Source organism: Pseudarthrobacter sp. BIM B-2242 (assembly GCF_014764445.1).
GTDB classification, from domain to species: domain Bacteria; phylum Actinomycetota; class Actinomycetes; order Actinomycetales; family Micrococcaceae; genus Arthrobacter; species Arthrobacter luteus_A.
On record NZ_CP061721.1, the window covers coordinates 1,827,893 to 1,885,563 of the forward strand.

Sequence of the window (57,671 nt, forward strand, 5' to 3'; positions counted from 1 at the left end):
CGACTACCGGGACCGCCTGGGCTACGACGAGACATTTCTCGGCACTCCCGTGCCCCTGCCGGTGGTAACAAGCGGCCAGGATGACGTCCTCGCCTTCACCGTCGATGGAAACCCTGAGAAGGTGCTGCGATACGAACATTTCGCAGTCATGATGAGCAGGAGCCGTCGGCTGTGCTTGTTCAGCGCAGTGAACATCGACGGGCTGCAGTCCATCTCGATGGCGCGCACGGGTTGGCGCACGGATCCGCGTATTCCGCTCGGAGCGCAGATCCGCCATGAGTGCTACGGCGCCGAACCAAAGTTCTCCCGGGGTCACATGACTCGGCGGGAAGACCCGGTGTGGGGTCCCAACGGTGCCGCGTCGAAAGCGAATGCGGATTCCATGCACGTCACTAACGCGGTCCCGCAGATGCAGCCCTTCAACGGCGGAGTGTGGCTCGAGCTTGAGAATTACGCGCTGCAGAACGCGCGCAAGGACGACATGAGGATCTCCGTATTCACCGGTCCATTCCTGACGCCGGGGGACCCAACAAGGTTCGGTGTGCAGATCCCGACAGAATTCTGGAAGGTCATCGCGTTTATTCACGACGGGACGGGGCAGCTGTGTGCCACCGGTTACACGATGTCCCAACAGGATTTCCTGCGTGAGGAGGAGTTCGTTTTCGGCAAGCACAAGACGTCGCAGCGATCAATCGCCTCCATCGAACAACGCACGGGCCTCTCGTTCGGTCCGCTTGCCGCACTCGACCCGCTTGAGGACACCGAGGGTCTGGTATCTGAACTGACCGATGTCCGGCAGATCCGGTTTGTTGGACGTTAACCGGCCCTAAGGAGTTAGCCATGGCCCCGCGACTCATCGAAGTGCGCCAGCCGAAGCTGAACGACGTTATCGGCAGCGACTTTACGGTGGCCGGCTTCGGGACCGGCTTCGAAGCCACCGTCCTGTGGCAGCTGCTGGACAAAAACGGTCAAAGCGTAGCCCGGGGAAATATTCAGGGCGCCGGCTCCATGGGAGTCATCCTGGACTTTGGCCATCAGGTTTCGGTCGGCGGTTACACCGCCCGCGCTGCCCACATGACGCTTCAGGTCTTCGGCGAGGACCGCATCAATAACCCCGACCTGATCTTTCCCGGTCAAATCTTTCGTATCCCGCTGCTCACCTGAAGCCACGATGAAGGAGCGCACGCCATGACCGGACGCCAACGGGCTGACAAACCGTCGGGCAGCATCTCGCTGGTCCTCGATCAGCCCAGCACCCTCAAGCCAGGTGATGACCTTCGCGACGGGTTGTCTGCCATTGTCCGCGAGGGCGACCACCTCTGGGTCGCCAACGACGAGACGACCAGCCTCGAACGGCTCACCATCGACGGCGACCACGCCGCCGGCCATCGCAGCTTCGATCTCACTACGTTCCTGACGCTGCCGGGGGAAGGGGAGATCGATATCGAAGGCCTCGATATCTCCGGTGACACCCTGTGGCTGCTCGGGTCACACAGCGCGGTCCGCAAGCGGGTCAAGGACAAACACAGCCCGGACCAGGCACGGAAAGCCCTGGCGACAGTCGAAGTCAGCCAGCGCCGGCAGGTGTTGGCCCGGCTCTGGACCGGAACCCTCGCAGACGCGGACGGCAGCCGGAACGGCGGGCAGCAGAAAGCTACTGTGTTCGGCACCGGGAAAGGCACTGGCGGGGGCCTGCTGGATCTTCTGTCTGATGACCCTCACCTTGGAGGCTTCATACGGTCGCCGTCGATTCCGGGCAAGGACAACGGCATCGACTGCGAGGGGCTCGCGGTGGCGGGCGGCCGGGTGTTCATCGGCCTGCGCGGGCCGGTGCTGCGCGGATGGGCGGTGATTATCGAACTCAATGCCGGCAACGGGCCAGGCATCGCGCCGCAGCCGATCGGTCCAGGGGGACGCCGCTACCGCAAGCACTTCCTCGACCTGCGTGGTTTGGGTGTGCGGGACCTGTGCCGTCACCACAATGACCTGCTCGTCCTGGCGGGACCCACCATGGAACTGGACGGCCGCACCACCCTGTTCCGGTGGCGGGACGCGCTGGTGTCTGACGGCGAGGCCGTCCTCCCCAGGGGCGAGCTGAAAGGCGAACTTGACATACCTTTCGGACACGGCAAGGACCGGGCCGAGGGGGTCACCGTGCTGGAGGACGGCAGGTCGGTGCTGGTGGTCTACGACACGCCGGCAAGCGAACGCAAGACCGGAGACCACGGCGTCCGCGCCGACGTCTTTGGCCTCAGTGAGTAACGAACTCAGGAAGCCGCGACGGCGTCGAAGCGTCTAACGGGCACCCGGTCCCTACAGTAACGCCGCAGTAACGCGCGCCTCCTAGCGTTGAGCCAGATATGCCGTGCGGTGATTGAGCGAATATCAGGGAGGCAGGCAGTATGGATCCCAGGCAGGTGTTCCAGGAGTCCGATATCAAGGACGAGTTCCTGGACCGGTTCGATGAGCTGCGGTCCCATGCACGGGACGGCGGGGGACTGGAGGGGCTGGAGGGCGGCCTCAGCATCGACGATGCCGCTGAAGTCGCCGAGAGCATGGCCGAGGGCAGCTACGCGCCGGGGAGCCACTGGGGCGTAGAGGCGATCATCGAGCGGTTCACCCGCCCCGTCTACCTCATCCAGGACGCCACATTCACTGTTCCGCCGGACAGCTTCCCTGAAAGCGAGGTCATCGCCGGCAAACTCGATACGGGCCGCAGCCTGGTCGAAGGAGCCATCCCGAGCGTGGGGCGCATCGACCTTCGCAACCACCGTCTCGACTGGGTGGGCACAGCCTGGCTGGTCGGCCCGGATCTTCTGGTGACCAACAGGCACGTCGCCTCAGAGTTCGCCGGCGCCCGGAACGGCCAGTTTGTTTTCCAGGAGAACTTCGACGGATCCAAAGTCGCCGCCACCGTGGACTGGCGCCACGAGTTCCAGCGCGGCCACGAGTCGCGGTTCCGGGTCAAGGAAGTGGTGTGGATCGAGCCGCGAAACTCAGTTGATGTGGCGCTCCTGCGGATCTCACCGGAAAGCGAGGACGGCGAGCCGGCGCCCGCACCGATTCCGCTGATGACCCGCGACGAATTGCGCGCCGCGCCGCCGGGGGAGTGGGTCACCGTCATCGGATACCCTGCCTTCGACAGCCGGAATGACGCCGCCGACCAGCAGCGCATCTTCGACGGAAACTTCAACGTCAAGCGCCTCGCGCCCGGGCAGATCACCTTCCGTTCCGAACAGCCTGTCCTCTTCCACGATGCCACCACCCTGGGCGGAAACTCGGGCTCCGTGGTCTTTGATCTGAGCACAGGCAAGGCCGCCGCGCTGCATTTCGGGGGCATCCAAGGGCAACGCAACGAGGCCGTGCAGGCGTGGCGCCTGCGGGAGATCATCAGGGAGCATGCAGGGTGACAGACGCCGTGGCCAGTCCGACGGCGTGGTGGGACGATCCTGCGACCAACTGGGACGATCCCGGGCCCCGCCGTTTGGTGCTCCTGCTGGAGCACGCCTACACCGACGCCGGCGATATCCGGCGTGCCGGCGTCGCGATCGGTCTTGACCCCTCAGCAGGGGGCCGCTCCGCGGAAGGTGACATGGCTTCCTCCGGCTGGAGGTCGTTTCTCGCTGCGGCGTCGCGGCGGGGCCAGGTCCTTGACCTTGCAGCCCACGTGCTGCATGACCAGGGCGTTTCGGAGTTCCACGCCCCGCTGCGAAGCCTCCTCGGCGACAGGCTGGGCGAAGTCAACGCCCGCATTCTCCTGCACTACGGCCTGCCGCCCCGGCCTGCCGAGGGTGCCGATACCTTTGTGGACAGTATCCTCGCTGCCGAGGTGGTCCCCGGCAGGCACGGCGAGCTGCAGACGATCACCTCTCCCGGGCAGGGATTCGTTGACCCTCGGGCACACCTGCAGGCGATGGGTGACATGCTCAGGCGCACTGCCATGATCGAAGTGGGCGGGTTTCCGGCCGGAACCGGGTTCCTCGTGGGCGAGGACCTCCTCCTCACGGCCGCGCATGTGCTTGACCGGTACCATTGGCCGCCCTCCCCGCTGCCGGCCGTGCGGGCCATCTTCGACTTCGAAGACGCGGGCCGCAGTGCCGCAGAAGCGGGGACTCCGGTCCAGGTCAAGGACTTCATCACCGGCAGTCTTCCCACTCAGGACGAAGCGGCCAATTCCGCCATCGACAACTGGGATGCCCCGGCGGATCGGCTGGACTTTGCCCTCCTCAGGCTGGCCCGCACCGTGCCGGACTTCAACGCGACCTCTGGCACGGCGACGCAGCGGGGGTTCTACTCGCTGCTGCCGGACGAATATGTTTTCGCCGCCCAGCGGCAGTACTACATCATGCAGCATCCCCTAGGGAGCTTTGTCCAGCTTTCCTCCTTCAGCGGGCGCCCCCTGCTGAGCGCCGGCGGGACGCGGATGCGCTACGCCGGCAACACGCTTGCCGGTTCGTCCGGGTCGCCTGTCGTTGACTTCCGCGGGAGGCTGGTCGGGCTCCACCACTACGCCACGCCCGGCCGCAACCAGGGCATTCCGATCTGGATGATCGCGCGCGCCCTGCTCAACGGTGCCCACAGTTCGCTCTTCACGGGCGCGGGACCCGCTGCAGCGGCAGCGGCCGTTCGCGAAGTGGACCCCTTCGCGACCGTTGCCGTGCTGCGGCGTCCTTTCGTCAACCGGCAAAACCTGCGGAAGCTCATGCGTGAAATGGTTGAGCACCGGGACAGCTACCGGACGCTCGCCATCAACGGGGCCAGCAGCCGTGCCGGCGTCTCATACTCCTACCAGCTCGCCTCGCATGTCTCGGACCAGGCGCCCCTGTGCGCTGCCCTCAGGGCGGCCGCCCCGGGAGGGATCAAGGTGGTCAAGATCGACCTTCGGGATTTCCTCAAGGCGGGGGTGGAGAGAGCCCGGACGGATATCGGCCTGGCGATGCTCCTTGAGCTTGGAATCATTTCAGCCCCCTCCGATATCGACGCGCAGGCTGCCCGCGGAACGGCCACCCTGGTCGCAACATTAAGCGCCAAGCTGCGGCGCTCGGATGCGCAATGGTGGATCTTCTTCGACAGCCTCGACAACGTCCAGGCCGTCAAGCAGGGCGATGTCGACGAGCTTGTCCACGCCCTCATCAAGCTGGCCGACGACGTGCCGGTGCCGCTGCGGGTGGTGGTGGCAGGCCGGGAAGCGCAGAAGTTCGCCGATGAACACACCGCCTGGGCCGCCCGTGATGCGGCAGCCGGGCTGACCCGCGGCGACGTCGAGGCCTGGCTCCGCAAACGCGCCGACGAGGAGATGCGCGGGATCGACGAGGCAAAGCTTGCCGCGAAGCTCACCAGCTTGTTTCCTCCCGGTCCCCTTCCCGAACCGGAACAGCTCGCGCTGTGCCTGCCGGCGGCGCTGGAGGAAGTGCTCGCGTCATGAGTGAGCTTGAGAACGCCGAAGTCCTCCTTGCCGAGGCGCAGCGCCGCAGCCTGCTCGGCCGCTCCGCCCTGGCGGAGCAGCTCGCGCTTCTCGGGACGTTCAGCCCTGACCGGCTCTCCACCGCCCTGGCAGCCGATGACGAAGGCGAGGGCGACCCGCGCAGCGTCCTGGAACTGCTCAGCCGGCGCCTGCCCTCGGGGGAGCTGATGCTGGAGGACCTGCCCCGTATCAACGCCTTGACGCGGATGCTTAGCCGGGGCGGCCACCCCGAGCTCGCCCGTGTTCGCCGGACCATCAGCAACGTTTCTGACAGCCCGCTTCAGCGCATGCTGGACGCGTTCGTCCTCGGCGGCGGGCCGGAGCTGGAAGAACGGGACGAGGACGAGCTGATTGCTTCGCTCGATGTGTGGGGCTGGGCGACGGAAGCGGTGGCCAGAGCCCACCTGGTGGGACTGTCTCCTGTCACGCCGGGAAAGGACGCCATCGAGAGCAGGCTGGCGCTGCTCAATGTCACCCGCGCCGTCCGGCGCCTGGCAGCCGGGGGCTGTCTGGGCCGCGAGGTCCAGCTCGGCCGGCTTCATGGGTATCTTCGCCGCCACTCCGGCCCGCACGACCTGCGGGCGGAGCCCGCCATGGTGGTCTACGGGATCGGCGGGGTAGGCAAGTCAACACTGGTGGCCCGGTTCGTCCTGGACCTTTACGACGAACGGTTCGACCCTGCGACCGGAGTGTTCGCCTACCTGGACCTGGACCGGCCAACGCTCGCCGACTGCGACCCTGAGGTGCTCCTGACCGATATCACCGAGCAGGTGGCTGCACAGCTCACCGGCCACAGACGGCAGTTTGCGCGCAACGCAGAGGTCAAACGCCGGCTCCAGCGCGGCGCCGGGCTTGAGGCATCGGACTCCGCCGGCTCGTACCGCCAGCAGGCAAGCCAGCTGGTGGCAGACCTTCGGCTGTTCGCCGGGGGTGCGATCGCCGTCGTCCTCGACACCTACGAGCAGCTGGAACGCAACCATCCCGAGCAGCGCGGCCCGGTCTACGAGCTCTTCGGGCTCCTGGCGGCCGACCTCCCGGGCTTCCGGCTTGTGGTCTCCGGTCGGTCTCCCGCGACGGCTTTCCTCGACCCGGCCCGGCCGGACCGGGTGATGCGCGTTCCCGCGCTCGAGGAGCCCGCCGCACTGGCGCTGCTGCGGCACTTTGTGCACAAAGAGTCAGAGCGGGCCAGGCGGCCGGCGGTGGAGGTCGGAGACGAACTCGGACGCGAAATTGTGGACCTCATCGGCGGAATCCCGCTGACCCTTCGCCTGGCCGCCCGGGTACTCGTGCAGGAGGGGCCGGAGGTCCTCACCGACCTGCGTTCACGATCGCGCGCGCTGGACCATCTTCGCGAAGAGTTTGTCCGGGGCTTCCTCTATCAGCGCATCCTCGACCACATCACGGCGCATCACCCGCCCGTCACTACCCCCGACCTCCGCCGCCTGGCGCGCGTGAGCATAGTGCTGCGCCGCATCACTGTCGAGCTTGTGGAGTGCGTGCTGGTGCCCTCCCTGGCACCCGCCCCCGCAGGCACCGCGACCGAACTGTTCGAGGAGCTTGCCGGTGAAGTGGCGTTCGTAGAGCTCGACGGCGGCGTCCTGCGCCTGCGCGAGGAGCTGCGGGTGCCCGCGCTGGTTGCGCTGCGCCTCGCGGACCCGGGACTGGTGCGGCACGTCCACGAACAGGCCGCGGAGTTCTATCGCGGGCGTCCGGGGGAGGAAGACAAACTTGAGTTTGCCTATCACCGGCTGGCGCTCGGCACACCACCGGACGAGTTCGACGAGGCTACCCTGCGCCGGCTGGCGCCTGCCACCGACGACCTTCCGCCGTCCTCTGCCGCGACCCTTCGCGACGCTGTCAAAAACCCTGCACGCCTCGTCACGGCAAGGATGCTGGAGGAATGGGAAAACTCCATCTTCCCGGTGGTTGACGCGGCGCTGCGGGAAGGGCGGGTGGCAGAAGCGCGCAGACTGCTCTCCGAACGGCCGGACCGCAGTCCTGGCACAGAGCTGTACAGGCTCGAGTCGCGCCTGGCCCAGGCCGAACACGACCTCCCCGCCGCGACCGACGCCGCGGCCCGCGACCTCAAGGCTGCCGAGGCAGCTGCCGATCCCACGCGCTTTGCCGCGGCCGCACTGCGGCTGGCCAACCTGAATGAGCTGAGTGGCCTGGGGTCCGCCGCCGACGAGGTCCTCCGGGCGGCCGACGATGCAAAGACCCTCGCCGGGTGGGTCCTGCTGCGTCTGGAACTGCTGCTTAACCGGATGAATCTTCGCGAACGCACCCGACTGGAGAATGAGGAAGACCGGTGGCTCCTTGAGATGCAGGCGCGTTCACTGATGCAGCGCGCCAGTGCACGTGAACTTGCGGGCAACTCAGCGCTCGTACGGTTGCTGGCGGCGGCGTTGGGCGCCGAGGAGCCGGACAGGCTCCGGGAAGCGCTCCGGCTCATAGGGCTCGGACACGAAGAGGACCCGGCCCGGGTGGCGTTGCTCATCGAGTCCCTCGCGGACTGGGACTCGTCGCTTGACCCGCCGGGGAAGCTTGCCAGCGCCTCGAACCTCCGGCTTGAAGGAGGGGATCCGGGCTCAGTACGGCGCGCATGGTCCGCCCTGTCCGGTCTGGGAACGGATGCCACCCACGTGCTTGACCGGGTGTGGGAACAGATCCGCCCGTCAGTTGTTGTCCGTGAGCGGCTGCGCGAGATTTACCTGTGGTGGGCGGTCGGGAAGCCGATGGCCGCCGTTGAGGCTTCGTCGGGTGCCCCGGGCAGCCCCGCGTTCAGCCATTCGGCCGGAGGAGGCGGTGCTCCACCGGTGCACCTCCGGACCGATGATCCCATCGACTGGTCCCGCCCGGAGGTTCTGCAGCTCGAAGAGCTGATCCTCACGGCCTACCCGACAAGTACTGATCTCCTGTCGTTGGCCTCGCGGGCGGGCCTGGACCAGACATTGATTAGCTGGGCCAGCTCCGGTCGCCGGATCACGCGCGAAGTCCTGGGTGTGGCAAGCCGCGCCCATCAGCTTGGCGACATCGTCGAAGCCATGCTCACCGACCCGGAAGCTGTGTCCGTCCATTGGGCCGTCCGCCAATTGATGGGTGAGGAGTGGCTCTCCGAGCACCATCCGGACGCATGATCCTTTCAGCGGTGCACGCGCCGGTTCAGGTTCGCCCGGACGGCGGGGGAGAGCCGCCGGCGAGGAACGCCTGCACCACCGGTACCACCGCGTCCAGGGTATGCACCTCGCCCTGGACCTGCCCCGGACCCCGGACATGGAGGGCAGCCATTCCCAGGCGGCGGGCTGCGCGCACATGGCTGCGGTTCTCGGTGATGAACAGAACGTCGCCGAATTCGACGTCGGGACCCGCCTTCGAAGCCGCAGCGCGGAAGATCGCCTCATGGGGCTTGGACACGCCCACCTCCGTGGACAACGTGACGCGCGCCGCGACGGGCTCGAAGAACGGCAGGATGCCGAGGTCGTCAAGAAGGCTGTAGTACTGCTGCTGGATGACGGCCACGTCCGATGGCTCGGCCGGCATGTGAAAATCCGACACCAGACCCAGCAATGCTGCCGTCTCCCCGTCAGCGCAGAATGAGGCTATGGACTCCAGCGCTTCGAGTGCCCCTGGCAGCAGGACGCCATCGCTTTCCAGCGTGTCCCCGAGATCGAACAGGATGAGTTTCACAACAGGCTCCCGGGTTTGGCCCCACGAAGAAGTGTCCGAAGGACTCTTCGTGGCGAGTGTGGACCATCACGCGTTACTCCGGCGTTACCGCTGCTTCAACACCGGAGTAACGGGGCAGTAACGCCACACCCCTAGACTCGACGCGGGAGGGATCGGGGGGCTGCGTTCCCGGCTGATCCACAGACCTAAACAGGACCGAGCGGGAAGAGACGGAGATGTCTGAAGCTTTGGAGGGACTGCACTATCACGCCGGGGAAGACAACACGGAGTCGCGTTCCCCTGAATCGTTTGACCGCCCGCCGGAGGGCGCCGATGACGCGCCCGCCATGACCTTCAACAGCAATGAGGGGGCAGCGAGGTACTACCTCGACCAGCTCCTCCAGCAGGACCACCGTGAGAGCATGCGGTCCCTGACTGAACCCGAGCGCCCGGAGCGCGTCCCAAGCCTGGTGGTTGAGAGTGAGCGGGACCTGCCTGCACTGGGAACCCACGCGATGCGCTTTTCGCAGAGATATCGGGACATTCCGATCTTCGGCGCCATGGCCCTGGTTGAGCTGACGGCGTCGCGTGACCTCGTGAGCGTGAACGGGCAACTCGGCGAAGCACCTGGCGTGAGCCCTGTCGAATCCCTCAGCCGTGCCGAGGCGCTGGCGAAAGTGGCCGACTTCACCGGCGCGGACATTCCGGCCGACGCGGGAGTCGGCGCCGCACTCAACTTCTACAAAAAGGACGACGACGGGTCCTGGCACCTGGCGTGGTTCTTCCAGGAACTTCCCGCGGAGCCGCCCGCCAACGACGAAGGCAACGGCGGCAACGAGGAAGCGCTCCTGGGCCACGGCTTGGGGCGGCGGCCATTACCACCCAGCTTCAACTACCTCGTGGACGCGCACGATGGCGAAATCCTGTTCTGTTACAGCGCCGCACCGACTGCGCTCGCCATCCCCGCCAGGTGTACCGGAATCGATGAGAACGACGACGAGCAGGCCTTCTTTGGTGAGTTGGTCGCACCCACAGCCACGACGTGCCGGTTGAACGACCCGCGGCGAAGGGTCCGCACCTACGACCTGAAATTCGCAGACATCGACGACGATCCGCCCGATCCCGACTTCCCTGTGGAGGCCCCGGACAGTGCCTATGGTGACATCAACCGGGCGGCCGTGTCCGCCCACGCCAACGCCTCCCGGGTGCTGGACTTCTACAACGTGGTCCTGCAGCGCAAGGGAATCGACGACAACGGGATGGACCTCGTCTCCCTGGTCAACGTCACGGCGGCGAGCATGCAGACTCCGCCCACCCTCCTCAATGCCTTCTGGTACCGGCACCGCATGTGGTACGGGCAGATCAGGAAGGACGGCCGCCTTGTCAGCCTCTCGCGCTTCCTGGACGTAATCGGGCATGAGCTCACCCACGGCGTGATCGAAACGACGTCGAACCTGGTGTATGCCACCCAGTCCGGTGCGCTCAACGAGTCATTCGCCGACGTTGCCGGGGTCATCATCAAGAACTGGTACGAGGCGCCTGACCGAAATGATGTGGGGACCTGGGATTGGGAGATCGGCCCCGGACTGAGGGCGGACGGGCGCCCGCTCCGGGATTTTGCCGACCCCGCCCGCACAGGTCACCCCAAACACATGGACGGGTTCCGCCGGCTGGCCCCAGGCAAGCTGCCGGGACCGTCCAATGACCAGGGCTGGGTCCACTTCAACAGCAATATCCACAACAAAGCAGTCCACAACCTGCTGACCATGACCAAGAACGGCGCTCCGGTGTTCAGCGTCGAGGACGTGGCTGTGCTGACGTACCTGGGCATGGCACGGCTGACTCCGCGGGCGACCTTCCCTGAGGCGCTCCAGTCGGTGGTCGACGTCGGCCAGACGTACTTCGGCGGCGACGTCCGCAAGGCAGAAAAGATCGCCGCCATCAGGGAGGCCTACCAGCTTGTTGGCATCACGTAGGTGTGGCCGCTATGACACTTGACATCTACGAGGTCGGGGCGGCCCCGGTAAAGAATGCCGCGGGTCACTGGCTTGTGCACTTCGGCATCTACCTGCCCGGCATTACCTATCCTGACGGATACCGGGTCCGGGTCCGTATCATCCACGAGCGCGATCAGTTCGTGCGGGGTATTGAACCAAAGGTATTTGACCTGTACTGGCACGGCGGCACGGCCCTGGACTTGTGGGATATCACCGTTGACCTGACCGCGGACAGCGACGGAAACTTCGGCCAGGACGGTGTCTACCTGTATCGGTTCCAGCTGCTCCGCGGCGCCCGGACCGTCGCATTCTGGTTCGCCGATCCCTTCGCCCGCGCCACCGGCCGCGGCACGTTGTCCGCTTTCGACATCGGCAGCCCCGGCGGGCCGTTCACCTGGCATGATGACGGGTTTGTTGTTCCGGAAGTCGATGACCTTGTTGTCTACGAACTGCACGTTGGTGAATTCAACGGCACGTTCGACGGGGTGGCCAGCCAGTTGGCCTACCTGCAGGGCCTGGGCGTCAACGCACTGGAGCTCATGCCGGTGACCAACGTCAAGGACGACGTGGAATGGGGCTACACACCGCTTTCCTACTTCGCGCCCGATGACCGCTATGGCGGTCCGGAGGGCCTGAAACGCCTTGTCGATGCCTGTCACAGCAACGGCATCGCCGTGATCCTGGATGCCGTGTACTCCCATTCACACCCCGAATTCGCCTATAACCTCGTCTACAACACGTCCGGCAGGCCGAATCCGATGATGGGCCTGTTCGGGGAGGAGTTCTCTGAGTCGCCCGGCACCGACTTCACCAAAGAGTTCACCCGCGACTTCTTTATGGCGGCCAGCCAGTACTGGCTGGACGAATACCATGTGGACGGGTTCCGCTACGACTACGTGCCGGGCATCTTCGACGGGGCCGCGGGGCGGGGCTACGCCGAGCTTGTCTACCGGACCTACCAGCACACCCGGCAGCCCTCCCGCTACCCGCGTTTTGATGCCGGCGACGGACGGAGCCTGGTGATCCAATGCGCGGAGCACCTATCTGACGCCAGGGGAATCCTGCGCACCACCTACTCGAACACATGCTGGCAGAACGGCCTGCTTGACGAGGCGGCCGGGCAGGCCGGCGGGGGCACTGTCCAAGCCTCCTTCGCCCGCCAACTGGACCCCGAACTCATCGGCTTCCCCAACCTCTACAAGAACCCCACCACCGGAGAACACTTCCCCGTGGCTCCGTTCCAGTATCTTGAGTCGCACGACCACAGCCGGTTCATCACGCGGTTCGGACTGGAAAAGCTTGCTGACCCAGTCGGCCAGCCCTATGGAAACCGCGAACTTTTCTACAAAACGCAGCCTTACGTCATCGCGCTGTACACCGCCAAAGGCGTGCCCATGCTTTGGCACGGCCAGGAGTTCGCCGAGAACTGGAGTGTGACACCACACCGGCCGGGCGGCTATGAGCGGATCCTGTACAGCCGCCCCCTCCACTGGGAGTACTTCTACGATATTCCCGGAAAGGCACTCATCCGGCTGTACCGGATCATGGCCGGCCTGCGGTCCCGGTACAGGGCTCTCGGCAGCCGGGGCTTCTTTTACTACGAGGACGATCCGAACCACCGCAAAGAAGGAATTATTGTCTTCCGCCGCGAAGCACCCGCAGCTGGTGCCCTCCCCGCGGAGGCGTTTATGGTGGTGCTCAATTTTTCGGACGACAGCGTCGAGGCCTGGATTCGCTGGCCGAAGGCCGGTCGGTGGGAAGAACAGATTGACAGGACAGAGAATCCCGGGCCGCCACTCCTGATTCCAGCCGGGGGCCACGTAAGTCCGGTCCGCGTACCCTCCAACTATGGCGCCGTCTACCGGCTCCTGCCGGACGGGTAACCGCCGGGCCGGCTAATGCCGGCGCCCGGTTTCGACGGCGGCTTGCTCACCACCCTGCCGTACCCGGTCCGCCTTTGTACGGGCCAACGATCCTGCTGGTGATCCACCCGCCATAGAAATCACCTGCCTGAAAGGCCACCTGTTCGCCATCGACCTCGCAGGAGTCCATCCGGCCCGGGTAGAGGGCCACCCGGTTACGGAGCTCCCCGAAACCGCTGGCAGGTTCCGGATAGGTCCACCCGCCACGGGGCGCGACGACTCCGCCGGCAACGACGTCGAAGTAGTGCGCTTCGCCCTTGAACTCGCAGAAGGTGGTGCCCCCGGCCGGGACGAGCGCACCGTCAGCAAAGGAGTCCAGGGGCAAGTAGTAGACAGGCGGATGGCTGGTCTCAAGGACGCGCAGTGCATCGGTGGTGTCGGCAATGACCTGGCCGCCGAGCCGCACGACGACCCTTTCGGACCGTGCCTCGACCCTTGGCGGCCGCGGGTAATCCCACACCGATTCCTGACCCGGCTTGGGTTTCATGGGCTTGGGACGCCGGAAAAGGCCGGGAAAACCGTCAGCAGGATTCATCTCTCCATGCTGCCACCTTCGGCTGGGCGGGGCGTCGGTTTCTCCCTGTTGGTTTTGCGGGCACGGATGTATCGTTGACTATCGTTCGCGACTCGTTAGAGGAGAGCAACATGCATAACTCGTACCCGGCGGGCGGATCCGGCGGCCCCAACATTGACGGCGTATGGCAGGTCGTCGAGGAGCTGCGCTCGCGGTTTGAGAAGCGTTCGGGCACCCGCGCGGGCCGGGGCGAAGTGCGGTCGGCCATACTGGCCCTGCTCGCGGAGCGGCCGATGCACGGCTACCAGATCATCAATGAGATTGAGGAGCGCAGCCGTGGCAGCTGGAAACCCAGCGCCGGATCGATCTACCCAACCCTGCAGTTGCTCGCCGATGAGGGATTCATCAGTGCCGAGGAATCCAACGGGCGCAAGATCTATTCCCTGACCGAAGCAGGCAGGGAAGAGGTAGCGGGTGCCGATGCATCCGCGCTCTGGGAGTCAACGGGCCCGGGATCCGGCACAGGGTTTGCGGCGCTGCCCAAGGCCGGCATCGAGCTCGCGCAGGCTGCTGCCCAGGTGGGCCGCACCGGCTCTCCGAAGCAGGTGCAGGAGGCGGTCATGGTGCTCGACGAGGCACGCCGCCGGCTGTACTCGATCCTCGCCCAGGACTGACGGGGTGGCGCCGGCTCGCCGGGAACGTGCAGGTCCGGGCCCCGGCGCCGGGAACAACCGCGCCCGTTACCGCCGCATCCTGCGGTTCGCCGCGTGGCACCTGGCGGTGACCTGGTGGTTTGAGCTGTTCCTCCCGCGCATCGGTCTTATCAGGATTGCCGAACACATAAGGACTCGGAGGATGCGGCGCTTCGCACAGCGCTTCCGTGACCTTGCGGTGGACCTTGGCGGCCTGATGATCAAGGTTGGCCAGTTCCTGTCGTCCAGGCTCGATGTGCTCCCGCCGGAAATCACCGCTGAACTGGAGGGCCTCCAGGACGAGGTGCCCCCGGTCCCGTTCGCCGCAATCCGCGCCCTTGCCGAATCGGAGCTGGGGGCGCCGCTGAGCATGATCTTCGCCTCGGTGGATGAAACGCCAATCGCTGCAGCCTCCCTCGGCCAGGCGCACCGCGCACAACTCATGCCCGCCAACGCCGCCGATGCCGGGCTCCACCGGGTGGTGTTGAAGGTGCAGCGACCGGGCATCGACGCGATTGTCGACGTCGACCTGGCGGCACTTCGCAAGGTGGCCGGCTGGCTTAGCCACGTGCGCCTGGTGTCCGATCGTGCCGATATGCCCGCCCTGGTTGAGGAGTTTGCCCAAACCAGCCTTGAGGAGATCGACTACCTGCACGAGGCAGTGAATGCTGAGCGCTTCGCGGCGGATTTCGCCGACGACGAGAGGGTGACCGTGCCTGAGATCGTCTGGGAGCGGAGCACCCGCCGCGTGCTTACCCTCGAAGATGTCACGGCGATCAAGATCACCGACTTGCCCGCGCTCCTTGCGGCGGGGATCGATCCGGCGGAGGTTGCCCCGGTTTTCGCCTCTGTCATGTTTGACCAGATGTTTACGGAAGGTTTTTTCCATGCCGATCCGCACCCCGGCAATATCTTTGTCACGCCGAATACCGATTCAGCCGCAGAGCACCCCTGGAAGCTGACGTTCATCGACTTCGGGATGATGGGCGAGGTTCCGCCCAGTACGCGCAGCGGCCTGCGGAGGCTGCTGATTGCGGCTGCCTCGCGTGACGGCAGGGGTCTGGTGGCGGCGATCAGCGATGTGGGGGTGCTGGTGCCCTCGGCCGATACGGCGGAGCTTGAGCGGGCCATGACCCATCTCTTCGCCAGGTTCGGCGGGATGGGCTTTGCCGAGCTTCGCGAGGTGGATCCGCGGGAGTTCCTTGATTTCGCGGTGGAGTTCGGCGACCTGGTCCGCTCGTTGCCGTTCCAGTTTCCGGAGAACTTCCTGCTCATCATCCGCGCGATGTCGCTGACGTCGGGAGTGTGCAGTTCCTTGGATGCACGCTTCAATTTGTGGGACTCCGTGGAACCCTATGCAGCGCAGCTGCTGCGCGACGAGCGCGGCAATATCGTGCAGGACGTGGCACAGCAGGCGTTCGACGCGGCCGGCGTCGCCCTGCGGCTGCCGAAACGCCTGGACGGCCTTGTCACGCGGATCGAGGACGGGTCACTCTCGGCGGCCAATCCGCGTCTTGAACGGCAGGTGGCCCGGCTGAACCGGACGGCCCGGCGATCGGTATCGGCAGTGATTTTCGGCGCCATGCTCATTGCAGGTTCCGTGGTCCGGGCGGACGACACAGTGCTCGGCAACATCCTGATGATTGCTTCAGTGGTTCCGCTGCTGCACGGACTGTGGGTTCGGCGCTGAAAAGACCCTCACCACACAACAGTTCCCGCAGCCCCGTCCACGGTGATGCTCTGGCCATCGCGCAGGCGCGTGGTGGCGTCGGCAACACCCACTACTGCGGGAATACCGTACTCGCGGGCCACCACCGCCCCGTGCGATATCACGCCGCCCATCTCCATCACCAGGGCGCCGGCCGTCATAAAAAGCGGCGTCCAGCCGGGATCGGTGGAGGGGGCCACCAGGATTTCCCCTGGTTCGAGGCGGGCGCCCACCGGATCCATGATTACCCTGACCTTCCCCGTCGCGGTGCCCGCAGAGGCCGGCGTCCCCGTCAGGTGGTCTCCGGCAGCCGGCAGCGGCTTCGCGGCGGCCTCCACATCGGTGCCGTCCGAGAGCAGCAGGCGCGGAACGCGCCGCCGGCGGAGTTCGACGTCGTACAGCCGGCGGCGGCGTGTCACGATTCCCTTCAGGTCCGCACCGCGAAGGCCAACACGCAGTTCGTCGAAGTCCAGGAAAAACGCGTCACCGGCGGCGTCGATTACTCCGTTCCTGACCAGCTCGGCCCCGACTTCCCTAAGCTGCCGGTGCATCTCCGCGAGCACCAGAATGATGCAGAACTTGGGGAACTCGCGCAGACCGGCGAGCTGACGTGTCCGGCGCAGGCACAACGACACCAGGCGCCCCCGCAACCGGCCCGCTGACCCGGCACGCGCCACCAGGTCGCCGATCCGGGCCTCCGCATGGTCAGCGGCCCGCGCGAATTGGCGGTCCGGAGTCTGTTCGGGGTCGTCCACGCGGAGATAGTTCGAGATCATGCCGAGGATGTGGTCAGGTTCCTCGGACCACCGCGGCATACCCAGGTCGATCTCCGCCACGGCCCGGTGACCGTACTTGGCCAGGAATTCCTGCAGCCCGGACTGGGCAGCCGCCGGCAGCATGCCCGCTTTGTAGCGCGAAGCCAACCCGCCAGGCTTCAGTTCCATGAACACACGGCGGGATTCCGGGTCCCTGCCCAGAGACACTGTCAGTTTCCATAGCTCCAGATCCATCATGGTGGTCACGTTGTGGGGAAGTCCGCGGAGGACGGCCTCGAGCTCGCGCGGCTTCGCAATTCCGCGCAGCAGCCTGCGGGCCGCGGCCAGCATCAGGTAACCAACGGTCGGCGCCGGCAGCGTGGCCTGGATCAGCCCGTTGATCGTGGTGGCCATGATGTCCTCGGTGTGCTGGAGCCGGCGGGCTGCGGTAGCCGGCAACGGGAGGACCAGCCGGGCGGCGAGACGGTCCTGGTACCGCCGTGCCCGCCGAAGTTCCCGCTCCGGCCAGAGCAGCGCGCGGGCCATGGGGGGAATGAGCCGGAGGAACAGGCCCAGGCTCTGGGTGCCTTCAGTGCCCTTGGACCGGACCGTGGCAGGAGTAATGGGCCCCTCGCCGCCGCGTTTGTTCCGGGGACTCCGGACAACACTGAACCGAGGGTCGTCCAGGAGCGCAGGCAAGAGGGCAGCTGACCTTCCGTCCGCGAGCGGCAGCACCTTCACCAGCGACTGGCGGCCGGATTTGTTGCGGAGAAGCGGCGTCAGGTCGACGTACATCCGCAGTCCCGGATTCACGTACTTCCACGGGCCCTTGTTGCTGCCCCTCATGAGGCCCAGGACGGAGAGTCCCATCGGCGTGATCGGACGAGTGAGGCCCTGGAGCAGCGTGCCGCACAGGTAGACGCGAGTATCCGCGCCGGAGGCTGCGTCAGCCGCCGCGCCGGTGCCGGCCTGACCGTTGAGCGGGTCATCGGCGGGCAGGGGATACAGCGTGGTGATGGGCCGCGACTGGGTCAGCCAGGCCTTACCGCCGGCGTCGATCACCCACTCCACGTCCTGGGGCGCGCCCACAAGCCGCTGGGCAGCGTCGCCAAGGGACGCCAGCTCACGCAGCTGTGCCCTGGTCAGGCTTGGAGCCGTGCCGTCCGGCTGCTGCAGGAGCCGGCCCGATGCCGTGTCCACCACGAAATGGTCGGGGTTCACGGCGCCGGACACTACTGCCTGTCCCGGTCCCGGAGCGGCGTCAATGACGGTTTCGGTGCGAGTGCCTGTCACCGGATTGGCGGTGAACAGCACACCGGCCGTCCGGGCGTGGACCATGTGTTGAATAACGACGGCGAGGCCCACCTCGTGGTGCCTGATCCCGTTCGTTGTGCGGTAGGCCACCGCACGGTCCGTCCACAGGGAGGCCCAGCAGCGCCGGACGGCGTCGACGACGGCATCGGCTCCCGCCACGTCCATAAAGGAATCCTGCTGCCCTGCGAAGCTGGCAAAGGGCAGATCCTCGGCGGTGGCGGACGAACGCACCGCCACCGGCCCGCCGCCCATCGCAGCATAGGCGTCGCGGACTGCAGCATCGACGGAGGGAGGCACCGGCGCAGCCGCCACCGCCTCCCGCGCACGCCGCGCAAGGTCGTCGCGGTCCCCGTCAGACAGAACGGCAGCGCCGGCCAGGCCGGCCCCGTCGAGACCAGCCCCGTCGAGGCGGGTGGCAATGGCATCCAGTTCCGCCGGCGCGGAGATCCTGTAGCCCGCCGTCGTCAGGCAGAAACCGGGGGGAACCGGAAAATCCGCGGCGACGAGGCGGCCAAGGTTCAGGGCCTTGCCGCCCACTGTGGCCAGCGACGCTGACGCCAGCTGGCTGAGGTCGAGAACCAGGCCGGAACCGGCGTCTCCGCGCTCCGTATCGAGACCTACAGAATCCATGTCCTGCCCCTAGCCGTTGTCCTCGAAGGCGGTGGTCCACACCCGATGAACTGCACAAACCCGGCCATAACGGCTCCTCGACGGCGGTGGACGCTGATGCGGATCAGGCTAATCCCGACGGCGGGCAGCGCGAAGAGTCGAAATGCCCTACCCGCCGTGCCTCAGCACCTCCGGAAGTTCGTCCACGTAAACCGTCTGCGGCGGCTCGTAGTAGATCACCAGCACCTCATCACCCACTGCGAAGCCGCTCGTCCTGTCGAACGGGTGGGCATGGAATGCCATGATGCCGCCGAGGTAGGGCAGCATCACTTCCCCGATGGTGCCCGGCCCGATCCGCCCTGTCACCCGCCCGATTTTGCCTGTCAGGCTCCGGTCAACATTCCTGTGCACGCCTGCCTCCTAGGCGTCGGGAGACTTGGGCTGGCGCTTGGCATCCTGGCCCTTCTTGAGCGCGGACGCGAGTGCCGGGAGGTAATCTCCAGCCTGCGCGAGGATTCCGCCAAGCATTTTGTTGACGCCTTCGCCGCCGTTCAGGACAGTCATCTGGCCCACATGTGAGAACGGCTCGGCAGCTGCCGCGATGATCGCGGGCATGTTCTCGGCGAGCTGCTGGGAAATCACCGCGTCCTGGTTGGTCCCCAACGCCTCGGCCCGCGCCTTGATGCCATCTGCCTCGGCCAGCGCTTTGGCCTTGATCGCTGAGGCCGCGGCATCACCCTTGGCTTTGGTGGCCGCTGCTTCGGCTTCGCCGGTGACCTTGGTGGCTCCGGCAGCGGCTGCTGCTGCGGTGGCATTTGCCTGGGCCTGCAGCTCCGTCCGGCGGGCGTTGGCCTGGGCTTCAAGCTCGGTTCGGCGTGCGAGTGCCTCGGCGGCGCTGATGTCTGCCGCTTTCTGGCCTTCCGCGTCGGTTCGTTTGGCGTAGGCTTTGGCGTCCGCGGGTTTCCGGATGGTGGTCTGGAGCTTCTGCTCTTCCCGGTCCGCCTCAAGCTTGGCTACCTCGGTTTCCTGAACCACCACCTGCTGCCTGGCTGTGGCGTCGGCCAGCGGGCCGGCCTGGGCAGCGTTGGCCTTGGCGCGCTCGGCGTTGGCCTGAGCCACCGACTGCCTGATTGCTGAAACGCTCTGCGCGTCCGCGATCAGCGCCGCCGCCTCCGCTTCCTTCTCGGCCGCTTCGCGGTTGCGGGTGGCCTCGGCGATGCGGGCCTCCATTTTTACCTGCGCAATGTGCGGCTTGGCGATGTTCTGGATGTACCCCGTCGGGTCCTGCAGGTCCTTGATCTGCAGCGAATCCACCACCAGCCCCAGTTTTTCCATCTCCACGCCGCTGGCGCTGCGGACCTGCGAAGCGAGCTTGTCCCGCTCGCGGATGATCTCCTCCATGGTCATGCTGCCGATGATTGAGCGGAGGTGGCCTTCAAAGACGTTGTATACCTGGCTTTCCATCTTGGGCTGCTGTCCCAGGAAGCGACGTGCCGCATTGGCGATGAAGGGCGGGGCGTCGCCAATCTTGTAGATGACCACGCCCTCCACGATCACCTGGATGCCCTGGGAAGTAACGCAGGAGACTTTGAGCTCAGTTTCATTCAAAGTGAGCGACAACGTCCGCACCGTCTGGAGGCCGGGAAGGACCAAAGCGCCCTTTCCTGTGACGATCTTGAAATCCATCCCCGCCCGGGTTTCCAGGGTTCCACGGGTCAGCCCGGAGATGATGAGCGCTTCGTTGGGTTCCGCCACCTTCCACATCAGTTTTGTTGCCACCCAGATAAAGGCAGCGGCAACAAGCACGCCCAGGATGGCGGCAATGAGAGGAAAGAATGCTGAGAAGTCCGGCATAACCAGGTCCTTTCAAGATGTGGAACAGGAACCGCGGCCGGCCTGCCGGGCCAGCTGTTGTAGACAGTCTGGGTCGGCCCCGCCCAAGAGTCCAGAGGCTGGCTGATATTTGCCTGCAGCAACGGAAGCGGCGTACGACGACGGCACCCGGCTCGCGTCGTCGGGTTGCGTTGACGCGCGCTTGGCCGAAGTATTTATGCCCTGTTGCGGACCCGGGGCCCCATCACGTTGCGCGGTCCGACATCGGCCAGGGAGTAGCCCCCTGCGTAGACCGGCGGGGCAGCCTGTCCGGGAATGAAGCTGGGAACCGTGCTCAGGGGAGTGCGGCGGAGGATCACATTGCGCACGCCCATCCCCGCGCTGAGCGCGAGGCGTGACCACCAGGTGCTGCGGGGGAGTCCGAGCGCTTCAGCCAGCTCCGCGTCGTTGAGCATTGTCGCGATCATGCGTTTCGTGACCGGATGGAGAAGCCTTGGCTGCATGCTTTGAAACACCTGGACCGTGGCACTCATCAGTGTCTTGCCTGCTGTGCTGGGGGCCATCCGCCGGCGCTCGTAATCGTCGAAGAATGATTCGGCCTCTTCGAACGTTTCGGGAATGTCCACGATATGCATTCTCGTTCCCAGTTCGCGGAAGAACCGCGTTGCGGCGTCTCGTTCTGTCTGTGTTGGCTTCCGCCAGCCGTAACGGTCGGTCCATCGCAGGGGAACCACCAGGAGCGTCATCAGCACATAAAGGAAATCCTCCTGGCTGCCCGGAACATACCGGTGGACGCGGTTGAGCAAGTCCGTCATGTGCCGGCCGCGCTCCGAGTCCAGTCCGCCGGCGATGAGTTCATAGATGACGACGCCGGTGTCAATTGACCGCTTCATGGGCCGGACGGGGATTTCCCCGTTCTTCACGAGCGTGGCTGAACCGGACGGAATGGCGAAGTTCCGGTAGTAGGCCAGGAAGAAGCCGAGCTTGATGTCCTCTGCGAGGTCGAACAGAGCCATCTGGCGGAACGTCTGCTCCCAGTCGTCCGGGTGCCGGGCTAGCTGCCTGTCCAGGCCCTGCGCCAACGATGGATGCAACTGCGTCATGTCACAGCCCCTGGAAAAGGTCAGTGAGCAACGGACTGCCCGGCGGCCGGCCCGGCCACGCCAGGACCGACGACTCACGGGACGCCATCCTGGCCCACCGGCGTTCATCCATGTTCGGGCCAACAAGGACATCCAGCTGCGATTTGTGCTCCAGCAGACCCGCCACGATCCGGTCTGCCACAGGGCTCGTGTCCACCTCGATGTCTATCCACTCGTCGGGCACCGGACGGAGGTGATATTCAACGGCCGGGTCCCACGGAGCCAGCCCTTCCTGGTGCCGCCGAAGGTTCCAGCGTTCAAAGGTGGAGGCACGCAGGGCTCCGTGCACCAACCGCCGCAAGCCGGGGCCGGGCGTCGCACGCGCCCTGGCAAAGGCTTCATCCGTAGCCTTGCCAACGGCGATGTGGTCACGGTGCCCGGTGATTCCGTCCGGCCCGAAAGTCGCCACCACCTGCGGGCGTTCCTGAAGCAGAATGTCCAATATCTTGCCTACCAGTTCCTCGAAGTCGACCTCGTGCACCCGCCCGTCCGCGTAGTCCAGCCATTCGTGCCGGTCCGGGATTCTGCCGTGGGCGCGCCACGCGTTGGCGCTCTCCCGGCGGCGCCAGGCACCCAGCTCCGCAGCCGTCGTCGGGACACCCTCGGCGATCTCTCCGGCGCCGCCGTCGGTCGCAAGCACCAGGCAGAACCGGAACCCGGGATCGTTCTCGTGCAGGGCGATCGAGCCGGCACAACCGTATGCATCGTCGTCCGGATGGGCAACCACAACGGCCAGGGAACGTGGCTCTTTCATGGACAGAACGCTAGACCCGGCGACGGCAGGATCACAATACCGGGGAGCCGTCAGGACCCCGCCCGTCCGGGCCATTCCTTGCCGGCCCACGGGTCGTAATCCGCTGTGAGCTCCTCCTGGGGCGGACGTTCAGCCGCGGGGACGTGCTGCAGGTTCACGCGCACGCGGTACCAGAGTGAACTCGAGCCGCGCATACCGTCGACGAGCACGTCAGCCGGGTGCAGTGCCGGGACCAGGTCCGCGTGCCGGGCCTTCCACTCATCGAGCGCCGCCAAAGCCTCGGGCTTGGTCCTGGTGCGGGCCACCTCGATGAGCGGCATCACCGACTGCCGTCGGCCGGAGCCGTCCCCGCTGCGCGGTGCTTTTTCCGCCGGGCCCAGCGCCTTGGCCAGGGTGAGGAGCCCCTCCAGCGAGCCAACGGCGTCGTCGATCCCGGCGTGCCGGTCGCCCAGATCTGCGAAGCGCCCCGGCACCGTGCGGACCGTGAAGTGTTCCGGCCGGACGGAGCGGACCTCGTCCCAGTTGAGCGGTGTCGAGACCCGCGCGTCGGGCAAGGGCCGGACCGAGTATGCAGATGCCACCGTGCGGTCCTTGGCATTCTGGTTGAAGTCCACGAACACACTCTCGCCGCGCTCTTCCTTCCACCACCGTGCGGTGGCGAGGCCGGGAGCACGGTTTTCGACCTCGCGGGCGAGGGTTTCGGCGGCGAGCCGCACGTCGCGGTACGTCCATTGCGGGGCGATCCGCACGAGGATATGAAGCCCTCGCGACCCGCTTGTCTTCGGCCAGCCCACCAGGCCGACGTCGGTAAGCACGTCCCGCGCGACGTATGCGGTATCGACAATCCGGGCCCAGTCCACCCCCGGCATCGGATCGAGGTCCACCCGGAGCTCGTCCGGGTGCTCGAGATCCTCGGCGCGGACCGGATGCGGGTTGAGGTCGAGGCAGCCCAGATTCACCACCCACGCCAACCCCGCCGCGTCCCGGATGACGGCTTCCTCGGCCGAGGTCCCTGACGCGTAGTGCAGCGTCGCGGTGTCGATGAAGTCCGGGTGGTTCTCCGGCACGCGCTTCTGAAAGAACGGCTCAGAATCGATGCCTTTCGGAAAGCGCTTGAGCACCATGGGCCGGCCGCCTGCCCCGCGCAACGCGCCATCCGCCACGGCGAGATAATAGCGAACCAGATCCAGCTTGGTCAGGCCGGGCCCGGGGAACACCACCTTGTCCGGACTCGAGATGCGGACCTCGGTGCCATCGATGGTGAGGATTTCGGCCGGAGTCTTCGACGGGCTCATGGCGCCACGCTAGCAACGAACGGATGTCCCGGCCAGAGCGAAGACGGCGGCAGCCAATATAGTCGTGGCATGGGAGTGCGGGAATGACTGCTTCTTCGATCGGCGATTTTGTGGCGTGGGTGTCGGGAGTACCGGCCGGGCCGGGGCGGAACAACTTCTTTGATCACGCCCTGGCGGAAAATGCGCTTCGGCGACGGAACCTTGAAATTTATCTGCACGAAATGCTGGACCGGGCTCCGAAGGTGATGCTGCTGGGTGAAGCCCCCGGCTTTAGGGGCATGCGGATCACCGGAGTTCCCTTCACTAACCGAACCGTCTTCGAGGGGCCGGCCAACAGCTTCGGATTGTTTGGGCCGGGCAAGGGCTACCGGCTGCCGGCTGAGGCCGCGGGAGTAGCGTCCGAACCGACCGCGACAGTGATGTGGGAGGTCCTGACGGAACTGCACTTCCTTCCTCTGCTGTGGAGCGCCTGCCCGTGGCACACCCATGCGCCGGACCGCCCCCGGACCAACCGCACGCCGACTGCCGCCGAAGCAGATCTCGGAGCCCCCTACTGGCTGGCACTGGCAGGACTCTTCAGCATCGAAACTGTCGTGGCGGTGGGAAACGTCGCCCATCGCAGCCTGGTGAAAAGAGGGATGGACGCACCCAAAGTCAGGCACCCCGCCCATGGCGGGCGCTCCGGCTTCAAGCGGGGACTGGAGGAGTTGCTCCTTTAGCGGGTTGCGCTCTGGCCAAACTCGACACGGGGCTGGCCATCCCGGAAGCTGGAGAACATGCCCCGAACCCAAGGGAGAGTCTGGTGGCGGCGCCAGAACGCATTCCTGATACTGACCGGCATAAGCTCCTGGAAGCCCCGTATGATTCCGGAATGCCCGGCGTCCAGTAGCCTGAAGATCAGCCGCGGCAGTCCGGCGAACACCGGGGGCGACAATGCGCGTCAGGTTTTGGGCCGGACGCTGCCACCAGGTCTCTTTATCGAAAGGCTTCACATGATCAGGAACACGATCACTGCTGCGACCGCCGTCGGGGCGGCGCTTGTCCTCTCCGGCTGTTCCATCGCCACACCCGCCCCGGCGCCCGAAACGACAGCCGAAACCTCACCCTCCGCCTCATCGGCACCCGCCGCCTCCGACCTCCCGGCCGCGGTGTCCGGCTGCGGACTTGATGGCGCCGACGGCGTCGACCTGACCGCGGCCGGGACGAAGCTCGCCATCGATACCAAGGGCCCCAAGGAATCCACCGGCGCGCAGATGGCAGACGTCCAGTGCGTCCTCGGCGCCTTGGAGGTCCCGGACGATGTCCGGTCGATGATGAAGCTCACCACCTCCACAACTGAACCCACTGACGCCGGCTGGCGCGATCTGGGCTTCGCCTGGAACTACAGCCCGGAAGATCATTTCCGGCTCGTCATCGTCCAGGCCTGAGCGCCCGGGGCAGCGCCCCTCCGGTGACCGGACGGACCGCACCACGTCATATGCAGTGGCACCCGGGGCCTTCCGTTCGGAGACCGGGCCCCTTCTGGTACAGAATGCGTTTATGACCAATGACGATCTTCGGCCTGTCTATTTCCTTTCGGACAGTACCGGCATTACCGCCGAAACACTCGGCAACACTTTGTTGACGCAGTTCCCCGCCAATAACTTTGACCGCATCACGGTTCCGTTCATCACCACGGTGGAGCAGGCCTTCACCGTGGTGCGTACCATCGACCACCTGGCCGCCACCGGCAAACGTCCGATCGTTTTTTCCACGGCTGTCAGCAGCGAGATCCGTCAGGCCCTCGCCACGTGTCAGGGGATCATCGTGGATCTGATCGGGACTCACGTGGGGCAGTTGGAGCAGGCCCTCGGGACACCCGCCAGCGGCGAACCCGGCCGGGCCCATGGCCTGGGCAACGCGGAGCGGTATCAATCCCGGATGGCCGCCGTCGAGTACGCCATGGAACACGACGACGGCCAGAGCCTGCGCGCACTGGAAAAAGCCCAGGTCATCCTGGTGGCGCCGTCGCGCTGCGGGAAAACGCCCACCACCATGTACCTCGCGCTGCAGCACGGAATCTTCGCAGCGAACTTTCCGCTGGTGGACGAGGACTTTGCGCGTGAGGGCCTTCCGAAGCCCCTGCGGCCATTCGTTGAGAAATGTTTCGGACTCTCTTCCAACCCGCTGCGCCTCAGCCAGATCCGCACCGAACGGCGCCGCGGCTCACCCTACGCGTCCCTGCGGCAGTGCGGCTTCGAGCTGCGGAGCGCCGAGCAGCTCTACGTCTCACACCGGATTCCGTACCTGAATTCAGCCTCGGTGTCCGTAGAGGAAATGGCCGCGACCATCCTGCAGCGCATGAACCTCAAGCATTAGGGAAATTTTTCACAAACTAAATGTGGCGCATATCATGTGGCAACAGCGCCCGATTCCTGTCACTGTGGACGGGATTCGCGCCCATCAACCGGCCATAACCAAGAGTGGGCGGCACATCTGCATGCCACCATCTGCAAAGGAGCAGTAACTTATGACGACAGACATCCTGTGGTTCTCAGAACTCGGACTCAAGGACCTGGACCGGGTGGGCGGTAAGAATGCCTCGCTCGGTGAGATGGTGCAGAACCTGACCTCCGCCGGCGTCCAGGTCCCCGACGGCTTTGCCACGACAGCCGACGCCTACCGCAGCTTCCTCGCAGACTCCGGCCTGGACCAGAAGATCGCCGACCGCATGCTCGGCCTGGATACGGATGACGTGACGGCCCTTGCCGCCGCCGGCCAGGAGATCCGCACCCTCATGCGCGAAACGCCCTTCCTCCCGGACTTCGAGAAGCAGATCCGGGATTCCTACCAGCAGCTGGTTGAAAAGCACGGCGGCTCTGAGGACCTCTCCTGGGCCGTCCGCTCAAGCGCAACCGCAGAGGACCTGCCTGACGCCTCCTTCGCAGGCCAGCAGGAGACCTTCCTCAACGTCCGAGGCATCGACAACATCCTGCTCGCCATCAAGGACGTGTTCGCGTCGCTCTACAACGACCGCGCCATCGCGTACCGCGTGCACCACAAGTTCGAGCACGCCGATGTGGCACTCTCGGCCGGTGTCCAGCGGATGGTGCGCTCCGACGTCGGGGCCTCCGGTGTCATGTTCACCATGGACACCGAATCCGGATTCCAGGATGCTGTGTTCGTCACGTCCTCCTACGGCCTGGGCGAAGCAGTGGTCCAGGGTGCCGTGAACCCGGACGAGTTCTACGTTTACAAGCCTGCCCTGCAGGCCGGCCGCCCCGCCATCCTCAAGCGCGGACTGGGCGAGAAGGCCCTCCAGATGACCTACACCACCAACCGCGAGGTGGGCCACACCATCGACTTCGTCCCGGTGGAGGCCTCGCTGCGGAACCGCTTCAGCCTCACGGACGACGACGTCGAGCAGCTCGCCAGGCACGCCGTCGCCATCGAGAACCATTACGGCCGCCCGATGGACATCGAATGGGGCAAAGACGGGATCGACGGCGGGCTGTACATCCTGCAGGCACGCCCGGAGACGGTGCAGTCCCGCCGTGCCTCCGGCAGCCTGAGCCGCTTCCGCCTCAACGGAACCGGCCGGGTCCTCGCCGAAGGCCGCGCCATCGGCCAGCGTATCGGTGCCGGCAGCGTCCGCATCCTGACGGCCATCGATCAGATGGCCGCGTTCAAGACCGGCGACGTCCTGGTCGCCGACATGACCGACCCTGACTGGGAACCGATCATGAAGCGCGCCTCCGCGATCGTCACCAACCGCGGCGGACGCACCTGCCACGCGGCCATCATTGCCCGCGAACTGGGGATTCCCGCCGTCGTCGGCACCGGCGACGCCACGCACGCCCTGACCGACGGCCTCGAGGTCACCGTCACCTGCGCCGACGGTGAGACGGGCATCATCTACGAAGGACTCCTGGACTTCACCGTCGAGGAAACCGAGATCACCCAGCTGCCCGAGGCGCCGGTCAAGGTCATGATGAACGTCGGCACCCCGGAGCAGGCGTTCACTTTCGCCCAGCTGCCCAACCACGGTGTGGGCCTGGCCCGGCTGGAATTCATCATCAACCGCCAGATCGGCATCCACCCCAAGGCCCTGCTGAACCTGGATGACCAGGCTGCGGATGTGGCCGCGGAGATCCGGGAACGCATCGCCGCTTACGACAGCCCGCGGGACTACTACATCAAACGCCTCGCCGAAGGCGTGGCCACCATCGCGGCGGCCTTCGCGCCGGAACCGGTGATTGTGCGTATGTCCGACTTCAAGTCCAACGAGTACGCCAACCTCATTGGCGGGCCGGCCTACGAGCCGCACGAGGAAAACCCGATGCTCGGCTTCCGCGGTGCCTCACGGTACCTGGATCCGTCCTTCCGGGACTGCTTCGACCTTGAGTGCGAGGCATTGTCCTTCGTCCGCAACGAGATGGGCCTGACCAACGTCAAGCTGATGATCCCGTTTGTGCGCACCCTGGACGAGGCCCGCGGCGTCATCGAGCTGCTGGCGGAGAACGGCCTGAGGCGCGGCGAAAACGGCCTTGAGGTGATCATGATGTGCGAGATTCCGTCCAACGCGCTGCTTGCCGACGAATTCCTCGAATACTTCGACGGATTCTCGATCGGATCCAACGACATGACCCAGCTCTCCCTGGGCCTGGACCGGGACTCGGCAACCATCGCGCACAGTTTCGATGAGCGCGACCCCGCCGTCAAGAAGCTGCTGACCATGGCCATCAAGGCCTGCAAGGCACGCGGGAAGTACGTCGGCATCTGTGGCCAGGGCCCCAGCGACCACGCGGACTTCGCCGAATGGCTGGTCGGGGAAGGCATCGATTCCGTTTCCCTGAACCCGGACACCGTGGTGGATACGTGGCTCAGGCTCGCCGGCGCGGCCGACGGCGCCGAGGCCGGTGCGGCAGTAGGCGCCGGCTCGCGCTGACCTCTGTGCCACTCTGAATGCCCGCCCGGGGGAACCCCCGGGCGGGCATTCTCATGAGCTGGTTCATTCCGGGGCCGGCAATGGGTACGATGCGTCCATGACCGGTGACGCACATGGACCCATCGACGGTGCCCGCTTCGGGCATACGAACCTGATCGCCCGCGACTGGCGCAGCCTCGCCGACTGGTACGTGCGCCTCTTTGGCTGCACGCCGGTTCCCCCGGTGCGCGACTATGCCGGGGCGGACCTTGAGCGGGGCACTGCCGTGCCCAATGCCGCCCTTCAGGGTGTGCATCTGCGGCTCCCCGGCCACGGCGAGGACGGCCCGACGCTCGAGATCTACACGTTCGCCTCGACAGAGGACGCCTCTTCATCGGCGGACGGCGCATCGGAAACGGGCATTGACCGGCCAGGCTTCCGCCACATCGCGTTTGCGGTGGCGGACGTGCACACCGCCCGACGCCGCGTCCTCGACGACGGCGGGGGCCCGGTGGGCGAGGTGGTCACCCTCACCACAGCCGACGGGCGCCGGGTCACCTGGTGCTACGTCACGGACCCCGAAGGCAACGCCGTCGAGCTGCAGAGCTGGGCGCCGCCGGCATGAGCCGACGCCGCCGCCGGTATCCTTGAGGGATGAGTGACACAGCGCCTGCAACGGTCACATTCGAAAGCCGCTTCGCCCGGGATTTCAAGGAGATGGCCATTCCGTGGCGGGCGGACGAGGCTCCGGACCCCCGACTCCTGGTCCTCAACGACGCCCTCGCTGCCGAACTCGGCCTCGATCCGGATTTTCTCCGGAGCCCTGAGGGGCTGCGGCTGCTGATCGGCAACGCCCTGCCCGCCGGGGCTACACCGGTGGCTCAGGCCTACGCCGGGCACCAGTTCGGCTGGTACTCGCCCCGGCTCGGAGACGGGCGGGCACTCCTGCTCGGCGAAATCCCGCACGCTGACGGGCAGCTCCGCGACATTCACCTGAAAGGCTCAGGGCGGACCCCGTTCGCACGGAACGGCGACGGGCTGGCAGTGGTCGGCCCCATGCTGCGCGAATACATCCTCAGCGAGTCCATGCACGCCCTGAACATCCCCACAACACGATCCCTCGCCGTCGTCGGGACAGGGAATCCGGTGCAGCGCGAGGCACTCCTGCCGGGTGCCGTCCTGACCCGGGTTGCCGGCAGCCACCTGCGCGTCGGCAGCTTCCAATACGCCCGGGCCACCGAGGACACCGGGTTGCTGCGCCGCCTGGCCGACCACGCGCTCACCCGTCACTACCCGTCCGCTGCGTCAGCCGAAAACCCTTACCTCGCACTGCTCCAGGCAGTAATTGCCGCGCAGGCAACGCTCGTCGCGCACTGGATGCTTGCGGGCTTCGTCCACGGGGTCATGAACACGGACAACATGACAATCTCCGGCGAGACCATCGACTACGGGCCGTGCGCCTTTATGGAAGGCTTCGATCCCGCGGCCGTTTACAGTTCCATCGACGAGACCGGACGCTACGCCTACCGCAACCAGCCGCTGGTGGCGGAGTGGAACCTTGCCCGGCTGGCGGAGTCGCTCCTGCCCCTGCTCCACATGGACCAGGACACCGCACTGGCCCTGGCCGTCGAGGCACTCGAGGGGTTCCGCGGGCAGTACAGCGCCGCCTGGGCTGCGGGCATGAGGGCCAAACTGGGTTTGCGTGAAGAACTGCACGACGACGTCACGTCACCTGTTGTGGACGGGCTGGTGGCGCTGTTGCAGGAGTCCCGCCCGGACTATACGTCGTTTTTCCGGCACCTCGGCAAGGCCGCCCGCGGCCAGGCGGAACCTGCCCGCGGCACGATGCTGGACCTGGCAGCGTTTGATGCCTGGCTGGCGCGCTGGCGGGCTCTGACTCCGGACGCTGACGCCATGGACCGCGTCAATCCCGTCTACATTCCGCGGAACCACCTCGTGGAGGAAGCCCTGACGGCCGCTACCGGCGGGGACACCGGACCGCTGGAACGGCTGATGGACGCCGTGGCTTCCCCCTACGTTGAGCGCCCGGGCCTTGAGCACTACGCTGCGCCGGCCCCGGAAAGCTTCGGCCCGTACCGGACCTTCTGCGGAACCTGAACCTCAGGCCAGGACTCCCGCCGGTTTAGCCCTGCTCACCGCCCTGCGGTGGCGAGGTACGGCGCCGTCCGGCTGTCCAGCGAACGGGCGACGACGGCGGGTGTCCCCGTGGCGATAATCCTGCCGCCCTTGTCGCCGCCTGCCGGGCCCATGTCGATTACCCAGTCCGCTGACGCCACAACGTCCATGTCGTGTTCGACCACGATCACCGTGTTGCCGGCGTCGACCAGGCGGTTGAGCTGGGCCATCAGGAGTTCGACGTCGGCCGGGTGCAGACCGGTAGTGGGTTCGTCCAGCAGGTACAGCGAATGGCCGCGCTGGGCGCGCTGCAGCTCGGTGGCGAGCTTGATCCGCTGGGCCTCGCCGCCGGAGAGTTCGGTGGCGGGCTGACCGAGCCGCAGGTAGCCCAGGCCCACCTCCTGGAGGGTCTTGAGGCTGCGCGCGGCTGCGGGCACGTCAGCCAGGAACCCGGCGGCGGTGTCAACACTCATGCCCAGCACATCGGCCACGTTCTTTCCGCGGTAGGGGATCTCCAGGGTTTCGGGGTTGTAGCGCGCGCCGTTGCATTCCGGGCACGGGCCGTAGCTGCCGGGCAGGAACAGGAGTTCGACGGCGACGAAGCCCTCGCCCTGGCATGTTTCGCAGCGTCCGCCGGCCACGTTAAAGGAAAAGCGTCCTGCACTGAAACCGCGGGCGCGGGCAGCGTCCGTGGCCGCGAATTCCTTGCGGACGGCGTCGAACAGTCCTGTATAGGTGGCGAGGTTGGAGCGCGGGGTACGGCCGATTGGCTTCTGGTCTACCGTCACCAGCCTGTCGAGCTGTTCCAGCCCGGACACCGGTCCCGCGGTGACGGGTGCGGACACGCCGGCGTCGGGGTCCTCCTGGGCCGGTTTGGCTGCTTCGCCTTCGGGATGGAGCCTGGCGCCGACCACACCGGCCAGCACCTGGCTGACCAGCGTCGACTTGCCTGAGCCCGAGACTCCCGTCACCGCCGTCAGCACGCCCAGGGGGAACTCGGCATCGAGGCCGCGGAGGTTGTGGCGGCTGATGTCCCGCAGCTCCAGCCAGCCCGTGGCACTGCGGCGGGCGCCGCCGTCGTTCTTCGACTTGGACCCGTCCGGAAACAGGAACGGCCGCGTCACTGACGGTTCCACCCCGGCAAGGCCGTCAACAGGGCCGCTGTAGAGCACCTCGCCACCGCCCTGCCCCGCCCGGGGTCCGACGTCCACCAGCCAGTCGGCACGGCGGACCACATCCATGTTGTGCTCCACCACAAACACGGCGTTGCCGGAGGATTTGAGCTGTTCCAGGACCGCGAGGAGGGGCTCGGCGTCGGCCGGATGCAACCCGGCGGAGGGCTCGTCCAGCACGTAAATCACGCCGAACAGGCCGGAACGGAGCTGGGTGGCGATCCGGAGCCGCTGCATTTCCCCCGGCGAGAGTGTCGGGGTGGCACGGCCCAGTGCGAGGTAGCCAAGACCAAGGTCCAGCAGGACATTAACGCGCGCAAGCAGGTCCCGGGTAATGGCGACGGCCACCTCGTTGCCTTCACCTGAGGCCTGCTTGCGCGAGGCTGTCCCGGCTGCCGTGAGCTCCGTCGTGGGACGGATGATCTCGGCCAGTTCGGTCATCGACACGGAATTGAGCATGGCGATGGTCCGCCCGGCAAACGTCACAGCCAGGGCTTCCGGCCTCAGCCCGCTGCCGCCGCAGCGCGGACACGGACCAGTTTCCATAAAGCGCAGAACCCTCTCGCGCATGGCGGTGCTTTTGGAGTCCAGCAGGGTGTGCATCACGTAGCTTTTGGCGCTCCAGAACCGGCCCTTGTACGGTTTCTCCACGCGGTCGCGTTCCGGCGTCACCTCCACCACCGGCTGTTCCGCCGTGAAGAGGATCCAGTCGCGCTGCTTCCTGGGCAGCTTCCGCCACGGCGTGTCGACGTCGTACCCCAGATGGATCAGGATGTCGCGCAGATTTTTGCCCTGCCACGCGCCGGGCCAGGCGGCGATGGCGCCGTCACGGATGCTGAGGGAGGTGTCCGGGACCATCGAGGCTTCGCTGACGGTGTGGGCGGTGCCCAGGCCGTGGCATTCCGGGCAGGCGCCGGCCGCCGTGTTGGGGGAGAAGGCGTCGGAATCCAGCTGGCTGGCGCCGTTGGGGTAAGTGCCGGCCCGGGAGAACAGCATGCGCAGCGAGTTGGACAGCGTGGTGACCGTGCCAACGGTGGACCGGGAACTCGGTGTACCGCGCCGCTGTTGGAGCGCGACGGCGGGAGGCAGCCCGGTGATTTGTTCCACCTTGGGGTTGTGCCCCTGCTGGATGAGCCGGCGGGCGTAGGGCGCCACCGATTCGAAGTAGCGGCGCTGTGCCTCGGCGTAAATGGTGCCGAAGGCCAGGGACGATTTGCCCGAGCCGGATACCCCGGTGAACGCGACGATGGCGTCACGGGGCACGTCCACGTCCACGTTGCGCAGGTTGTTCTCACGCGCGCCGCGGACCCGGACAAAGCCATCCGCGGTGTGGTCGGGAGCAAGAGTGGGCAGGATCGGCACCGTCAGTTCGGAAGCATTCAGATTGCCTTGCATCGATCCGACTCTAGTGGTGACCGCTGACAACCACGAACTTTCGCGTGGAGTTGCCCGGCGGTCCGGCCTTAGTACCGGTTCCGGCGGGGGTCAGTCGCGGTGCGGTTCTGTTTCGCGCGCCGGGCGCGGAGCACGCGGCTGATGATGGTGGGAAGAAGGGCGAGCAGCAGTTTTTTCATGAGGCTTGTTTCCCTTTGTCTCGTGTAGCCAGCCCGTCGGTTGACCGGCTGTCCTGGCGGTTCAGCCGTCAGGGCCGCCCTTCGCGGAGGAAGGGCGGCCCTGACGGGCTTCACGCCGTCCTACGTGTTCTGGACGGTGTCCTTGGCGTCGGTGGCGCGGTCTTTGACGTCGGCTGCTGCGACCTGGCCTTCGGCTTTGACGTGGTCGGCGGCGTCGGTGGCGGTGGCCTTGACGTTTTCCATTGCTTCGCGTGCCGGTTCCTTCAGGCCTTCGGCCATGTCCTTGGCGGCCTCGGTCAGTTGGGTGGTCATGGGTTCCGCGGCGGTTTTGATGGCGTCCGCTGCTTCGCGTTCCTTCTCGCTGGCCGGGATCAGGGAGGACAGCAGCATGCCGGCGCCGAAGGCGATCAGGCCGGCGGCCATCGGGTTGCCCTGCGTTTTGGCCTTCAGCTGTTGCGGTGCGTCGCTGATGGCTTCGCCGGCGTCATGCAGGGCGTTCCCGGCGCTGTCGGTGCGGGTGTGGACCCCGCCCTGGACGCGGTGGGTGACGTCGTCGGCTGTTCCCATGACTTTCTCCTTCACGCCGAACACGGCGTCCCGGACTTTGCCGGTTTGGCGGTGGACGATGTTGGACGGGGAGACTTTGTCGGCCACGGCGTCCACGTTGGTGCCCAGTCGGGCGCGGGTTGCTTCTATGTCTGAACGGATTGCGTCCGGGTTCTCGCTCATCGTTTTACCTCACCGGGTTTCAGTGTTGGGGGGATTTCTGAGAGTGTTTCGGTGGTTTGGGGCATGCCCTTGACCGTTTTGAGTTCCTTCTTGCCCATGGAGGCCAGGATGGCGGCGATGATGCCCCAGATGAGGGCGACGACGACCGCGGACCAGCCCAGGCCCATCAGCTCGCCCAGGGCGTACCAGAGGGCGATCGATAGGAACAGCAGGACGAAGTGCCCGGCCACGCCGGCGCCGGCGAGCATGCCGCCGCCCTTGCCGGCCTTGGACGCGGACTCTTTGAGTTCGGCTTTGGCGAGTTCCACTTCCTGCCGCATCAGCGTGGACAGGTCGCGGGTGACCTCACCGAGCAAATCACCCAGCGACGTGTTGTCCGCCTTCACATGTGCCTCCGACGGGGGAGTCCCGGGTATCTGGCTGCTCACAGGGGGCGTCCTTCCGTGCGTCGGCCGGGGGTGTTGCGGAACGGGTCATCGTCTTCCCGCAGCGGCGTGTCGGCAGGGCCGCCCGCCGGCAGGGTCTGCGTCGAGACGGGGCTGGCGCCGGCGATCACCGGCTCATCAAAGAGGCCACGGTCGTCCCCGGCGGCGAATACTGTTTCCTGGCGGATGACGCCCCTCTGTGCCGGGGCTGTCGTGGGTGCGGGAGGGTATGCCTGCCCGGCTGCGCTCCGCTGTGCCTCCGGTGCACCGGCCGCCAGTCCCTTCGTGAGCCGTCCCGCCAGAATGCCCGCACCGGCGGCCAGTAGAAGGAACGTTCCCGGACGTCGCCGGGCGAACGTCTGCACCTCGTTCAACAGTGAGCCGGGGTCCCGGCCGTCAAGCCACGACGCCACGGATTGGGACCTGTCGGCAGCCTGCCGGATCAGATCCGCTGCTACGCCCGGCTGCTCGGAGGTGTCCGCCATGGTGCGCAGTTCGGTGGAGATGGAACGGATTCCCTCGGCGACCTTCTGCTGCTGGGTGCCTGCCTGGCTGGTCAGGTCCGACTTGGCCTGGTGCAGGAGGTCCCGGGCGTTGGTTTTCACCTCCGCGGCGACGCCGGCCGCTTCCGCCTTCGCCGTCTCTGCCACGTCACGGACCGCGCCGGCTGCCTGCCCGGCTACTTCCGTTGCCTCTGACTTGGCTGCCCCGGTTTTGGAGGCGGACGTGCCCTGTGGTCCGGAAGTCGTGGCCGGGGCCGGGTTGCCGTACTGGTCCAGCTGGTCACCTGTGGTCGGTGCTGCCTGTGGCCATTGGTTTTCAGTCATGATCGCTCTCTTTCGTGAAGGAGTTCGCCGTGAGGAGCTGCCAGTCCTGCTGGCTCCCAATTAGTAAGCAAGGTTACTAATTAGATACTAAGCACACTTGCTATGCGATGCGCAATGCTTCCGCCTTCACGCCGGCCGGAGTTCGATTAAGAGCTTTGGCTAGGCGGGGCCGGAAGGGGGTGGCGGCAAATGCGCTTGCCAAGCTGATACTAAGCATGCTTATGGTAGGCCGTGCACGGACTGCGCAGATAGACAGATACCAGCGCGGCACACCCGCATACTTAGGGAAGGACCGTTCGCGATGACCACCGACTCCGGGCATGACCTCGAGGATGGCTACCGTCTCCTGTCCCAGGCCGCACGGCTGGTACAGCGCCGCCACAATGAGGTGCTGGCGCCACTGGGACTGACCTGGGCGGCCGCGGTGGCCATGGAAGGGCTCGCGGCCGGCCCGCTCAATCAGGAGCAGCTTGCGGCTGCCGTACATGCCAAGAGCCAGACGCTCGGCAGGATTCTGACGCGCCTCCAGAGTGAAGGCCTGGTGAGCAGGACACGCGATCGCCGGGACCGGCGCCAACTGGTTATAGGGCTGACGGACGCGGGCCGTACGGCCCTCAACGCAGTCCGTCACGCGCACACCCATGCCTTCCCCTCCAGCCTGGACCCCCGCGGGTGGAAGGTGCTCCGGGGGGAGCTTGCCCGGTTCGTGGACTGCCTGCAGACGCAGGACCGTGAGGGGTCACCCCCTGCCGGATGATGCGCAGGCCATTGACAGGCCGCACCGGACTGCGGAAAGTGGTTGTTACATCTGTTCCAGCTCTTCAGCCCCACGCTGGATTTGGGGGTACCCATGGGCAATGACGGCTATGGATTCCAGTTGCGGCTGCTGCAATCGTGGCAACTTCGTCGGGACGCCGAGGTAGTACATGTCGCAGTACGGCAGCAGCGCCTTATTTCGGCGCTGGCAATCAGCGGGTCGCGGCCCAGAAGCTACCTGGTCGGCCTGCTGTGGCCTGAGAGTCCGGAGTCCAGGGGCCTCGAAAGCCTTCGCGTCACCGTACACCTGATCACCCGGCAGATCCCCGGCCTGCTTACCAATGGGGGAACCACGCTGTCCCTGAGCGAGCTTGTGGATGTGGACCTGCACCGGCTGCGCGCGCAGATCCGGGAGCTGAGCCTGGCAGGACTGAATGGAAACGTCCCCTCGTGCCTCCAGCAGCTGCGGGATGCAGACCTGCTGCCCGGCTGGTATGACGATTGGGTGCTCTTCGAACAGAGCAGGCTGCAGCAGGACCGGCTCCACGCCTACCATGTCATCGCCCGCGAGTCCCTGGCACGGTGTGATTATGAGTCCGCCCTTGAGGCTGCGGAGGGGGCACTGGAACTTGAACCGCTCTACGAAAGTGCTGTCGGAATCCTTATCCAGGCTGAACGGCGGAGGGGAAATGATGCTGTTGCACTTCGCGCTTTTGAAAGATATGCGTCCAAACTGCAGGGGGACATGGGCCTGGCGCCGTCCGAGGCCGTCCGACGCCTCGTATCGGACATACCCGTGGAGCGCCTCGAGCGCACTAGGCCCCGCGCGGAGACCCCGGCCGGGCTTTGAGCCATTGGCGCACTATTCTCAGGACCTCTTCCGGGTCAGCTGTAGAGACAGTGCTTGTCACGCCGTCCGGAGTCTGGCTATACGTCAGCCGGGCGCGAAAACCGGGCGCCTGGTCCGGCTCGTCCCAGGTGCGGATTACGAGGGTGCCCATGGATGGGGCCGCTTGGTCTGACGGGAATTCGCCGGGGGGTCCCGACGGCGGGTCATCCGTTGTCATGGCAGGTCACCTTACTCTCATACCGCGAACACCATATCGAGGGAATTTCCCGGATGCTGCCTTGATACTGCAGCAAAAGAATCAGCAATCAACCTAACTTGGCGAAAGGTTTGCTCAAGATCGCCGGGCCGGCTTTATCCGCGGACATCGGCGGGGCTATTTCACATTGGAACACCTCTGTGTGTGACCCACCCTGACTCTGAGTACAGCACGAGGTGATTGGACACTTCGGTGACGGCTTCCTGCTAGTGACGCTCCTGCCCCGGCCCCGGCCCTGGCTCAGGCCCTGGCTCCGGTCCTCGCACTTGCCGAACGGGTCTGGCCCGGACCGGCCGAAGCAGCCGAGCCCGTAGCACCGGCCCCTTGAACGCCTGATCGCGCAGGAATACGATGGCCGCCACGGGCGGGGATCCGAATGAGGAGACGGTCATGGGCAACATATCTGCAGAAGCATCGTCAGCGACCCTGATGATCGATCTGATCATCTCCCTTGACGGCTATGCCTCGGCTGAGGGGTGGCCCGGCTGGTGGGGGCTGGAGGGGCCCGAATACCTGGCCTGGCTCGGGCAGGAGGAGAAGAAGGGCTATACCTTCCTGATGGGGGCCAACACCTACCGGCTGATGTACGGCATGTCAGAGGAAGCCGCGGCCGAGGACTCAGGGTTTTCTCAAAACGAGGGCGCCAGCCTGACCGGACTTGCAGCTGTTCCGAAGATCGTCTTCTCTTCCACTTTGACGGCGCCCCTGGCGTGGCCCAACTCGGAACTGGTGACCGGGGACGCGGTGGAGGCCGTGAACGAGATCAAGCGGACCAGGACCGGTCCTCTCAGCACCCTTGGCAGCCTCAGTCTCTGCAGATCCCTGCTGGCCGCCGGCCTCGTGGACAGATTCCGGGTGGTCATCTTCCCGGTGATTACCGGCCGCACCGGCAGTGAGCGGATCTACGACGGCTACCCGGACGTTTCGCTTGAGATGGCGGACAGCAGGACGTTCGACGGCCGGATCCAGCTGCTCGAGTACGTCCCCACGGTGCTCGACGGTCCGCCGGGAGGCACCCAGTGAACCAGCCGTCCGGGCGCTGACCGGATAAGCCATGGCCGGCTCGCCCACCGCCTCAGCGGCGCTGTCTCCCTTTGACGCCGTGATCTTCGATCTCGACGGTGTTGTCACGGACACCGCCACCGTGCATGAGGCCGCCTGGAAACAGCTTTTTGACGGCGTGCTGAAAGACCCCGGGATTTCCGATGCAGCCCGCAAAGACCCGTTCAGCGCCGATGATTACCTGAAGTACGTGGATGGCAGGCCGCGGGAAGACGGCGTGAAGTCCTTCCTGGCCTCCCGGGGTGTCACCTTGCCGGTTGGCAGGCGCAGCGATGCCCCCGGGGAACTCACGGTTCATGGCCTGGCCAGGCTTAAGGACCGGATCTTCAAGGAACTGCTGGGACGCGATGGTGTCCGGACCTTTCCCGGCACGGTGGACCTGATCGAACGGCTGCGGGCATCACGGATCCCCGTGGCCGTTGCAACCTCGAGCCGGAATGCCTCCGCTGTCCTGGCGGCCGCCGGCCTTTCCGGCGCATTCGACCTGGTGATGGGCGGAGTGATTGCCGCCGAACTGGGGCTGCCCGGCAAACCCGACCCCGCGGTGCTGCTCGAAATCGTGCACCGTCTGGGCGTCCCGCCGGCCCGCGCGGTGGTGATCGAGGATGCCATCGCCGGAGTCGAGGCCGCCCGGCGCGGTGGCTTCGGCTTGGTGGTGGGCATCGACAGGGCCGACAGGCGGGCCGAACTGGAGGCGGCGGGCGCCGACGTCGTCCTGACTGATGTGGGGCAACTGGACCTGGGCCGGGTGCTCACCGACCCGTGGCGCCTCGTCTATGAAGGCTACGATCCCGCCCATGAGGGGCATCGGGAGGCGCTGACCACCCTTGGGAACGGGTACCTGGCTGTCAGAGGCGCTGCTCCCGAAAGCCGGATGAGTGACATCCACTACCCCGGAACGTATCTTGCCGGGATCTATAACAGGCTTGTGAGCCGGGTCCAGGACCAGGATGTAGAGGACGAGCATATGGTCAACGCCCCCAACTGGCTGGTGCTGGACATTCGGCTGGAAGGTTCGGACTGGTGGTCCAGGGGCGGCCTGAAGGTGCTGCGGGAGCGGCGGGTGCTCGACATGCGCCGGGCCATCCTCGAACGGGACGTGGTTCTGGAAGCACCGGACGGGCGGCGGCTGGGGGTGAGCCAGCGCAGGTTCGTGTCGATGGCCCAGCCGCACCTGATGGGCCTCAGCACATCCCTGACTGCCCTGGGGTGGAGCGGCACGGCAGAGATCCGCAGCGGCGTGGACTGCGGAGTCACCAATGAGAACCTCCCGGAGGACGCGCTCCTGTCCCACCACCATCTGGTCCGGCTGGGAGTGTCAGACGCGGACGGGCCGGTTCCGGTTGTGGAAGTGGAAACCAGCCAAAGCCACATCCGGATCGCCACTGCCGTGCGCACCGAGATCGCCGGGAAGGACGACGACGGCGGGCCGGGTGAGGAGGAAGGGGTCTACTTCCGCGCCTGGCATCTTGAGCTGCATGATGCAGCGCCCGTAGTGATTACCAGGACGGCGGCAGTGGTCACCTCCCGCGACCACGCAATTTCCTCGCCTGCCGTGGCTGCGAGGTCCGTGCTCCGGACTGCCGGCCACGATTTTGAGAAGTTGCTCGCCGGGCACGAGGATGCCTGGGGACGGCTCCTGGGCCTGTTCGCCATCGAAATTGACGGCAGCCCGCAGGTCCAGCTCATCCTGAACCTCCACGTTTTTCATGTGCTCCAAACACTCAGCCCGCATACCGCGGAAGTGGACGCCGGGGTGCCCGCGCGGGGTTTGCACGGCGAGGGCTACCGCGGGCACATCTTCTGGGACGAGCTCTTTGTCCTTCCCCTCCTCACGTCCAGGATGCCCTTCGTGGCCCGCTCCCTGATCAATTACCGCTGGCGCAGGCTTCCGGCGGCCCGGGAAGCCGCCGCCGCAGCAGGGCTTCAGGGAGCACTTTTTCCATGGCAGAGCGGCAGTGACGGGCGCGAGGAGACGCCCCTCTGGCTCTTCAACCGGCGCTCGGGCCGGTGGGTGCCGGACTACTCGCACCTGCAACGGCACGCAGGCCTTGCCGTCGCCTTCAATGCGTGGCAGTACTTCCTGGCCACGCAGGACAGGGAATGGCTCCTGCGGCACGGCGCAGAACTGGTCCTGGAAGTGGCACGGCTGGTGGCATCCATGGCCGAATATGACCGGGAAGCTGACAGGTTCCATCTCCGGGGCATCATGGGCCCTGACGAATATCACACGGGATACCCGGACAGCCCCGGTGCAGGCCTTGACGATAACGCGTACACAAACGTGATGGCCGCCTGGGCATGTGCCCAGGCCTGCAGCATCATGACAACTCTCCAGGGACACGACCTCGAAGAACTGCAGGCTCGGCTGGCCGTCAACCCTGCCGAAGTGGCACGGTGGAGCCACATCAGCACCCGAATGTTCGTACCGTTCCATGACGGCATCATCAGCCAGTTTGCCGGCTACGAACAATTGCTGGAACTCGACTGGGATCACTACCGGACCGCGTACACAAACATCGAACGCCTGGACCTGATCCTGGAAGCCGAGGGGGACAGCACCAACCGGTACCGCCTGGCCAAGCAGGCGGATGTGCTGATGCTGCTCTACGTCCTTGGCGAGATGGAACTGACGCAGTTTTTGGCCGGCCTTGGCTATGGCGTTACCGGCCCCCAAATTGAAGCGACAGTCGACTACTATCTCGCCCGCACGGCGCACGGCTCCACCCTCAGCCGCGTTGCCCACGCGTCAGTACTGGCCGCCCGGGACCCGGACCGGGCCTGGAATACCTTCCGTGAAGCCCTCAGCGCAGACCTTGACGACACCCAGGGCGGTACCACCCGGACCGGGATTCATCTTGGTGCCATGGCAGGAACAATAGACGTTGTGCAGCGGAGCTTTGCCGGCCTCAGGATTACCGGTGACGCGCTCCTCTTCGCACCCAGAATGCCCAAGGGGATAAGAACGGTGTCATTCCACGTCCGCTACCGGGACCATCTGTTGGCGGTGACCCTGGAACACGGTCTCCTGACCCTCTCAGCAGCTCCCGGAGATGCACCCGCCATCTGGCTGCAGGTGGGCTCCGACCGCGTCCTCCTGGGCGCCGGCGACACACGGCAGTTCACCCTCGCCCCCGGCTAGCACCTGTTCGGTCACAATGATTTTTCCGGCTTGGGTGTGTGCACCACGAGGACGGGGCAGTGCGCGTGGTGAACACACGCAGCACTGACAGACCCGAGCAGCAGTCCTGTGAAACCGCCGTGACCGCGGCTTCCGACCACCAGCATCAGGGCGTGGCTGCTGCCATCAACCAATGACGTCCGTGCGGACCCGTGCACGAGCCTGGCAGTGACATGCCCGGGACGTTCCGCACCGAAGGCTTCCGTGAGCGCACGCTCAAGATTCTCCTCGGTTTCGCGGGCGAACCCTTCCACGCCCATCGCCAGGTAGCCTTCGTACCCCGCCGGATACTCCCAGCACGCCCAGGCTTCAAGGCGAACCCCAAGACCCATGGCCAGGCGGTTCCCCAGCCGGAGGGCCTCGACGGAAGCCGCTGAACCATCGACGCCAACGATGATCTTTTCTTCAGTGCCTTTGGCCATGATTGCCTCCTCGCGTGCACAGCTTCCTCACAGCATGTTCCCGGCCCGTATAGACCAACAGGGTCCAAGGTCACCACCCCTCCCGCTCCGGCGAAGGACGCGAATGACCTTTGGCCCTAGTCAGTGCTGCGCCGCGGGTGCAGCCTGTCAGCGGACCAGGCTTCGGCGACGATGGAGCAGCAGTGGCGCAACGCGAGGGTCCGCCCCCGTCGGGGCCGGACGCGACCGGTTTGACCTCCGACCGTGCCGCCGCCCTGCTGCGGGAGTCGGGGCCAAACGTTCTGCCGGCGGCGAAACCGGTGCCTCAGTGGCGCAAGCTCGTGGGCGAGCTGACGCATTTCTTTGCCCTGATGCTTTGGTGCGCCGCTGTGCTGGCTTTCGTCGGCGGGATGCCGCAGCTGGGTGCTGCAATCATCGTGGTAGTGGTGGTCAACGGGATCTTCGCCCACATCCAGCAGGAACGCGCGCAGCACGCAACAGCTAAACTGCGCGGGCTGCTGCCGGCAGAGGTCTCTGTCCTCAGGGACGGGCACCCGCGGCGGATCCCCGCCAGCGAACTGGTCCCGGGGGACGCCGTTATCCTGACGGCGGGCGACAGGGTGCCGGCCGACGTCGTCCTGGTTCTTGGCTCAGGCTGCGCCCTGGATGAGTCCTTGCTGACAGGCGAAAGTGACGCCGTGCCGAAAGCCGCCGGCGAGCCTGCCTGGGGCGGGACATTCCTGGTCAATGGCGAGGCAGAGGCCGTCGTGACCCGCACCGGCGCGGACACCAGGCTGGCCGGCATTGCGAAGCTGACCAGCGGGACCGTATCTCCGCCAACCCCCCTGGCCCGCGAACTGCGCAGGATCGTCCGCCTCATAGCGGCTGTGGCACTGGCTGTCGCCGCGGTTTTCTTTGTTGTGTCGCTGCTGGTGGGCATCCCCTGGAGCGCTGCCTTCCTCTTCGCCATCGGCGTCGCCGTTGCTTTGGTCCCCGAAGGGCTCCTGCCGACCGTGACGCTGTCCCTTGCCATGGGGGCCCAACGGATGGCGGGGCACAACGCACTGGTCCGCAACCTGGAAGCGGTGGAAACCCTGGGGTCCACGACTTTCATCTGTACCGACAAGACAGGAACCCTGACGCAGAACCGGATGAACGCCGTCGAAGTCTTCACGGCGGACGGCAGGGTAACCGTGTCCGGGGAGGGGTACGGGCCGGTAGCTGAGATCGGCGGAACCGCGGTGGCAGCCGCAACGCGGACCGCGCTCGCAGCACGCGCAGCCTCCCAGGGCCGGGCCGTCCTGCATGGCGGGGAGTGGCGCGCTGACGGTGATCCGATGGAGGCCGCCCTTGACGTCCTGGCCCGCAGGCTTGCACCAAATGCCCCGGGGATTGCGAAGCCCGCCCGGCGGTTCGCGTTTGACCCGAGGCGCCGCCGGGAGTCAGTTGTGGCCGGTACAACCCTCTTTGTCAAAGGGGCGCCGGAATCAGTGCTGCCCCTTTGCGGCGCGTCCGCGGACGCTGCGGCGGAGGAAGTTGAAGCCATGGCTTCGCGCGGGCTGCGGGTCATAGCGGTGGCTGCGCGTGACCTGCCCGGACCTCTGCAGGACTGGCTGGAATGCCGGGCGGAGGAAGCCGAAACGGACCTTGTCCTGCTCGGGCTGATCGCCCTCCACGACCCGCCAAGGCAGGGCGTCGACGAGGTGATCCGGACCGCCCGGGACGCCGGCATCCGGATCGGCATGATCACGGGTGACCATCCGGCAACAGCCGCCGCCATCGCCCGCGAAATCGGACTTGCCGGAACACCGGAAGTGGTTCTGGAAGGATCGCAACTGCCCGAGGACGAACAGATCCTTGGCGCCATGCTGGACCGCGACGGCATTGTGGTGAGCCGGGTCTCCCCGGAACAAAAGCTCCGCGTAGCCAGGGCCCTGCAAAGCAGGGGCCACATCGTGGCCATGACCGGTGACGGTGTCAATGACGGTCCAGCCCTCCAGGAAGCCGACATCGGGGTGGCGATGGGCCTCAGCGGAACAGACGTTGCCCGTGAAGCCTCAGACCTGGTTCTCCTGGACGACCACTTCGGCACCATCGTGGCAGCAATCGAACAGGGCCGCGCCACCTACGCCAACATTCACCGATTTCTGACCTACCACCTGACGGACAACGTTGCCGAGCTGACGCCCTTCATCATCTGGGCACTCTCGGGCGGGCAGTTTCCCCTCGCCCTTGGCGTACTTCAGATCCTGGCCCTGGACATCGGCACCGATCTGCTGCCCGCCCTCGCCCTCGGCGGGGAACCGCCGGGGAAGGGAGTCCTCAAGCGGCCACCGGAAAGACGCCACCTGATGGACCGCCGGCTGATGTTCCGGGTGTTCTGCGTGCTGGGTCCGGTCGAAGCGGCGGTGTCCATGACGGCATTTTCGGTAGTGCTGTTCGCCGGCGGCTGGACGCGCGGGGACCAGCACGATGCCGGCCTGCTGATGACGGCTTCCGGCGCCGCCTTCACGGCCGTTGTTCTTGGCCAGCTGGCGAATGCCTTCGCCTGCCGAAGCGCCACCCGGCCGCCCTGGAACCAAGGCTGGTTCACGAACCGCCTGCTGCTCTGGGCGGTGCTCGCCGAAATTGGTGCCCTGACTGTGTGCCTCTTCGTTGGTCCCGTGTCCGCAGCGCTCGGGCACCTCCCGCCGCCGCCCATCGGATTCGCCCTCGCCGCGCTGGCAGTTCCTGCGGTCCTGGCCGCGGACGGGGCCCACAAGAGGCTAAGGCAGGCTGCCAACAGCGTGCGTTAGCACGGCTTGTCCCCACACGGCGTTCACGGGACCAAAGACTCTGATGCCCGGGCCGCCGGCCCGGAAGGATCGAGCCATGGCTGATATGACGCCGACGAACAGCAATCACGTGGTGTGGTTCGAGGACGTGGGAATGGACGACGTTCCTGCCGTCGGCGGCAAGAATGCGTCGCTGGGTGAACTGACCCGGTCGCTGATGGATGCCGGGGTCCGGGTGCCCGAGGGCTTCGCCACCACAGCCTCCGCTTACCGCACCTTTGTTGCCGCCAACGGCCTCGAACCGCGAATACGTACCTCGATCGGGCACTACCGCGAAGGCCGGGCAACCTTGCGCGAGACCGGGGAATTCATCCGGGAGCTCATCCTCGAAGGCCAGTTCCTACCCGACATCGCCGCCGCCATCAGGGACCACTACAGGGCATTGTCCGAACGCACTGGCCACGCCAGGGCCTCGGTGGCCGTACGCAGCAGCGCTGCGGCCGAAGACCTCCCGGACGCGAGCTTCGCCGGCCAGCAGGAAACGTTCCTGAACATTTCCGGGGAACGGGAACTCCTGGAGGCCTGCCGCCGGTGTTACGCCTCCCTGTTTACCGACCGGGCCATCTCCTACCGGGAAATCAAGGGGTTCGACCACCTGGAAGTAGCCCTGTCCGTAGGTGTGCAGCGGATGGTGCGCTCGGACCTGGGCGCATCCGGGGTGATGTTTTCCATCGATACGGAGTCCGGGTTCCCGCGCAGCGTCTTGATCAGCGCCGCGTGGGGGCTGGGCGAAACCGTGGTTCAGGGAAGCATCAATCCCGATAAATACCAGGTGTTCAAGCCTTTACTGGCTGACGGGCACTTTATGCCGATCATCGAAAAGACCATGGGCACCAAGGAACGCAAGATGGTCTACAGCCGCGGCGGGCATGCACGTACCAGGACCGTTGAAACCTCTGAGCAGGAGCGTCTTTCCTTTGTGCTCACCGACTCCGAGATTGTGACGCTAGCCCGCTGGGCAGTAGCCGTGGAGGAACACTACGGCCGCCCGATGGACATGGAGTGGGCCAGGGACGGTTCCACCGAAGAGCTCTTTATGGTGCAGGCCCGGCCGGAAACCGTCCAGGCGAGGCGCAGCGGCTCAGTCTTCAGCGTCTATCACCTCCGCGAGTCGGGCCGGCTCCTGGCGGAAGGGGCCGCAGTCGGCGAATCCATTGCGCACGGCCTCGCCTGTGTGGTGCGGGACGCCAAAGACATCGACGATTTCCGGGACGGCTCAATTCTGGTCACGCGGATGACCGATCCTGACTGGGTGCCCATCATGCAACGCGCCGCCGGCATCGTCACCGACCACGGCGGCCCCACGAGCCACGCCGCGATCGTCAGCAGGGAACTGGGGGTGCCCGCCGTTGTGGGTACCGGCACCGGCACCTCGGTGCTCGGTAACGGGGCACCAATTACGCTGTCGTGTGCCGGGGGAGAGAACGGGCAGGTCTACGCGGGCACGCTGGCTTTCGACGTCGAGGAGGTTGACCTCGGGACGCTGCCTGAGACGCGGACCGCCGTTATGGTCAACATCGCCAGTCCTTCCGCAGCCTTTCAGTGGTGGCGCCTGCCGGCGGCGGGCGTGGGCCTGGCGAGGATGGAATTCATCATCAGCAACCTCATCCGGATCCATCCGATGGCGCTGGTCCACCCGGAACGGCTTACCGACCCCGGTGAGGTTGAGCGCATCAGGGAACTCGCCCACGCTTACCCCGACTTACAGGAGTACTTCGTCAACGTGCTCGCTACGGGCATCGGAAAGATCGCGGCGCCCTACCACCCCAACCCCGTGATTGTGAGGCTGAGCGACTTCAAAAGCAACGAGTATGCCCACCTGATCGGAGGCGGCTCCTTCGAGGTTGCCGAGGAGAATCCCATGCTGGGCTTCCGCGGCGCATCGCGCTACTACAACGAGCGCTACCGGGAAGGATTCGCCCTGGAGTGCCGGGCACTGAAGCGCGTGCGCGAGGAACTCGGGTTTGCGAACGTCATCGTTATGGTTCCGTTCTGCCGGACACCCCACGAGGCGGACCTGGTGATCAAGGAAATGGCGGACAACGGGCCGACCCGCGGCGAGAACGGACTGCAGGTGTACATGATGTGCGAGATCCCCTCCAACGTCATCCTTGCCGCGGACTTTGCCAGCCGCTTTGACGGCTTCTCCATAGGTTCCAATGACCTGACCCAGCTTGTTCTCGGCGTGGACCGGGACTCCGAGCAGTTGGCGGGGCTGTTCGATGAACGGGACGAAGCTGTCACATCGATGATTGCCCAGGTCATCGACCGGGCGCATGCAGCAGGAATCAAGGTGGGGATCTGCGGCCAGGGACCAAGCAATCACGCCGACTTCGCCCGCTTCCTCGTCAGGCAGGGCATTGACTCCATCTCCCTCAACCCGGACACCTACCTCAAGACCGTGCCGGTCATAGCCGACGCCGAGACGTCCGAGCCATGATGCGCCTCGGCATCCTGACCAGCGGCGGTGACTGCCCGGGAATTAATGCCGTGATCCGTGGTGCCGTGCTGCGGGGAGTCATAACTTACGGCTATGAGTTTGTCGGGTTCCGCGACGGCTGGCGGGGGGTGCTTGACCGGGACCTGGTCCCGCTGCCGCGCCAGGCCGTTCGGGGGCTCGCCCGCCTGGGCGGGACCATCCTGGGTACTTCGCGCACCAACCCGCTCAAGAACGGTGGGATAGAGACGGTGCGCAGCAGCCTTCAGGAGCTTGGCGTGGATGGTCTGGTCGCCATCGGGGGAGAGGGCACACTGGCGGCAGCACAGGAACTGGCATACGCGGGGATTAAGGTGATCGGCGTTCCGAAAACCATCGACAACGACCTTGATGCCACCGATGTCACGTTCGGGTTCGACACGGCAGTCCAGACGGCGACAGAGGCCATCGACAGGCTCCGCACGACCGGCGAGTCGCATCACCGCTGCATGATCGCCGAAGTAATGGGCCGGAACGCCGGCTGGATCGCCCTGCATTCGGGGATGGCGTCCGGAGCGCACGCCATTCTCATCCCGGAGCAGAGGGTTCCCTTGACGCAGGTGGCCCGGTGGGTGCAGTCCGCGCACCACCGCGGACGGGCACCACTGGTGGTGGTGGCGGAGGCCTTCGTCCCTGAAGGCCGGGAGGCGCCGTATTCGCCCCGGGGCCTGGACACTTTTGGCAGGCCCCGGCTCGGCGGGATCAGCCTGCTGCTGGAACAGGAGTTGCAGTCGATGACCGGAATCGAGACCAGGGCAACCATCCTGGGGCACATTCAGCGAGGTGGCGCACCGACAGCTTTTGACAGGGTCCTGGCGACCCGGCTGGGGATGGCGGCCGTGGCGTCGGCAGCGGAAGGCCGGTGGGGAACCATGGTCTCCCTGCGGGGCACCAGCATTGTGAACGTCGGTTTCGAAGCTGCGCTTGGCCGGCTTAAGACCGTGCCGGAGGACCGCTACCAGGAGGCAGCGGTCCTCTTCGGTTGAGCGGGCGGGGCGCCGTCAGCCCCGGGTGATTTCGATCTTCCGCGCGGGCGGCTGCTGGGCTTTCTCCGGAACGGGAGTCCTGACCTCCAGCACGCCGTCCTTATACGAGGCGGTGATGTCATCGCCCTGGACGCCCTCAGGCAGGGCCAGCCGGCGGACGAATGAGCCGTACCGGAACTCGGACCTGTAGCTGTTCTTTTCCTTCTGCTCAGACTGTTCCCTGCGCTCGGCCCTGATCTCCAAAGCCCCGTCAACGATGGAAACGCTGACATCCTTCTCGGGATCGATGCCCGGCAGTTCAGCCCGGACCACCAGGGTATTGCCTTCAATTGACTCCTCGACCCGGATCCCCGAGGCCGCGGTGTCACCTTCGAACAGCCTTTCAATCATCTCGACGGGGGAGCGCCGGGTGTCAAACCATTTCATCAAATCAGCCATTGTTTGCCTCCTTGCAATGATGACCGCGCCGGAGAATGGATAGTGCCCGGCTCCTTAAGCCTCCGGCCACGCACCGGAGGGACCAAGAGTCTTTGGTCCCTCCGGTGGTGCGGGGATTGGAGGCTAGGATCAGTGCATGAGCAACTCCACCTCAGAGTCGCACGCCGAAGTTCTCGGACCGGCTGACTGCTGGCAGTACCTGCGGTCCTCCTACATCGGGCGGCTGGCTGTGATCAACGGTGCGGTCCCGGAGATCTTTCCGGTGAACTTTGCGGTCGTCGAAGAAACGGTGGTCTTCCGCACAGCGCCCGGCACGAAACTCCGTGCTCTCCTCAGCGGCACTGCCGTGGCCTTCGAGGTGGACGGTTTGAACCCCTACGGCACCGAAGTGTGGAGCGTTGTGGTCAAAGGGGAGCCGGGAGCCTTCAGCGGGGATCCGGCGAGTCTGCAGGAAGCCGGACCCGACCGCGAACCGTGGCAGGCCGGCCTCAAGGAGCATCTGGTGCAGATCCACCCGGCAGAGATTTCGGGCCGGCGGTTTGCGGTGTCTCCGCGGACGCGCTGGTGGCCGCCGCAGGACTTTTCGGCCGACTGGCTCTAGACGGGGGGCTCAGTGGCGTGATCGGCCGGGTACCTGCGTGCGTGCATCCGGTTCAGCACGAGCACGGCCAGGATGGCGGCGGCCGAGGCCGTCAGGGAAGCGGCCAGGAGCCCGGGCGGAGGCCATTCCAGCATAAAGAAATCCGTCAGGAGCGGGACGGTCATCAGCAGGACAACCCCTGTGGCCATGGCGGCGACGACAGCCAAACGGAGGCCGCTGACGGGGCGGCTGACGGCCGTCAGAATCGTCAGGGCCACCAGGGTAAGTGTCAGCACCGATGCTGTCCGGTTCGCGCCGGCACTGAAGCCGCCCGCTGCCATGGCGTACGCCTGGACGGCGATGACCGCTGCCGCCACAATAATTCCTGCCGGGATGGCCAGGGACAGCGAGCGCCGCAGAAATCCCGGCCTGTAGCGCCGGGCGTTGCCCATCAGAGCCAGGAAGAACGCCGGGATGCCGATGGTGAGGCCGTCCGTGGCGGAGAGCTGCCGGGGCAGGAACGGATAACTCCACATGAGTGCTCCGAAGATCACTGAGAGGCAGACCGCGTAGGTTGTTTTGCTGAGGAACAGCACCGAGACCCGTTCAATGTTGGCGATGACCTGGCGGCCTTCGGCGAGGACGGCGGGAAGCCGGTTGAAACGTCCGTCCAGGAGCACCAGGCGGGCCACCGCTTTGGTGGCCGGCGCGGCGGTGTCCATGGCTATCCCGATATCCGCTTCCTTGAGGGCGAGGGCGTCATTAACGCCGTCTCCCGTCATGGCGACGGTGTGGCCCATTCTCTGCAGCGCCAGGACCATGTCCCTCTTTTGTGCTGGCGTGACGCGGCCGAATACGGAAAAGCTGTCCAGCGTTTCTTCCAGCCGATGCGGGTCGGAGGGCAGTTGCCGTGCATCGTAGCCGGCACCAACGTCGAGCCCCACCTCCCGTGCCACGGCAGTTACCGTCCGGGGGTCGTCGCCGGAGAGGACCTTGACGTCGACACCTTGCTGCCGGAAGTAGGCGAGGGTACGGGCCGCGTCCGGACGCACTTTTTCGCGGAACGTCAGGAGGGTGGCAGCAGCCAGCCCGGCGGGCAGACGGACGTCGTCGTCGTCCTCGCCGGGGAGCATGTGGGGCGTGTATGCCAGCACCAGGGTGCGCAAACCCAGGGATGCCAGCCGGCGGGCCTGACCCAGGAGCGCCTCACTGGGCGCGCCGGACAGGCTGCCGGCAGCGAACACCATGTCCGGGGCCCCAAGGACCCATGTTCCGGCGGCGGCGTGCGGGCGGTCGAAACTGGCGGCGCTCCATTTCCGTGCAGACGAAAACGGAACGACGGCGGCCGGTGCTGCGCCGCCGTCGAAGGCGAAAGCGGGTGCCAGGCAGCGGGCGGTGGCATTGGCGTGGGGGTCGGAGCCGAACCATCCCAGGGCCTCCCGCCATCCCCGGGGAAGCTCCTGTCCCGTGGCGTGAAGGCCAGTGTCGTGAACGTCGTCGAAGACCACCCTGCCCTCGGTGAGGGTGCCCGTCTTGTCGATGCATAGGACGTCCACGCGGGCCAGCCCCTCCACGGCTGCGAGCTCCTGGACCAGCACGTTGAGGCGGGCCAGCCGCGCACCGCCCACGGCGAACGCCACGCTGGTCATGAGTACCAGGCCCAGCGGGATCATGGCGATGGCAGCACCCACCGCCCCGACGAGCGCCTCTTCCCAGGCGCCGGTCCTGAACGCAGCCTCCCAGCCGCCTTTGGCCTGCATCTGGCCGTTGGTGATGATGGCCACAACGGGTAGAAGGGCCCAGCTGATCCAGCGGAGGACGCGGTTGATGGCGTTGCGGATTTCCGAATTGACCAGGGAAAACCGCTTGGCTTCGGCGGTGAGCCGGCTGGCGTACGAGCCGGCCCCGACGGCGACCACCCGTGCCCGTCCCTGGCCTGCCGAAACGGAGGATCCGGACAGGACGGGCGAGCCCTTGTCCTTGCCGACCGGTTCAGATTCCCCGGTGAGGACCGACTCGTCGATCTCCAGGCCGTCGTCATCGATGATGACGGCGTCCGCTACAACCTGGTCACCGGCCTGCAGTACACAGATGTCATCCATGACCACGTCAGCAACGGCAATTTCCTGGACCCTGCCATCGCGCAGCACCCTGGCCTGCGGGGCATCCAGGACGGCGAGCTGGTCCAGGAGCCTCTTGGCGCGGTATTCCTGGACAACGCCAATAACGGCGTTGCTGAGCGCGGCAAAGCCGAACAGCGCATCCTTCCACTGGCCCAGAAGGAGCAGAAGCAGGAAGCAACCGCCAACAATGCCGTTGAACAACGTCAGCACGTTGGACCGAAGGATCCGCCACAGGCTTCGGCTTGATTCCTCCGGTGCACCGTTGGCAAGACCGGCGAGCGTCCGCTCCCGCACGTCCCCTGCGGTGAGGCCGGACGGCGCGGACAGGGTCATGCCGAGATGACCACCTTCAAGGCGTTTGTCTCTGCTGCCCTGGCGAAGGTGTCATAGGCATCCATGAATTCGTCGAAACGGAAGCGGTGCGTTGCGAACTTTTCGGCCGGCAGCTTCTTCTGGGCCACGAGCTTCAGCAGCATGGGTGTGGTGTTTGCGTTCACGAGCCCCATGCTGATGTTGATGTTCTGGATCCAGAGGTTCTCCACATGGAGTTCCACGGACTTGCCGTGGACCCCGACGTTGGCGACATTGCCGCCCGGCCGGACGATCTCCGTACACATGCTGAACGTCTCCGGAATGCCCACTGCCTCGATGGCCACGTCCACGCCCTGGCCGTCGGTGAGTCCCAGCACCTGTTCCTTCCAGTCGGCGTCGCCTGAAAGCACAACGTCCGTGGCTCCGAATTCCCGGGACTTCTCCAGCCGGTTGCGGTCGAGGTCCAGCGCGATGATGCTTGCTGCCCCGTAGAGTCCCGCCGTGGCGATGGCGGCGAGCCCCACCGGGCCCGCACCCACCACCGCCACTGTGTCGCCTGGCTTCACGCGGCCGTACTGGACACCGATTTCAAAGCCCGTGGGGAGGATGTCGGACAACATAACGGCCTGCTCGTCGCTCACCCCGGGCGGTAGGAGATGCAGCGAGTTTTCTGCGTAGGGAACCCGCACGTATTCAGCCTGGGTACCGTCAATCACATGGCCGAACACCCAGCCGATGCCCGCGGCTCCCTCCTCACCCATGCAGTGTGAATAGAGGCCAACCTTGCAGTTGGCGCAGTGACCGCAGGACTTGATGCACGAGATGATGACGCGGTCTCCCGGTTTGAGGCTGGTCACCGACGAACCGACCTCCGTGATGGTGCCCACGCCTTCGTGGCCCAGTATTCTTCCTTCCGTCACGGCCGGCACGTCGCCCTTGAGAATGTGCAGATCCGTCCCGCAGATGGTAGTGGTGTCCACCTTTACGATGGCGTCGGCGGGGTTCCGGATCGCCGGATCGGGCACATCTGTCCAGGACTTCTTTCCCGGGCCGCCGTAAACGATAGCTTTCATAGCTGTTCCTCGGTGTTGTTGTTCATGGGTTCCACGGGGCGGGCGGAATGCTTGCTCCACCTCAACGATGGCGCCCGGCTGCCGCGGCGGTAAGGGACGAAGGTCCCGGAAGCCCGACGCCGGGAGGCGGCGACGGGGCACTGATCAGGTCCCGGACGGGTTCAGTTGCGGGAGATGAGCACGGGGCCTGTTGCGTGGTGGAGGACGGCATGGGCGTCTGATCCGACGGTTCCCTTAAGGATGCCGTGTCCTTTGCTTCCGACGACGATGAGGGCGGCGCCGCGGGCAGCGTTCAGAAGCGCCCGCGGAACCGACGAATCCCGGACCAGGTCCTGGTTCACAGCCACTGTCGGAGCCAGTGCCCGGGCTGTCGCCGTCGACTTTTCCAGGAGCCGACGGGCCGCTTCCAGGCCTCCTGCGGGTGAGTACACCGTGCCATCCTGCGGGCGGGTTACGTGGATGATCATCAGTTCCGCTCCCGTTACCATGGCCACGTCGCAAGCAAGGCGAAGCGCGCCAGCGGAACCGGTGGGATCTATCCCTACGACAACGCGCCCCTCCGGGTGCTTATCAAACCGGATCACTGCAACAGGGCATGATGCCGTGGCGGCCAGTTCCAGGCTGACTGATCCCACGAGCAGCCCCAGGAACCCTCCGATTCCACGGCTGCCAAGCACCAGCATGCGGGCATCCTCAGCCATCCGCCGGAGATGGCCTGCGGGCAGCCCGTAGACGAGGCTGTCCAGAACCGTGGTGCCGGGTGCCGCGGACTCGGCCTCAGCCCTGCCCTCTTCAAGGATGGCCTCCGCCTGATGCTGCAGGCCGCTGCCCGCTACGCCCTTGACCGGGCCAAGGTCGTGGGTCAGGAGCGGCCACAATGAGCAGTGAACCACCTGCAGTTCACTGTCCAGAAGGGCTGCATGCCGGGCGGCCCAGCGGACAGCAAGGGCCGCCTGCTGCGAGCCGTCGTAGCCAACCACGATGCGGTCAGGCGCCGGCATGGCTGGACCCGGCCTGACCGCCCCCGTCCGCAGAGCGCAGCCCGGAAGCACCGGAGAGCGCGGCGGGCAGGTCAGTCCCGTGCGACACCAGGACCGGGCATTTCGCATGCTCGGCCACCGTCGCGCTGACCCCGCCCGGCAGCAAACTTTCAAACCCTCCGCGGCGGCGACTGCCCACGACGACCATCTGTGCAGTCTTGCTTTCTTCGACCAGTTCCCTGGCCGCAGTGCCCTCGGAGGTGACCATTTCGAGATCGGCGGGAGGGGCGCCGTCGAACGCTGTGGCCACCGCGGCGGCGCAAACCTTCCGGGCCTCCTCTTCGGGATTCCACAGAACGGGCGTGAAGGTTCCGACGGCGATCTGGAACTGCCAGCAGGTGACGGCCCGGATGCGGGCCTTGAGCAGCGGCGCTAACGTGCCGGCCAAGCGCAGGGCGGTGATGGACGGAGGGCTTCCGTCCACGCCCACCACTATGGCAGGCAGCTCACTGCTTCGTTCCATGGTCTCCCTCTGTGTCCTGGCCGACCACCAGCACCGGACAATGCGCATGGGCTGCACAGACGGCGCTGACCGAACCCATGAGCTGGCCCAGCAGGCCGCCGCGGCCCCGCCGGCCGACCACGAGCATTTGCGCGTTCCGGCTTTCCTCCACCAGGACCTTGGCCGGTGCTCCCACCTTGACGTCGGCGGTGAGGTGTTCAGGGCGTTCCTGGCCGAATGCCCTCTCGATGGCCTGCTCCATATTGCGGCGCGCAATGGCCTCAAGCTCTGCCGGGGTATCGAGGTCGCCTCCCGGCGGCAGATGTTCCGGAAGGTAGAAATCGGACAAGCCCAGGCACGTGACCACATGCAAAGGGGCGGCAAGTGCCGAGGACAGCTGCCCGGCCAGGCGCAGCGCCGCGGGTGAATATTCCGAACCGTCGATTCCAACAAGGATCCGTCTGCTGTCGCTCATGGGAGTACCTTCCTCCACCAGCCGGCCGCGTGCCTAGGGCCGAAGGTCACGCACGGCCGGCAGTTCAGCCCGCCCGTTCTGCCCGGCGTCTCCGGCTTACCGCAGCAGTACGGCAGCGCCGGTGAAACGGTCCCGGGAAAGGTCCAGCAATGCCTGGTCCGCCTTGATCCACGGGTAGGGGACGGTGGTGGGGCGGAGGGGGATCTTCCCGGCCAGAGCCAGGAAGTCCTGGCCGTCGGACCTGGTGTTGGCGGTAACACTGCGGAGGTGGCGCTCCTGGAAGAGGTCCTTTTGGTAATCGAGCGCCGGGATGTCGCTCAGGTGGATTCCGGCAACGGCGAGGGTGGCGCCGCGGTCCAGCGCCCTCAGTGCAACCGGCACCAGATCGCCCACGGGTGCGAAGAGGATCGCTGCGTCCAGCGGATCAGGCGGCTCGGCTTCAGCGGGCCCGGCGAACGTGGCGCCCAGGTCAAGGGCCAGTTGCTGCGCCGCGGCCGACCGTGTCATGACGTAGACGCTTGCGCCTTCGTAGAGTGCCATCTGCGCAGTCAGGTGGGCCGAACCGCCAAAACCGTAGATCCCCAGCCGGCCACCCGGCGGGAGCCCGGAGCACCGAAGTGCCCGGTACCCGATGATCCCTGCACACAGCAAAGGGGCGGCTTTTTCATCGGTGAACACGTCAGGCAGCGGGTAGGCGTAGTCCTGGTGCGCGGTCATCAGTTCCGCATAGCCGCCGTCGGTATCCCAGCCGTTGAACGTGGGGCTGAGACAGAGATTCTCTGAACCGCGCAGGCAGAACCGGCACGCCCCGCACGTGCGGGCAAGCCACGCGGCTCCTACCCGCTCGCCGAGACGGAACCGGGAGCTGCCCGGTCCCAGGCCAACGACGTCGGCAACCACTTCGTGCCCGGGGATTCTCCGGGCACCGCGGGGACGGAGATCGCCCTCGGCGAGGTGCAGATCCGTGCGGCAGACGCCACACGCACGGACGGAGAGCAGGACCTCACCCGGCCCGGGCGACGGGTCAGGCCGCTCGCCCAGGCGCAGGGGCCCGGTTGCTATGGGCCCCGGTTCCTCCACCCACCACGCCTTCACAAACGGTCATTCCAATCCGGCGCGGGTGGCCTCATCCACGGAACTTCCCCAGGTCAGCGGAGCTGCAAGCCTGAAGCGCCGTCCACTCACTTCTTCCGGCACAATACGGAGGAAATGATCCTTGCGGCCCGTCTCCCACGGAAACAGCAATTGCCCCACAGAGGCCAGGACTTCAGGGCTCCGGCTCAGTGCGGTGGCTTGCCCCTTCACAACGACACTCCAGGCGACACCACCGTCTGTGTCGGCAGAATCGGTTTCAAACGCCACCATCCGGCCCACTGCGGACGAAAGTTTAGTGCCGGCGCCTGTTCTGAACACCAGCGTTTCATGGTCAACCTTGTAGTTGATCGGGAAAATCTCGGGGTGGTCATGCACCCACACAGCAAGCCGGCCAACTGAACCGCCGCGCAACAGCTTCCAGCATTCGTCCGTTGGCAGCTTGGCAGTCTCAGGCGTAGAAGGATCAGTAGTCATGCCCGAAGCCTAGGGGTGCACGGCGCCTGCGAAGTAGGGCACAAAGACCCGCTCGCTGGCACCATGCCATCAAGAATCGGCTGGGCAGGGGTAGGCTCATGTCAATTGCTGCAGCCGGTTGACCCTGATTTTCACATTTCCCAAAGGCGGTTTCGGTGAGCGAACCCATCCTGCAGTCCGCGGACGGTGCACCGCCCGCCGGCAGCACGCGCCTGGACGAACTCCTCACCGGCTTTGCCGGTCACGCCGGGGAATCCGTGGGCGTCCAGCAGCGGATGCAGGGCCTTTTGAACGCCGTGGTTGCACTCGCCGAAGACCTTAGCCTGGAAGCGGTTCTGCACAGGGTAGTCAGTTCGGCCTGCCAGCTTGTTGAGGCAGAGTACGGAGCTCTGGGGGTCATTGGCAGTGACCGGGCGCTGAGCCACTTCATCACCGTGGGCATAGATGAGGACCTCGCCCGCAGGATCGGACCGCTTCCCACCGGCCACGGCGTTCTGGGCCTCTTGATCCGTGACCCCAAACCCCTCCGGCTTCATGACCTCAGCCAGCATCCGGACGCCTACGGGTTCCCGCAGCACCATCCACCCATGAAGTCTTTCCTCGGTGTGCCGATCCGGGTGCGGGATGTGGTGTTCGGCAACCTGTACCTCACCCAAAAGAAGGGCGGCGGTGACTTCACGGACGAGGACGAGGACCTCGCGGAGGCACTTGCGGCAGCCGCCGGTGTTGCGATTGAAAACGCCGGGCTCTACGACGACGCCCGGCGCAGGACCGCCTGGCTTCAGGCATGCATGGACGTAACCGGCAGGATGATGGGCGACGAGGACGCGGCCGCAGGGCCAGATGACGGCCTGGACATGATCGCCGCCAGGGCGCTGCAGGAATCCAGCTCCGCACTGGCCCTCATCCTTGTCCCGGAAGACACATCGAACCTGTTCCGCGTCGCGGGGGCCGCGGGACAACATGCCACAGAGTGGCTGGGGCGGCTCCCCGCGTTTGAAACAGAGGACATCACCACAGTTTTCGCCACGGGCCGGGCAGCTGTGATCGAGGATGCTTCGAGAGCACTCAGTGGCGGGCCGACGCCCAAAGACGGCCGGATGCTGGTGATCGCCCTCGGCGCCCGGGGCACGCACTACGGGGTCTTAGTCGTGATGCGGGAACACGCCGCGGGGACGTTCAGCAAGACGGATGTGGAAATGGGCACGGTCTTCGGCTCGCACGTTGCCCTGGCCCTTGAACTGGCGCGTGCCCACCGCATGCGTGAGCAGCTCGCGGTGTTCACCGACCGCGACAGGATCGCCCGTGACCTGCACGACCTTGTGATTCAACGCCTCTTCGCAGTGGGGCTCAGCATCCAGAGCCTCCGCCGGGTAACCACCA

At 65.9% G+C, this 57,671-nt stretch carries 46 protein-coding genes (2 of these 46 running past the window's edge); 25 read left to right on the forward strand and 21 right to left on the reverse strand.

Features of this window, described 5'->3' with window-relative positions:
* The 6 genes from IDT60_RS08385 to IDT60_RS08410 all read left to right on the forward strand — a co-directional run.
* Positions 1 to 820, forward strand: partial view of a DNA/RNA non-specific endonuclease gene (locus IDT60_RS08385; RefSeq protein WP_191081553.1) — the 3' end only. The gene continues 1,226 nt to the left of window position 1, outside the view; the window shows 820 of its 2,046 coding nt (coding positions 1,227-2,046); its start codon lies off the left edge, out of view; its stop codon occupies positions 818 to 820.
* Positions 821 to 840: 20 nt separating this feature from the next.
* A complete protein-coding gene (locus IDT60_RS08390) occupies positions 841 to 1,164 on the forward strand; it encodes a Gmad2 immunoglobulin-like domain-containing protein (RefSeq protein WP_191081554.1) in 324 nt (107 codons plus the stop codon).
* 24 nt (positions 1,165 to 1,188) lie between these two features.
* Positions 1,189 to 2,262, forward strand: a complete 1,074-nt coding sequence (locus IDT60_RS08395) for a DUF3616 domain-containing protein (RefSeq protein WP_191081555.1) — start codon at positions 1,189 to 1,191, stop codon at positions 2,260 to 2,262.
* Positions 2,263 to 2,402: 140 nt separating this feature from the next.
* Positions 2,403 to 3,410, forward strand: coding sequence for a serine protease (locus IDT60_RS08400; RefSeq protein ID WP_164200119.1), 1,008 nt, complete (start codon positions 2,403 to 2,405; stop codon positions 3,408 to 3,410).
* Complete coding sequence (locus IDT60_RS08405; RefSeq protein WP_191081556.1) at positions 3,407 to 5,425, forward strand: serine protease; 2,019 nt, start codon at positions 3,407 to 3,409, stop codon at positions 5,423 to 5,425. Before IDT60_RS08400 ends, IDT60_RS08405 begins: the two co-directional genes overlap by 4 nt.
* A complete protein-coding gene (locus IDT60_RS08410; RefSeq protein WP_191081557.1) occupies positions 5,422 to 8,601 on the forward strand; it encodes an effector-associated domain EAD1-containing protein in 3,180 nt (1,059 codons plus the stop codon). Before IDT60_RS08405 ends, IDT60_RS08410 begins: the two co-directional genes overlap by 4 nt.
* A 25-nt stretch (positions 8,602 to 8,626) precedes the next feature.
* Here IDT60_RS08410 and IDT60_RS08415 read toward each other — a convergent pair whose 3' ends face one another.
* Positions 8,627 to 9,151 carry an HAD family hydrolase gene (locus IDT60_RS08415; RefSeq protein WP_191081558.1) on the reverse strand — a complete coding sequence of 175 codons (525 nt, stop codon included), beginning with the start codon at positions 9,149 to 9,151 and terminating at the stop codon, positions 8,627 to 8,629.
* A 215-nt stretch (positions 9,152 to 9,366) separates the two neighbouring features.
* On the opposite strand from IDT60_RS08415, the gene IDT60_RS08420 reads away from it, so the two are divergent.
* Together IDT60_RS08420 and IDT60_RS08425 are read left to right on the forward strand one after the other, a co-directional pair.
* A complete protein-coding gene (locus IDT60_RS08420; RefSeq protein ID WP_191081559.1) occupies positions 9,367 to 11,106 on the forward strand; it encodes a M4 family metallopeptidase in 1,740 nt (579 codons plus the stop codon).
* An 11-nt stretch (positions 11,107 to 11,117) separates the two neighbouring features.
* Positions 11,118 to 13,010 carry an alpha-amylase family glycosyl hydrolase gene (locus IDT60_RS08425; RefSeq protein WP_191081560.1) on the forward strand — a complete coding sequence of 631 codons (1,893 nt, stop codon included), beginning with the start codon at positions 11,118 to 11,120 and terminating at the stop codon, positions 13,008 to 13,010.
* A gap of 46 nt (positions 13,011 to 13,056) precedes the next feature.
* On the opposite strand, the gene IDT60_RS08430 is transcribed toward IDT60_RS08425, so the two are convergent.
* Positions 13,057 to 13,584 (reverse strand): DUF427 domain-containing protein, encoded by a 528-nt coding sequence (locus IDT60_RS08430; RefSeq protein ID WP_191081561.1) that lies wholly within the window; start codon positions 13,582 to 13,584, stop codon positions 13,057 to 13,059.
* Positions 13,585 to 13,694: 110 nt separating this feature from the next.
* Here IDT60_RS08430 and IDT60_RS08435 point away from each other — a divergent pair, with 110 nt between their 5' ends.
* A complete protein-coding gene (locus IDT60_RS08435; RefSeq protein ID WP_191081562.1) occupies positions 13,695 to 14,237 on the forward strand; it encodes a PadR family transcriptional regulator in 543 nt (180 codons plus the stop codon).
* Positions 14,238 to 14,418: 181 nt separating this feature from the next.
* Positions 14,419 to 15,945, forward strand: a complete 1,527-nt coding sequence (locus IDT60_RS08440; protein ID WP_370590730.1) for an ABC1 kinase family protein — start codon at positions 14,419 to 14,421, stop codon at positions 15,943 to 15,945.
* An 8-nt stretch (positions 15,946 to 15,953) separates the two neighbouring features.
* Here the strand turns inward: IDT60_RS08440 and IDT60_RS08445 are convergent, their stop codons facing one another.
* The 6 genes from IDT60_RS08445 to ligD all read right to left on the reverse strand — a co-directional run bounded on the left by IDT60_RS08445 (position 15,954) and on the right by ligD (position 23,665).
* Positions 15,954 to 18,662, reverse strand: coding sequence for a PEP/pyruvate-binding domain-containing protein (locus IDT60_RS08445; protein WP_191081564.1), 2,709 nt, complete (start codon positions 18,660 to 18,662; stop codon positions 15,954 to 15,956).
* Positions 18,663 to 18,809: 147 nt separating this feature from the next.
* Complete coding sequence (locus IDT60_RS08450) at positions 18,810 to 19,052, reverse strand: hypothetical protein (RefSeq protein ID WP_191081565.1); 243 nt, start codon at positions 19,050 to 19,052, stop codon at positions 18,810 to 18,812.
* 9 nt (positions 19,053 to 19,061) lie between these two features.
* Positions 19,062 to 20,495 (reverse strand): flotillin family protein, encoded by a 1,434-nt coding sequence (locus IDT60_RS08455; RefSeq protein WP_191081566.1) that lies wholly within the window; start codon positions 20,493 to 20,495, stop codon positions 19,062 to 19,064.
* A 194-nt stretch (positions 20,496 to 20,689) separates the two neighbouring features.
* Positions 20,690 to 21,577, reverse strand: a complete 888-nt coding sequence (locus IDT60_RS08460; RefSeq protein ID WP_191081567.1) for an oxygenase MpaB family protein — start codon at positions 21,575 to 21,577, stop codon at positions 20,690 to 20,692.
* Position 21,578: 1 nt separating this feature from the next.
* The gene (locus tag IDT60_RS08465) at positions 21,579 to 22,370 is read right to left on the reverse strand and encodes a PIG-L deacetylase family protein (RefSeq protein ID WP_191081568.1); all 792 of its coding nucleotides are present in this window, start codon (positions 22,368 to 22,370) and stop codon (positions 21,579 to 21,581) included.
* Positions 22,371 to 22,420: 50 nt separating this feature from the next.
* Positions 22,421 to 23,665: a non-homologous end-joining DNA ligase gene (gene ligD, locus IDT60_RS08470; protein ID WP_191081569.1), complete on the reverse strand. Its 1,245-nt coding sequence runs from the start codon at positions 23,663 to 23,665 to the stop codon at positions 22,421 to 22,423.
* A gap of 83 nt (positions 23,666 to 23,748) precedes the next feature.
* Here ligD and IDT60_RS08475 point away from each other — a divergent pair, with 83 nt between their 5' ends.
* The 6 genes from IDT60_RS08475 (at position 23,749) to IDT60_RS08500 (ending at position 30,689) form a co-directional block, all read left to right on the forward strand.
* Positions 23,749 to 24,384 carry a uracil-DNA glycosylase gene (locus IDT60_RS08475; RefSeq protein ID WP_191081570.1) on the forward strand — a complete coding sequence of 212 codons (636 nt, stop codon included), beginning with the start codon at positions 23,749 to 23,751 and terminating at the stop codon, positions 24,382 to 24,384.
* A 273-nt stretch (positions 24,385 to 24,657) separates the two neighbouring features.
* Entirely contained in the window at positions 24,658 to 25,092 is a 435-nt protein-coding gene (locus IDT60_RS08480) for a hypothetical protein (RefSeq protein WP_191081571.1), read from the forward strand.
* Between the two features lie 112 nt (positions 25,093 to 25,204).
* Positions 25,205 to 26,023, forward strand: coding sequence for a pyruvate, water dikinase regulatory protein (locus IDT60_RS08485; protein ID WP_164200071.1), 819 nt, complete (start codon positions 25,205 to 25,207; stop codon positions 26,021 to 26,023).
* A gap of 151 nt (positions 26,024 to 26,174) precedes the next feature.
* Complete coding sequence (ppsA, locus tag IDT60_RS08490) at positions 26,175 to 28,592, forward strand: phosphoenolpyruvate synthase (protein ID WP_191081572.1); 2,418 nt, start codon at positions 26,175 to 26,177, stop codon at positions 28,590 to 28,592.
* A 97-nt stretch (positions 28,593 to 28,689) separates the two neighbouring features.
* A complete protein-coding gene (locus tag IDT60_RS08495) occupies positions 28,690 to 29,196 on the forward strand; it encodes a VOC family protein (RefSeq protein ID WP_164200068.1) in 507 nt (168 codons plus the stop codon).
* Between the two features lie 29 nt (positions 29,197 to 29,225).
* The gene (locus IDT60_RS08500) at positions 29,226 to 30,689 is read left to right on the forward strand and encodes a YdiU family protein (protein WP_191081573.1); all 1,464 of its coding nucleotides are present in this window, start codon (positions 29,226 to 29,228) and stop codon (positions 30,687 to 30,689) included.
* Between the two features lie 35 nt (positions 30,690 to 30,724).
* Here IDT60_RS08500 and uvrA read toward each other — a convergent pair whose 3' ends face one another.
* The 4 genes from uvrA to IDT60_RS08520 form a co-directional block, all read right to left on the reverse strand.
* Positions 30,725 to 33,274: an excinuclease ABC subunit UvrA gene (gene uvrA, locus IDT60_RS08505; RefSeq protein WP_191081574.1), complete on the reverse strand. Its 2,550-nt coding sequence runs from the start codon at positions 33,272 to 33,274 to the stop codon at positions 30,725 to 30,727.
* A 299-nt stretch (positions 33,275 to 33,573) separates the two neighbouring features.
* Complete coding sequence (locus tag IDT60_RS08510; RefSeq protein ID WP_191081575.1) at positions 33,574 to 34,182, reverse strand: DUF3618 domain-containing protein; 609 nt, start codon at positions 34,180 to 34,182, stop codon at positions 33,574 to 33,576.
* Entirely contained in the window at positions 34,179 to 34,610 is a 432-nt protein-coding gene (locus tag IDT60_RS08515; RefSeq protein WP_164200060.1) for a phage holin family protein, read from the reverse strand. The genes IDT60_RS08510 and IDT60_RS08515 overlap by 4 nt, the downstream gene beginning before the upstream one ends.
* A complete protein-coding gene (locus IDT60_RS08520) occupies positions 34,607 to 35,434 on the reverse strand; it encodes a hypothetical protein (RefSeq protein ID WP_191081576.1) in 828 nt (275 codons plus the stop codon). Before IDT60_RS08520 ends, IDT60_RS08515 begins: the two co-directional genes overlap by 4 nt.
* Before the next feature lie 301 nt (positions 35,435 to 35,735).
* Here IDT60_RS08520 and IDT60_RS08525 point away from each other — a divergent pair, with 301 nt between their 5' ends.
* The 4 genes from IDT60_RS08525 (at position 35,736) to IDT60_RS08540 (ending at position 41,500) form a co-directional block, all read left to right on the forward strand.
* Complete coding sequence (locus tag IDT60_RS08525) at positions 35,736 to 36,191, forward strand: MarR family winged helix-turn-helix transcriptional regulator (RefSeq protein WP_191081577.1); 456 nt, start codon at positions 35,736 to 35,738, stop codon at positions 36,189 to 36,191.
* Between the two features lie 42 nt (positions 36,192 to 36,233).
* Positions 36,234 to 37,040 (forward strand): BTAD domain-containing putative transcriptional regulator, encoded by an 807-nt coding sequence (locus IDT60_RS08530; protein ID WP_191081578.1) that lies wholly within the window; start codon positions 36,234 to 36,236, stop codon positions 37,038 to 37,040.
* Positions 37,041 to 37,686: 646 nt separating this feature from the next.
* Positions 37,687 to 38,319 (forward strand): dihydrofolate reductase family protein, encoded by a 633-nt coding sequence (locus IDT60_RS08535; protein ID WP_191081579.1) that lies wholly within the window; start codon positions 37,687 to 37,689, stop codon positions 38,317 to 38,319.
* Between the two features lie 31 nt (positions 38,320 to 38,350).
* Entirely contained in the window at positions 38,351 to 41,500 is a 3,150-nt protein-coding gene (locus IDT60_RS08540) for an HAD-IA family hydrolase (RefSeq protein WP_191081580.1), read from the forward strand.
* 11 nt (positions 41,501 to 41,511) lie between these two features.
* On the opposite strand, the gene IDT60_RS08545 is transcribed toward IDT60_RS08540, so the two are convergent.
* Positions 41,512 to 41,961, reverse strand: coding sequence for a universal stress protein (locus IDT60_RS08545; protein WP_191081581.1), 450 nt, complete (start codon positions 41,959 to 41,961; stop codon positions 41,512 to 41,514).
* Positions 41,962 to 42,143: 182 nt separating this feature from the next.
* Between IDT60_RS08545 and IDT60_RS08550 the strand changes: the two genes are divergently transcribed.
* The 3 genes from IDT60_RS08550 (at position 42,144) to IDT60_RS08560 (ending at position 48,236) form a co-directional block, all read left to right on the forward strand.
* Positions 42,144 to 44,735 carry a cation-transporting P-type ATPase gene (locus IDT60_RS08550; protein WP_191081875.1) on the forward strand — a complete coding sequence of 864 codons (2,592 nt, stop codon included), beginning with the start codon at positions 42,144 to 42,146 and terminating at the stop codon, positions 44,733 to 44,735.
* 76 nt (positions 44,736 to 44,811) lie between these two features.
* On the forward strand, positions 44,812 to 47,214 hold the full coding sequence (ppsA, locus tag IDT60_RS08555; protein WP_223883928.1) for a phosphoenolpyruvate synthase: 2,403 nt from the start codon (positions 44,812 to 44,814) through the stop codon (positions 47,212 to 47,214).
* Positions 47,214 to 48,236: a 6-phosphofructokinase gene (locus IDT60_RS08560; RefSeq protein WP_191081877.1), complete on the forward strand. Its 1,023-nt coding sequence runs from the start codon at positions 47,214 to 47,216 to the stop codon at positions 48,234 to 48,236. The genes ppsA (IDT60_RS08555) and IDT60_RS08560 overlap by 1 nt, the downstream gene beginning before the upstream one ends.
* A 15-nt stretch (positions 48,237 to 48,251) precedes the next feature.
* Here the strand turns inward: IDT60_RS08560 and IDT60_RS08565 are convergent, their stop codons facing one another.
* Positions 48,252 to 48,674 (reverse strand): Hsp20/alpha crystallin family protein, encoded by a 423-nt coding sequence (locus tag IDT60_RS08565; protein ID WP_191081582.1) that lies wholly within the window; start codon positions 48,672 to 48,674, stop codon positions 48,252 to 48,254.
* Positions 48,675 to 48,810: 136 nt separating this feature from the next.
* On the opposite strand from IDT60_RS08565, the gene IDT60_RS08570 reads away from it, so the two are divergent.
* Positions 48,811 to 49,275, forward strand: coding sequence for a pyridoxamine 5'-phosphate oxidase family protein (locus IDT60_RS08570; RefSeq protein ID WP_191081583.1), 465 nt, complete (start codon positions 48,811 to 48,813; stop codon positions 49,273 to 49,275).
* Here IDT60_RS08570 and IDT60_RS08575 read toward each other — a convergent pair.
* From IDT60_RS08575 to IDT60_RS08605, 7 genes are all read right to left on the reverse strand, one after another.
* Positions 49,272 to 51,710 (reverse strand): HAD-IC family P-type ATPase, encoded by a 2,439-nt coding sequence (locus IDT60_RS08575; RefSeq protein WP_191081584.1) that lies wholly within the window; start codon positions 51,708 to 51,710, stop codon positions 49,272 to 49,274. The genes IDT60_RS08570 and IDT60_RS08575 overlap by 4 nt on opposite strands.
* A complete protein-coding gene (locus IDT60_RS08580; protein ID WP_191081585.1) occupies positions 51,707 to 52,762 on the reverse strand; it encodes a zinc-dependent alcohol dehydrogenase family protein in 1,056 nt (351 codons plus the stop codon). Before IDT60_RS08580 ends, IDT60_RS08575 begins: the two co-directional genes overlap by 4 nt.
* Before the next feature lie 161 nt (positions 52,763 to 52,923).
* Complete coding sequence (locus IDT60_RS08585; protein ID WP_191081586.1) at positions 52,924 to 53,763, reverse strand: universal stress protein; 840 nt, start codon at positions 53,761 to 53,763, stop codon at positions 52,924 to 52,926.
* A complete protein-coding gene (locus IDT60_RS08590; RefSeq protein ID WP_191081587.1) occupies positions 53,750 to 54,265 on the reverse strand; it encodes a universal stress protein in 516 nt (171 codons plus the stop codon). Before IDT60_RS08590 ends, IDT60_RS08585 begins: the two co-directional genes overlap by 14 nt.
* Positions 54,249 to 54,719: a universal stress protein gene (locus tag IDT60_RS08595; protein ID WP_191081588.1), complete on the reverse strand. Its 471-nt coding sequence runs from the start codon at positions 54,717 to 54,719 to the stop codon at positions 54,249 to 54,251. Before IDT60_RS08595 ends, IDT60_RS08590 begins: the two co-directional genes overlap by 17 nt.
* A gap of 96 nt (positions 54,720 to 54,815) precedes the next feature.
* Positions 54,816 to 55,814: a zinc-dependent alcohol dehydrogenase family protein gene (locus IDT60_RS08600; RefSeq protein WP_191081589.1), complete on the reverse strand. Its 999-nt coding sequence runs from the start codon at positions 55,812 to 55,814 to the stop codon at positions 54,816 to 54,818.
* 6 nt (positions 55,815 to 55,820) lie between these two features.
* Entirely contained in the window at positions 55,821 to 56,288 is a 468-nt protein-coding gene (locus IDT60_RS08605; protein ID WP_191081590.1) for a pyridoxamine 5'-phosphate oxidase family protein, read from the reverse strand.
* A gap of 155 nt (positions 56,289 to 56,443) precedes the next feature.
* On the opposite strand from IDT60_RS08605, the gene IDT60_RS08610 reads away from it, so the two are divergent.
* On the forward strand, positions 56,444 to 57,671 hold the 5' portion of the coding sequence (locus IDT60_RS08610) for a GAF domain-containing protein (RefSeq protein WP_370590731.1). The gene runs 488 nt beyond the window's last position; the window shows 1,228 of its 1,716 coding nt (coding positions 1-1,228); its start codon is at positions 56,444 to 56,446; its stop codon lies beyond the right edge, outside the window.

What these genes read in the sequence shown, in the direction of transcription:
- IDT60_RS08390 (WP_191081554.1), top strand. Translation starts at nt 841, where the DNA reads ATGGCCCCGCGACTCATCGAAGTGCGCCAGCCGAAGCTGAACGACGTT.
- IDT60_RS08395 (WP_191081555.1), top strand. Translation starts at nt 1,189, where the DNA reads ATGACCGGACGCCAACGGGCTGACAAACCGTCGGGCAGCATCTCGCTG.
- IDT60_RS08400 (WP_164200119.1), top strand. Translation starts at nt 2,403, where the DNA reads ATGGATCCCAGGCAGGTGTTCCAGGAGTCCGATATCAAGGACGAGTTC.
- IDT60_RS08410 (WP_191081557.1), top strand. Translation starts at nt 5,422, where the DNA reads ATGAGTGAGCTTGAGAACGCCGAAGTCCTCCTTGCCGAGGCGCAGCGC.
- IDT60_RS08420 (WP_191081559.1), top strand. Translation starts at nt 9,367, where the DNA reads ATGTCTGAAGCTTTGGAGGGACTGCACTATCACGCCGGGGAAGACAAC.
- IDT60_RS08425 (WP_191081560.1), top strand. Translation starts at nt 11,118, where the DNA reads ATGACACTTGACATCTACGAGGTCGGGGCGGCCCCGGTAAAGAATGCC.
- IDT60_RS08430 (WP_191081561.1), bottom strand. Translation starts at nt 13,584, where the DNA reads ATGAATCCTGCTGACGGTTTTCCCGGCCTTTTCCGGCGTCCCAAGCCC.
- IDT60_RS08435 (WP_191081562.1), top strand. Translation starts at nt 13,695, where the DNA reads ATGCATAACTCGTACCCGGCGGGCGGATCCGGCGGCCCCAACATTGAC.
- IDT60_RS08440 (WP_370590730.1), top strand. Translation starts at nt 14,419, where the DNA reads ATGCGGCGCTTCGCACAGCGCTTCCGTGACCTTGCGGTGGACCTTGGC.
- IDT60_RS08445 (WP_191081564.1), bottom strand. Translation starts at nt 18,662, where the DNA reads ATGGATTCTGTAGGTCTCGATACGGAGCGCGGAGACGCCGGTTCCGGC.
- IDT60_RS08455 (WP_191081566.1), bottom strand. Translation starts at nt 20,495, where the DNA reads ATGCCGGACTTCTCAGCATTCTTTCCTCTCATTGCCGCCATCCTGGGC.
- IDT60_RS08460 (WP_191081567.1), bottom strand. Translation starts at nt 21,577, where the DNA reads ATGACGCAGTTGCATCCATCGTTGGCGCAGGGCCTGGACAGGCAGCTA.
- IDT60_RS08465 (WP_191081568.1), bottom strand. Translation starts at nt 22,370, where the DNA reads ATGAAAGAGCCACGTTCCCTGGCCGTTGTGGTTGCCCATCCGGACGAC.
- ligD (WP_191081569.1), bottom strand. Translation starts at nt 23,665, where the DNA reads ATGAGCCCGTCGAAGACTCCGGCCGAAATCCTCACCATCGATGGCACC.
- IDT60_RS08475 (WP_191081570.1), top strand. Translation starts at nt 23,749, where the DNA reads ATGACTGCTTCTTCGATCGGCGATTTTGTGGCGTGGGTGTCGGGAGTA.
- IDT60_RS08480 (WP_191081571.1), top strand. Translation starts at nt 24,658, where the DNA reads ATGATCAGGAACACGATCACTGCTGCGACCGCCGTCGGGGCGGCGCTT.
- IDT60_RS08485 (WP_164200071.1), top strand. Translation starts at nt 25,205, where the DNA reads ATGACCAATGACGATCTTCGGCCTGTCTATTTCCTTTCGGACAGTACC.
- ppsA (WP_191081572.1), top strand. Translation starts at nt 26,175, where the DNA reads ATGACGACAGACATCCTGTGGTTCTCAGAACTCGGACTCAAGGACCTG.
- IDT60_RS08495 (WP_164200068.1), top strand. Translation starts at nt 28,690, where the DNA reads ATGACCGGTGACGCACATGGACCCATCGACGGTGCCCGCTTCGGGCAT.
- IDT60_RS08500 (WP_191081573.1), top strand. Translation starts at nt 29,226, where the DNA reads ATGAGTGACACAGCGCCTGCAACGGTCACATTCGAAAGCCGCTTCGCC.
- uvrA (WP_191081574.1), bottom strand. Translation starts at nt 33,274, where the DNA reads ATGCAAGGCAATCTGAATGCTTCCGAACTGACGGTGCCGATCCTGCCC.
- IDT60_RS08510 (WP_191081575.1), bottom strand. Translation starts at nt 34,182, where the DNA reads ATGAGCGAGAACCCGGACGCAATCCGTTCAGACATAGAAGCAACCCGC.
- IDT60_RS08520 (WP_191081576.1), bottom strand. Translation starts at nt 35,434, where the DNA reads ATGACTGAAAACCAATGGCCACAGGCAGCACCGACCACAGGTGACCAG.
- IDT60_RS08525 (WP_191081577.1), top strand. Translation starts at nt 35,736, where the DNA reads ATGACCACCGACTCCGGGCATGACCTCGAGGATGGCTACCGTCTCCTG.
- IDT60_RS08535 (WP_191081579.1), top strand. Translation starts at nt 37,687, where the DNA reads ATGGGCAACATATCTGCAGAAGCATCGTCAGCGACCCTGATGATCGAT.
- IDT60_RS08540 (WP_191081580.1), top strand. Translation starts at nt 38,351, where the DNA reads ATGGCCGGCTCGCCCACCGCCTCAGCGGCGCTGTCTCCCTTTGACGCC.
- IDT60_RS08545 (WP_191081581.1), bottom strand. Translation starts at nt 41,961, where the DNA reads ATGGCCAAAGGCACTGAAGAAAAGATCATCGTTGGCGTCGATGGTTCA.
- ppsA (WP_223883928.1), top strand. Translation starts at nt 44,812, where the DNA reads ATGGCTGATATGACGCCGACGAACAGCAATCACGTGGTGTGGTTCGAG.
- IDT60_RS08560 (WP_191081877.1), top strand. Translation starts at nt 47,214, where the DNA reads ATGCGCCTCGGCATCCTGACCAGCGGCGGTGACTGCCCGGGAATTAAT.
- IDT60_RS08565 (WP_191081582.1), bottom strand. Translation starts at nt 48,674, where the DNA reads ATGGCTGATTTGATGAAATGGTTTGACACCCGGCGCTCCCCCGTCGAG.
- IDT60_RS08570 (WP_191081583.1), top strand. Translation starts at nt 48,811, where the DNA reads ATGAGCAACTCCACCTCAGAGTCGCACGCCGAAGTTCTCGGACCGGCT.
- IDT60_RS08575 (WP_191081584.1), bottom strand. Translation starts at nt 51,710, where the DNA reads ATGACCCTGTCCGCGCCGTCCGGCCTCACCGCAGGGGACGTGCGGGAG.
- IDT60_RS08580 (WP_191081585.1), bottom strand. Translation starts at nt 52,762, where the DNA reads ATGAAAGCTATCGTTTACGGCGGCCCGGGAAAGAAGTCCTGGACAGAT.
- IDT60_RS08585 (WP_191081586.1), bottom strand. Translation starts at nt 53,763, where the DNA reads ATGCCGGCGCCTGACCGCATCGTGGTTGGCTACGACGGCTCGCAGCAG.
- IDT60_RS08590 (WP_191081587.1), bottom strand. Translation starts at nt 54,265, where the DNA reads ATGGAACGAAGCAGTGAGCTGCCTGCCATAGTGGTGGGCGTGGACGGA.
- IDT60_RS08595 (WP_191081588.1), bottom strand. Translation starts at nt 54,719, where the DNA reads ATGAGCGACAGCAGACGGATCCTTGTTGGAATCGACGGTTCGGAATAT.
- IDT60_RS08605 (WP_191081590.1), bottom strand. Translation starts at nt 56,288, where the DNA reads ATGACTACTGATCCTTCTACGCCTGAGACTGCCAAGCTGCCAACGGAC.